Source organism: Micromonospora sp. ATLC16 (genome assembly GCF_057196645.1).
In genome coordinates this window covers 55901-96773 of record NZ_JBXUOW010000012.1, presented here as the reverse complement: position 1 = coordinate 96773, position 40873 = coordinate 55901, and the positions used below count along the sequence as shown (strand labels likewise).

The following is a 40873-nucleotide window of genomic DNA, read 5'->3' as shown; positions in this document are numbered from 1 at the left end:
CCGCAGCCTCGGCCGCCAACCCGTCGGCCTCCCCCGCCGCGAGCAGCCGCTCCTCGACGGCCGCCCGCACCACCCCCGGCGCGCTCCACCGCACCCCCAGGTCCCCCTCGACCGTCCGCGCCCGCCACAGCTCACCGGCCACCTCCCGGCCCGGCCCGCCGGCCCGCTCGTCCGGAGTGAGCACCGAGTACACGTCCGTGGTCGCGCCACCCACGTCAACCACCACCAGGTCGCCGCCGGCCACGTCGGCGAGCACCTCCACCCCCGACAGCACCGCGTCCGGCGTCGCCGCCCGCACCAGCCGGGCGAACCGGCCCCCCCGCGACAATCCCTTACCGCCGATCACATGCCGCAGAAACACCTGCCGGATCGCCGACCGCGCCGACGACGGCGCCAACACCCCGATACGCGGCAGCACATTGTCGGCCACCGTCACCGGCACCCCCGCCCCGGCCAACAACCCGCGCAGCTCGTCACGGACATCGACGTTGCCCGCCAACACCACCGGCACCCGCCACCGGGCCCGCGCCAACCGCGTCGCATTGTGCGTGAGCGTCTCCGCGTCCCCGCCGTCGGTGCCACCCACCAGCAGCACCACATCCGGGCGGGCCGCCCGCAACGCCGTCAACTCCGCCCGGCCCAACCGCCCCGCCGCCACATGCACCACATCCGCCCCCGCCGACAGGCCGACCCGCCGCCCCGCCTGCGCGGTCACCAACGGCTCATAGCCGATCACCGCCAGCCGCAACCCGCCGCCCGCCGACGAACACACCAACCACGGCACCTCACCCGAGGAGAACCCGACCGTGGCCGCACCCACCGCCGCGTCCAGGCCACGCAACACATCCGACCCCACAGTGGTCGGTGCCGCCGCCGCCGACACCAGCCCACCACCGTCGAGGTCGACCACCGCCACCTTCGTGTACGTCGAACCGACGTCGGCGCAGACCGCGACGTTCACACCGCAGCCGGCACGACCACCGTGCCGGTCGCCGTCACCGCCACCAACGGCTCGGCCAACACCTCCGCCGCCGACGAACCCCGATCCGGCCGACCCCGACACACCACCCGCGCCTCGAAGTCGATGGTGCGGCTGCGGATACCCACCCGGGTCACCGTCGCCACCACCTCCAGCACGTCACCGGCCCGCATCGGCGCCTTGAACTGCACATCCGAGTACGACGCGAACAACCCCTCGTCCCCGTCGGTACGGATACACACCTCGGTGGCCACATCCCCGAACAGACCCAACGCGTACGCCCCGTCGACCAGATCACCCGCGTAGTGGGCATGCGCGTACGGCACATACCGCCGATGCGTCACCGTCACACCCAACCGCCGGTCAGTCATGCCACCTTCACCCCGCTACCCGTGATCAACGCATGGACCAGATAGGACGCCACCTCACCCGGAGTCGTACCACGCCCAAAAATCCGATCCACCCCCAGCTCAGCGGCCTGCGACTCGTCGAACCGCGGCCCACCCACAATCAACAACGGCCGCCGCCCCGCCGGCACCGCCTCCCGGAACGCCGCCGACATCTCCCGCGTGTTGTGCAGATGCGCATCCCGCTGCGTCACCACCTGCGACACCAGCACCGCATCGGCCCGCGCCACCCGCGCCGCCTCCACCAGCTCCGGCACGCTCACCTGCGCACCCAGGTTCGTCACCGACAACTCCCGGTAGTACTCCAGGCCCTTCTCCCCCGCGATCCCCTTCACATTCAGGATCGCGTCAATGCCCACCGTGTGCGCGTCCGTGCCGATACACGCCCCCACCACCGACAACTTCCGCCGCAACCGCCGCTTGACGACCGCGTTGACCTCCTTGGCGCTCAGCAACGGAAAATCCCGCTCCACCACCCGCACCGCCGACAGGTCCACCAGATGGTTCACCCGCCCGTACACCACGAAGAACGTGAACCCGTCACCGATCGGCTTCGCGTGCACCAGCAACGCCGGATCCACACCCATCTTGTTCGCCAACTGCACCGCCGCACCCTCGGCCCGCTTGTCATGCGGCACCGGCAACGTGAACGACACCTGCACCATGCCGTCACCGGTGGTGTCCCCGTACGGCCGGACGATCCGCTGCTCGCTCACGGCCGGACCTCCTCGGATCGCAACCGCACCGCACCCGGCTGCTCCAGGATCTCCGTGGCCGGGTTGTAGTAACCCGCCTCGTGCCGCGCCACCCCGTCCAGACCCTTACCCCGGTCCGCCGGCCGCTTCATGATCCCGAACGTGCCCTCGGCGATCGCCGACAACAACGACTGCTCACCGATCCGCTCCAACAACTCCACCGCCTCGGCCAACACCCGCTGGGCGCGCTGCTGGATGAAACCACCCGACGCCGGCACGAAATCCTCGTGCAACCCACCCGCCGCCCCGAGCACGTACCGCACGTTCTGCACGGCGATGTCCCGGTCCGACAACCACGGCGTCACCACCGCCTCCGTCATCATCCCCACCAGCAGGATGCCCTGCCCCGTCATGGTGCCCACCAAATTGAAGAACCCGTCCAGCAGATTGCCCCGGAACACGTCCCCCGTCATGTGCTTCGTCGGCGGCATCCACTTCAACGGCGCATCCGGAAACAACTCCCGCGCCAGCAACGCATGCGCCAACTCCAGGCGAAACGACTCCGGCACATCCGGATTGATCTCAAAAGCGTGCCCCAGCCCCAACTGCCAGTCCGCCAGCCCCGCCTCATGCGCGAAATACTCGTTCAACAGCTGCGACACCGTCACCGTGTGCGCCTCGTCCACCGCATCCGCGGTGGTCAGGTAGTTGTCCTCACCGGTGTTGATGACGATCCCCGCCCGCGCATGCACCTGACGCGAAAACCGCTGATCCACGAACGTCCGCACCGGATTGATGTCCCGGAACAAAATCCCGTACATCGAATCATTGAGCATCATGTCCAACCGCTCCAGGCCCGCGAGCGTCGCCATCTCCGGCATGCACAACCCCGACGCGTAATTCGTCAGCCGCACATACCGACCCAACTCCCGCGACGACTCGTCCAACGCCGCCCGCATCAGCCGGAAATTCTCCTGCGTCGCATACGTGCCGGCGAAACCCTCCCGCGTCGCCCCCTCCGGCACGTAGTCCAGCAACGACTGCCCCGTCGACCGGATCACCGCGATCACATCGGCACCGGCCCGCGCCGCCGCCTGCGCCTGCGGAATGTCCTCGTAGATGTCCCCGGTCGCCACGATCAGATAAATCCACGGCCGCTGCCTCGGATCACCGAACCGCTTCACCAACCGGTCCCGCTCGGCCCGCCGCCGATCGATCCGCCGGACCCCCGCCGCGACAGCTCTCCGGGCAGACCGCCGCGCTGCCGCCGCCCGACCCGACGGCACCTGAAACCGCACCGACCCCGCCGCCGCCCGCTGCGCCAGCAACGTCACATCCGTGATCTGCTCACGCGCCAGAGCGTCGAACACCGGCAACGCCACCCCGTGCCCCAGACCCACATCCGCCACCACCGCATCCACCAGCCGGTTCACCCACGGAATACCGTCCGGATCGGCACCGGTCACCCCGGCCAGCCGCAACACCGCCCGCTCCACCGACACCGTGGTGTGACCACACGCCAACTCCACCACCGGCCGCCCGGCCCGCCGCGCCAACTCCCGCGCCCGCGCCACCAACGCCGGATCCAGATCAAGCTTCCCCGTCACGCGGACCCTTCCTCATAGATCACCTCACCGCGCAACACCGTGCGCCGGCACACCGGCAACGGCGTCGGATCATCCGCGCCACGCGCCTCCGGATCCGCGGCCTGCAACACCGGCAAGCCCCGCTCCACCCCGGCCGGCGTGGACCACACCGCGAACGTCGCCGGCGCCCCCAACGCCAGCACCCCCTCGCTGTCCAGATGCACCGCCCGCCAACCACCCCGCGTGTGCGCCGCGAACGCCGCCCGCACACTCATCCGCTGCACCGGATTGTGATGCGCCACCGCCGCCCGCACCGAACCCCACGGATCCAACGGCGTCACCGGCGAATCCGACCCGAACGCCAACGCCACCCCGACCCCGTGCATCGCACCCATCGGATTCGACGCCAACGACCGCGCCAACCCCAACCGCGTCTCGTACATCCGGCCCGCGCCACCCCACAACCGGTCGAACGCCGGCTGCATCGACGCCACCACCCCGAACTCCACGAAACCGGCGATCAACCGCCGATCCACGATCTCCGCGTGCTCCACCCGATGCCGCGCCGCCCGCAACCGATCCGTGCCCAACCGCCGCGCCGCCGCCGCGAAACCCGCCAGCACCGTCGACACCGCCGCGTCACCGATCGCGTGGAACCCGCCCTGCATTCCGTGCGCCGCGCAATCCAACAAATGATCACGGACCTGATCCGCGCTCAGATAACCGTGACCACACCCGTCGCCATCGGCATACGGCTGCGACAGATGCGCCGTCCGCGAACCCAACGCACCATCGGCGAACAGATCACCACCGGCGCCGACCGCCCCCAACTCCCGTGCCCGCGCCGCACCACCCAACTCACCCCAGTACCCGTACACCTCCGGCACCCCCGCACCGGAAACAGCCAACAGGCCGGTGAAATCCTCCTCATCGGAAATCTCCGGCCCACCACACTCGTGCACCGCCGCGATCCCCACCGACGCCGCATGCCCCAACGCCACCCGCTGCGCCACCACCCGCTGCGCCCGCGTCACCGACGCCCGCGCCACCGCCCGCACCACATGGTGCGCGTCCCGACGCAGCCAACCCGACTCGTCGTACCCCGGCGCGGCCACCGCCTCCGGACACGCCGCCAACAACGCCTCCGACACCAACGCCGAATGGATCGACGCCTGCGACAGGTACACCCGCCGACCATCGGCCGCCCGCCCCAACTGCGCCGCCGACGGCGGCTGCGCCACCGCCCACGTCGACTCGTCCCAGCCGTGCCCCAGCACCACCGCGTCCGCCGGCAGCCCCGCCGCGTACGCCGACACCGCGTCCAACAACTCACCGGCCGACCGCACCCCGGACAGACCCAGCCCGGACAACACCAGCCCGGTGTCGCTGACATGCACGTGCGCGTCCACGAAAGCCGGCGTCACCAGGGCACCGTCCAGCTCCACCACCCGATCCGCCGACGGAACGTCGGCATCCGAGCCCAGCCACACGATCCGCCCGTCACGGACCAGCAACGCCGTCGCGGACGGATCCGCCGGGCAGTGCAGCACACCGGCGCGGTACAACGTCGAGGGGTTGTTCGTCATGGCCTCAGTCTGCCGCCAGCCGAGCCTCGAACAGCCCACGCACCCCCGGCTCACCCCGCAGCAGACCCAACGCCAACTCCGCGTGCCCCGGCACGTACCCGTTGCCGACCAGCATCGTCACGTCCGCCGCCAGACCCTCCGCGCCCAACGCCGCCGCCGCGAAGCTGGTCGCCATCGAGAAAAAGATCACCGTGCCGCCGTCCGCGGTCGCCAACACCGCACCGTGCTCGCAACCCGGCACATCCACGCACACCACCGTCACATCCGCCGGCATCCCGAGGGCCGAGGTCACCGCCGTCGACAACGCCACCGGATCACGGGCGTCGGCCAACACCACCGCGTCGGCCAGACCCGCCGCCACCAGCGCCTCACGCTCCGCGGCCACCGGCACCACCCCGACCGTACGACCCGCGCCCGCCCGTCGCGCCGCCGCCAGCGCCAACGAACCGCTCTTGCCCGCGCCGCCGACCACCGCCACCGTCACCGGTCGGGCATCCCCCTCGCCCGCCCGTTCGGCCACGTACCGGGACACCACCCGCGACGTCAACGCCGGCGCACCGCACACGTCCAACACCGCCAGGGACAGCTGCGGATCCAATTCCTTCGGCAGCACCGCCGCGATCGACCGGGCGAACAGAATCGCCCACCCCGCACACGGCACCTGCTCACTCCGGCCGTCCCAACCGGCCAACCCGTCGGTCACCACCAGCGGAGTCAAGGTCAGCGACACCAGTGTGGCCACCCGCTCACCCGCCTTGAGCCCCAACGGCGAACGTCGACCCGCCTCCTCGACCGTGCCGATCAGCATCCCGCCCGACCCCGTCACCGGGTTCTGCATCTTGCCCCGGGACGCGATGATGTCGAGCACCTCGGCCCGGATCGCCTCGCCGTCCCCGCCGTGCTTGACGGACAACTGCCGGAAACTCGCCGCGTCCAGGTTCAGCCGCTCCACCCGAATCCGCACCTCGTTCGGCGCGACCTCCGGACGTGTGTCGAGCCGCCAGGCCGCCTGGGGCAACACGCCCCCGGGTTCCAGAACCCGATGCAGACCCACCGGTGACGTCACGCCAACCTCCCCTGTCCGACCGCCTGAAACTCCGCCTTGGACTCGCATGGCGGGAAAACTTACGGCAGACTAATTTCTCCACCGAAATTTTTCCAGTAGCCTGCGGTTCGCCGATCACTCAGGTACAGCAGAGGAGGGGCCGTGACCCAGACCCGACCGCCGGTGCAGACCATCCCGGCAACCCCGCCGGCCCCCACCACCCGCACCGGCCAACCCTACGAATACCGCCGCAGCCCACTCGTCGAACCCGACTGGACCCGCTTCCCCGGCTGGCGCGAAGTCACCCGCGACCAGTGGGAGAGCGCCCAGTGGCAACGCGTCAACTGCGTCAAGAACCTCAAGCAACTGCGCACCGTGCTCGGCGACACCGTCGACGACACCTTCTACGCCGACCTCGAAGCCGACCAACGCGCCCTGGCCACCATGTCCATGCTGGTGACCCCCCAGATGATCAACACAATGGCACCGTACGGCCCGCCCACCACCGACGCGCTGCGCGCCGACCCGATCCGGCGCTACATGATCCCCGTCGCCTCCGACCGGCGCACCGACTGGCCGTCACACCCCTACGCCACCCGCGACTCCCTGCACGAACACGACATGTGGGTCGCCGAGGGCCTCACCCACCGCTACCCCACCAAGGTGCTCGCCGAACTGCTCTCCACCTGCCCGCAGTACTGCGGTCACTGCACCCGCATGGACCTGGTCGGCAACTCCACCCCCACGGTGGACAAGCTCAAGCTCAGCCTCAAGCCCGTCGACCGCTACGACGCCCACATCGGCTACCTGAAGGCCCACCCCGGCGTACGCGACGTCGTGGTCTCCGGCGGCGACGTGGCCAACGTGCCCTGGCGAAACCTTGAGTCGTACCTGATGCGCCTACTTGAGATCGAAACCATCCGCGACATCCGGCTCGCCACCAAGGCCCTCATGGGCCTGCCCCAGCACTGGCTGCAACCCGACGTCGTGGAGGGCCTGGAACGCGTCGCCCGCACCGCCGCCCGGCGTGGCGTCAACCTCGCCATCCACACCCACGTCAACCACGCGCAGTCACTCACCCCGCTGGTTGCCAGGGCCGCGCAGACCGCCCTCGACATCGGCGTCCGCGACGTACGCAACCAGGGCGTGCTGATGCGGGGCGTCAACGCCACCGGCACGGACCTGCTCGATCTCTGCTTCGCGCTCCAGGGCGAGGCGGGCATCCTGCCCTACTACTTCTACATGTGCGACATGATCCCCAACGCCGAACACTGGCGGGTTCCGGTCTGGCACGCCCAGCAGCTTCAGCACGACATCATGGGCTACCTGCCCGGATACGCCACCCCACGGATCGTCTGCGACGTGCCCTTCGTCGGAAAGCGCTGGGTGCACATGGTCACCGAGTACGACCGGGAACGTGGCATCTCCTACTGGACGAAGAACTACCGCACCTCCATCGAGTCCGCCGACCTGGAGGCACTGAGCAAGCGTTACGCCTACTACGACCCGATCGACACCCTCCCTGATGCCGGTCAGCAGTGGTGGCGCGTCCACCGCGACGACTGAACCAGCCAGCTCCCGGCCGGTCGGCACCTCCTCCGCCACCCGCGCCACACCGCGAAGCGGGCCGCCGGAAATGATCCGGCGGCCCGCTTCCGTGCCGAGCGATCACTTACGGAAGGCGTCCTTCGCGTTGCGCCCGGCCTCCTTGAGGTTCTCGCCGACCTGACGGGCGCGGGCGTCGCTCTGCTGGTTGGTGCCCTCGGCCCGCTTGCGCTCGTTGTCAGTCATGTCGCCGATCCGCTCCCGGGCGGCACCGCTCAGTTCCTCGACCTTGTTCTTCGCCTTGTCGGTGAAGCTCATGTCGCCTCCCTGCCTGTTCTCGGCGGTAGAGCGGAGTGATCTCCTCCGCTCTACCGCGTGTCCCCTCGTGCGGTGGTCTGAAACGGCTTTGCTCCGGTGGTGGTGGGTGGCACATCCGCTATGGCATCCTAGGACACTAGGTGTAATCGGAGCTGCGGCGCGGCCGGTCAGCGACGATCCTGTCGCCGCCCGACATTGGACCGAATGTCCTGGTTGACTGGGAGCATGGGCCAACGAATCCACCCGGTCGACGCAATACGGTCCTTCCGGGCCGGGCAACCGTGCGGTGCGACGGCATGAACGAGATCCTGCTCGTCCGGCACGGCGAGACCACCTGGAGCGCGAGCCGCCGTCACACCTCGTACACCGATCTCAATCTCACGCCCGACGGTGAGCGGCAGGCCCGCGCGCTCGGACCGGTCCTCGCCGGACGGCGGTTCGTCGCGGTACTGACCAGCCCACGGATCCGGGCGCTGCGCACCGCGCAGCTGGCCGGCCTCGCCGTCACCGACTCCGACGACGACCTCGCCGAATGGCACTACGGCGACTACGAGGGCCGCACCACCGCGGAGATCCAGGACGAACGGCCCGGGTGGAGCGTCTGGACCGACGGATGCCCCGGCGGCGAGTCGCCCAGCGAGGTCGGCGAACGCCTGGACCGGCTGCTCGCCAGGCTGCATCCCCTGCTCGACCGAGGTCCCGTCGCGTTGGTCGGCCACGCCCACGCGCTGCGCGTGCTGGGCGCCCGGTGGGTCGGCCTGCCACCGTCGGCAGGCGGGCTGCTCCGCCTGGACACCGCCACCCTCAGCCTGCTCGGCCACGAACACGGTCGGCGGGTGATCCTCCGCTGGAACCAACCCGTCGCCCAGCCCGCCGAGCCGGCGAGCGGGTCAACCGGTCGACACTGACCGTCGGAGCAGAGCCGCTCCGGCAGGCAGGCCAGCTCGGAGCCGGAGCAGCACCGGCTCCGGCTGGCGCGAGGCCGGGCCGGAGCCGGTACGACAACCGCAGTCGAACTCAGAGGTAGCGCGACGCCTCGTCCAGGAAATGCTGGGCGTAGCGCTCCGGCGGGATGTCGCCGAGGTAGTACTTCTTGATGTCCTGCCGGGTGGAGGCCAGCGGGTCAGCACCGAGGAAGTCGTCGAGGATCGCGTCGAGTCCCGTCACCCGGCCGCTGTGGGCGTCGATGACGTAACTGGCCCGCCCCAGGGGGAACTCGTCGGTGAACGTGTCCGCCGACGTCGAGACAGCCACCATCGCGAAGGGCTTCTCCGAGTACAGGTAGTCGGCCACCACACTCGACACGTCCGACACCATGGCGTCCGACGCGTTGAAGCAGTCCATCACCGACATCTTCACCTCGGCCTGCTTGCCGAACACGTGCGGCCGCCCGTTGACCTTGCGGTCCTCGTCCAGCAGCGCCCTGATCCGATCACACTCACGGCCCAGCGCCGGATTCCGGTTACTGTACGGGTGCGGCCGGAAGACGATGCTGCAACCGCGCTCGACCAGCGCCTTGACGATGTCGTAGCCGACGTGCAGTGACGAGTAGTTGGAGTCGGCGTAGAAACCCGCCCACGTCGGCGCGTAGAGCACCCGGGGGTTGGCGATCGAGGCGATCGGCTTCGCCGCCACCGCCACGTTCTCCACCTGGGGGCGCCCGACGACGCTGAACATCTCGATCGGCATCTTCACGCCGTTGGCCGCGAAGCGGTCGATCGCGGCCTGGCCGGCGACGAAATTCTTGTCGTACATCCGGAAGACCGGGTTGTGGCTCGGCACCTTGTCGCTGTCGCCATGGTTGAGCTGGATGTGCGTCAGGCTCGTGTACCGCAGGAGGTGGTTGTTCTTCGTCGCGGTGTTCACGTAGAAGGCGGCCCGCATGGACGGGGTGACCACGGAGTCCATGTCCTCCAGGGCGCTGCGCAGCACCACCGGCGCCTTGGTCAGCGCCGCCACCTCGTTGAAGTTGGCCTCACCGCGCACCAGCACGAAGAACTTCCGACCGAGACGCTCCAGATAGGGCAGCCACATCGCGATCTGGTACGCGGTGCCGACGGGCGCGGTCCAGTGCACCACGAACGCCGGTTCGTAGGCGGTAAGCGCCTCGGAGAGGTTCTGCTCGCTGGTCCGCCGCGCCCGAACCCGGCCCAGCCCCTGCCACAGCGTGAACAACGACAGGCCGAGCGCGGCCGCCGACGCCGCAGCGGCGACCACCCCGAGGCCGCCGACGAAGGCGCAGACGAGCGCCACCAGCACCGCGGCACTGTTGACCAGGACCGCGCGGCTCGTGTTCGGGCGCCGGTAGGGCCGCGCGCCGATCCCCGGCAGATTGGCCGTCACCGGGTACGCGCCACGGGAGATGTACCCCATCGGCGGCTCGCTGAGCACCGCCAAGCCGGCCAGAGCCACGCCGACGGCGAGCGCGAGATCGATGCCGTCGTGCACCGTGCCGAGCAGGTACGCGCTGGCCAGCAGCAGGACGCGCGGCACGGCGGCCTTCGCGGTGGAAACCGATCCCCCGCGCAACACATCACGCCAGGTCCAGGCCAGCAACCCGGCTGCCAGCAGGGCCGGCGGCATCGCCCAGAGCCGGAAGCCGTCCACCGCCGCCAGCAGCAGCGCGGCGAGCGCTGAAACGTCGATCACCGTGGAGGTGATGCGCCTTCCCGTCTTCGACTCCACCCATGCCCCCAGTCGGGACGTTTCCGGATCCGCAGTCGTCACCGCCGGCCCCCCGTGGACAACGGGTTGATCCGCAGCACCCGCCCCATCCGGCCCCGCCAACTCGCCAGGGACTCCTGCTGCACCTTGAGTTCCTTCTCCAATTCGGTTACCCGCTCCTCAAGCGTCCTCTGTCCGCGCGGTTCGCGGAACGGTGGTTCGAATTCGTAGGCGCGGCGCTCCAGATCTCCCTCGTGTCCCTCATCCGGCGGGAGCTCCGAGTAGAGGCGGTACGGGATGCCGTGGTACTCGGAAAGTTCGACGGTGCGGGAGTCGTTCGCCAGCACCACCGACGGGGTGCCCGCCAGCACGCCCGCGACGTTGCCGTGAATACGCGTCCCGAAGGCGAAGTGCTGCTGGGCCATGAACCGGAACACCGCGCTGTAGAACAGCATGTTCCCAGAGTTCGACCCGAAGACACCCAACCGAGAGGTGGACAGGCTTTGCTCATGGGACAGCACCGTCAGCGGGCTCTTGCCGGCGCGGATGAGAATGCGTGTCATGAGCGGACTCCGGCCGTCGGCTGGCTGGAACGCGATCGCATCGATCGGTACATCTCATCCTCCCCTTCGAGACACGCGAGGCGACCCGGCCGCCCGGCGGCACCAGCCACCCCGGCGTCCCAGTCATGATCCGGGTCTCACCTTCCGCCGAATCAGGGAAGGATCCTAGCCCCGTCTCCTGGGTCGCAGCGGCACCGGGTGTTCCGGGTCAGTCCGCCGGTGTGCCCGCTGCGGCGGGCGGGACGCCCCGGGTGCGCTGTTGCGCCGCCGGGTCGAGGGTGATTTTGGGCGGTCGGTGCTCGTACGGTGTGGACAGCACCACGGTTGTCCGGGTGGTGACATTGGCCGCCGTCCTGATCTCCTGGAGCACCCGCTCCAGGTCGACCGGACCGGCCACCCGGACGAGCAGCAGGTAGAAGTCCTCCCCCGCCACCGAGTAGCACGAGTCGATCTCCGGCAGGTGCGCCAGCCGGTCCGGCGCGTCGTCCGGCTGGGACGGGTCGAACGGCCGGATCGCCACGAACGCCGTCAAGGGCAGGTCCAGCGCCTCGAAGGAGACCCGCGCGGCGTAGCCCCTGATCACCCCACGCTGCTCCAGCCGACGCACCCGCTGATGCACCGCCGAGACCGACAGGCCGACCCTCTCCGCCAGGTCCGTGTACGACAGTCGGCCGTCCGCGGTCAGCGCCACCACGATGGCGCGGTCGATCTCCTCCACGGCGTGCAACCTACCGGGTACGACAGGCCGACGCGACTGACAAACCCGCCCGCCGTCGCGTTCGGCGGGCGGGTGGTCGCGTTCGGTCAGCCCTTCGCCAGCGCCCGGGAGATCACCAGTCGCTGGATCTGGTTGGTCCCCTCCACGATCTGCAGCACCTTCGCCTCCCGCAGGTACCGCTCGACCGGATGGTCGGCGACGTATCCCGCGCCGCCGAGCACCTGCACCGCGTCGGTGGTCACCCGCATCGCCACATCCGTGGCGAACAGCTTCGCCTTGGCCGCCTCGATGGAGTACGGCCGCCCGGCGTCGCGTAGCCGGGCCGCGGCCAGGGTCAACGCCCGCGCGGCGGAGATCTGGGTGGCGAGGTCGGCCAGGGTGAACCCGAGCCCCTGGAAGTCGATGATCGAGCGGCCGAACTGCTCGCGTTGCCCTGCGTAGTCCACCGCGTAGTCCAGCGCCGCCTGGGCCAGCCCGACCGCGCAGGCCGCGATGCCCAGCCGACCGGAGTCCAGGGCCGACATGGCGATGCGGAAACCGGCCCCGTCGCCGCCGATCAGCCGGTCGGCCGGCACCCGGGCCTCGTCGAAGACGAGCTGCGCCACCGGAGAGGAGCGCAGCCCCATGGTGCGCTCGGCGGCCTGCGGGTGGATGCCCGGCGTGGCCCGGTCGGCGAGCAGGCAGGAGATGCCCTTCGGGCCGGGGCCGCCGGTACGGCAGAAGATGTTGTAGAAGTCGGCCACCTGCGCGTGGGTGATCCACGCCTTGGTGCCGGTGACGACGTAGCCGTCGCCGTCGCGCACCGCTCTGGTGGTCAGCGCCGCGGCGTCCGAGCCGCCCTGCGGCTCCGACAGGCAGTACGCCCCGAGCAACTCGCCGCCGATCATGTCGGGCAGCAGCTTGCGCTGTTCCTCGCTGCCGAAGGCGGCGACCGGATAGCAGGACAGGGTGTGCACGCTGACCGCCTCGGCGACGGCCAGCCAGCGGCCGGCCAGGATCTCCAGCACCTGAAGGTAGACCTCGTACGGCTGGGCGGCGCCGCCGTACTCCTCCGGGTACGGCAGGCCGAGCAGACCCGCCCGGCCCAGCGTACGCAGCACCTCCCGGGGGAACTCGGCCCGCTGCTCGTACTCGGCCACCTTCGGCGCGAGTTCCCGATCGGCCAGCTCGGTGGTCAGCTCCAGCAGGTCACGAGCCTCGTTGGTGGGCAGGATCCGGTCGACAGTCATAGCGCGATGAGCTCCGTGGGGATGGTGTTGAGCCGTCGTACGCCGTCCGTCGTGCAGACGACGATGTCCTCGATCCGGGCGCCGTGCCGCCCGGCCAGGTAGATGCCCGGTTCGACGGAGAAGGCCATCCCCGCCGCCAGCGGACGGTTGTTGCCGGCCACCACGTACGGCTCCTCGTGGCCGTCCAGGCCGATGCCGTGGCCGGTGCGGTGCAGGAAGGCTGCGCCGTAACCGGCCGCCGTGATCGGATCGCGGGCGGCGGCGTCGACGGCGGCGGCGCTCACCCCGGGACGGACCGCCGCGACGGCGGCGAGCTGCGCCTCGTGCAACACCGCGTAGTAGTCCGCGAACTCGGCAGGTGGCGGTCCACCTGTGCAGTAGGTGCGGGTGCAGTCGGAACGGTAGCCCGAGGGCATGGTGCCGCCAATGTCCACCACGACCGGCTCACCCGCGCCGATCGGCCGGTCGGAGGTGCCGTGGTGCGGGCTGGCGCCGTTCGGACCGGCGGCCACGATGGCGAAGTCGACGGTGACATGGCCGGTCGCCCTGATCGCGGCGGCGATGTCGGCGGCCACCTCCGCCTCGGTCCGCCCCGGTCGCAGCCACTGCCCCATCCGGGCGTGCACCGCGTCGATCGCCGCGCCGGCCTCGGCGAGTGCCGCCACCTCCGCAGCCGACTTGTGGATGCGCAGCTCCCGCAGGACCGCCGAGGCCAGCCGCTGCCGGGCGTCGGGGAGCACCGCCCGCAGCGCCAGCACCTGCTCGGCCCACATCCGGTCGGCCAGCCCGACCGCGCCGACCGGCCCGCCGAGGGCGGCGGTCACCAGCGGGTACGGGTCGGTGCCGTCGGGGTGGTCGACGAGGCGCACCCCGGTGGCCGGTGCCGGGGACGCCTCGGCCGCCGGCCGTTCCAGGGTCGGCACGATCAGCGTCGGCTCGCCCTCGGCGGGCAGCACCAGCAGGGTCAGCCGCTCACCGGCGTGCGCGTCGTAGCCGGTCAGGTAGCGCAGGTCGGAGCCGGGGCTGAGCAGCAGCGCGTCCAACCCGGCGGCGGCGACGGCGCGCTGCGCCGTGGTCAGCCGCTGCGGCGGATACAACTCCTCGAACCCCACACCGCTAGCTTAACGGTCGTTTGGGCCGGCTGGCGCGGACGGTGCCGGCCTGTCGCGACGGAACGGTCAGGAATCGAGAAGCACCGGCCGGCCGGACGTCACTAGCTTGACCAGGGTAGATCCCCGGCCGGGCAGCCGCCCGGGCCGGTGCGGTGACTCGCCCGGGAGGTTCTCGATGAAGCGGAACAACTGGATCCGGCAGATCCATCGGTGGCTGGCGATCTCGTTCACGGTGACCGTCATCGTCACCTTCGTCGCGCTCGCGCAGGAGGATCCGGTCCTCTGGATCTCCTACGTGCCGTTGCTGCCGCTCGCGCTGCTGCTGATCACCGGCCTGTACCTGTTCGTGCTGCCGTACGTCCTCCGGCGGCGCGGCGGGCGAGGCACGGCCGGTGTGAGCTGACGGCGCGACCGGATCAATCCGTCAGCCAGAGACAGAACGGGTGGCCGTCCGGGTCCAGGCAGACCCGGACGTCCTCCTGCGGCTGGTGGTCGGCCAGCGTCGCGCCGCAGGCCAACGCGTGTTCCAGCGCGGCCGGCAGGCCCCCGGGTCGGGCGTGTCCAGATTGACAGTGGTAAGCGTCAGCCGGGTCGGTACGGTCATCGGCTCCTCCTTCGTCGCTGCGCCGGCTCGCACCGTCGACCTGCCGTGCGCCGGGAAAGTCGGTGCGGTGTGCCAGGCTGTCGGACGTGACAGCGCAGACCCCGATCATGCTCATCGACGCGCCCAGTCTCTACTTCCGGGCGTACTTCGGCATTCCCGAGTCCGCCGCGAGGACGGCCGACGGCCAGCCGGTCAACGCGGTGCGCGGGTTCCTCGACATGCTCGCCCAGCTGGTGCGCACCCGGCGGCCGGGGCGGATGGTGTGCGCGATGGACCACGACTGGCGGCCCGACTGGCGGGTCGCGCTGCTGCCGTCGTACAAGGCGCACCGGGTGGCGCCCGAGGGTGGCGAGGTGGTGCCGGACACCCTCTCCCCGCAGGTGCCGATGATCCTTGAGGTGCTCGACGCGCTGGGGGTGACCGTCGTCGGCGCGACCGGCTACGAGGCCGACGACGTGCTGGGCACCCTCTCGGTCACCCAGCCCGGGCCGGTCGAGGTGGTCTCCGGAGACCGGGACCTGTTCCAGCTGATCGACGACGCCCGGAGCGTGCGACTGCTCTACATCGGGCGGGGCGTGGCCAAGCTGGACGACTGCGACGACGCCGCCGTGCGGGCCCGCTACGGCGTGCCAGCCGACCGGTACGCCGAGTTCGCCGCGCTGCGCGGCGACCCGTCCGACGGGCTGCCCGGGGTGGCCGGCGTCGGCGAGAAGACCGCCGCCCGGCTGGTCGACAGGTACGGCGACATCGCCGGCATCCTCGCCGCCCTGGACGACCCGGCCGCCGGCTTCGCACCCGGGCTGCGCACCAAACTCGACGCCGCCCGGGACTACCTGGCCGTGGCGCCGAAGGTCGTCAAGGTCGCCCTGGACGTGCCCCTACCACCGCTGGCCACCGAGCTGCCGGTGTCGCCGGCCGACCCGGAACGGCTACTCGACCTCGCCGAGCGGTGGAACCTCGCCGGCTCCACCCGACGCCTGGTCGACGCGCTCGCCACCCGCACCACGACGAGTTGACCCGCTTCCAGGTCGGCTCGGGCGACCATCCGGCCCCGGGGGCGACCGGTCGCGTCGCGGGTCAGACGACCTCGCGCAGGTAGCCGTCGATGGCGGCGGCCAGGATCTGCTCGCCGGGACGTGCCCACACCTCGGCGTTGAAGACCTCCACCTCGATCGGGCCGGTGTAGCCGGCCGCGTCGACCTCCTCACGCAGTCGACGCAACTCGATGCAGCCGTCGCCGGGCAGCGCCCGGCCGAGCAGCACCCCCTCCGGCAGTGGGGTGATCCAGTCGCAGACCTGGAACGCGGCGATCCACTCCCCCGCCCGGGCGATCTGGTCGTGGACGGTGTCGTCCCACCACACGTGGTACGCGTCCACCACCACGCCGACCACGCCCGGGTCGAACCGCTCGGCGATGTCCAGCGCCTGACCGAGGGTGGCGATCACGCACCGGTCGGCGGCGAACATCGGGTGCAGCGGTTCGATGGCCAGGGTCACCCCGGCCGCGTCGGCGTGCGGCGCGAGTTCGGCGATCGCGTCGGCGGCTCTGGCCCGGGCACCGTCGATGTCCCGGCTGCCGGCCGGCAGCCCGCCGGAGACCAGAACCAGCACGGGTGCGCCGAGCGTGACCGCCTCGTCGACGGCGCGCAGGTTCCGCTCCCGCCAGTCGTCGACGGTGAAGAACCCGCCCCGGCACAGGGTGGTGACCGCCAGCCCGGCGTCGCGGACCAGCTTCGCGGCGCGGTCGAGACCGTACTCGGCGACCGGTTCCCGCCACAGGCCGACGCCCGGTACGCCGGCGGCGACACAACCGGCGACCAGCTCCGGCAACGGCCAGTGCTGGGCGGTCGCCTGGTTGAACGAGAACCGGCGCAGGGCCGCCCGGCTCGCCGGCCCGGCCCCGTGAGCAGGCCCGCTCACTGGGGCACCCCGCTAACGGTGAAGAAGGCCCGGGCGCGGTCGGCGGCCAGCTCGGCGTCGGGCAGCAGGCCGGCGGCGTCGGCGAGGCTGAGCAGGATGCCCAGGTGCTGCGGTGCACGACCGGACTGCAATCCGCCGACCATCGTGAAGTGCTGCTGATGCCCGGCCAGCCAGGCGAGGAAGACGATGCCGGTCTTGTAGTACCAGGTGGGTGCGGCGAACAGGTGCCGGGCCAGCGGCACGGTGGGAGCGAAGATCTCCTCGTACCGGGACAGGTGACCGCGGTCGAGGGCGGCCAACGCGGCCGACGCGGCCGGCGCGATGGCGGCGAAGACGCCCAACAGTGCGTCGGAGTGGCCGGCGTCGTCACCCCGGATAAGTTCCGGGTAGTGGAGGTCGTCGCCGGTGTAGAGGCGTACGCCGGCCGGCAGTCGGCGGCGCAACGCCACCTCACGCCCGGCGTCGAGCAGCGACACCTTGATGCCGTCCACCCGGGGCGCGTGGGCCTTGAGCAGCTCGACGACGGTGTCGGCGGCCAGGTCCAGGTCGGCCGTGCCCCAGTAGCCGGACAGCGCCGGGTCGAACATCGGACCGAGCCAGTGCAGCACCACCGGCCCGTCGGCGGCGTGCAGCAGGTCGTCGTACACCCGCAGGTAGTCCTCGGGGCCGCGGGCGGCGGCGGCCAGGTGCCGGCTGCACATCAGCACCGGCACCGCCCCGGCGGCCCGCACGTCGTCGAGCTGCGCCCGGTAGGCGGCGGTGACCTCGGTGAGCGTCGCCGTGCCGGGCGGCAACTGGTCGGTGGTGGCCCCGGCGACGATCCGCCCACCGACGGACCGGGCCTCCGCCGCGCTGCGGCGGATCAGCTCCCGGGTAGACGGGTAGTCCAGGCCCATGCCGCGCTGAGCGGTGTCCATCGCCTCGGCCACCCCCAGGCCGTGGGACCACAGGTGCCGGCGGAAGGCGAGGGTACGGTCCCAGTCCAGGACCGCCGGGGTGCCCGGGGTGTTGTCGGCGGCCGGGTCGGCCACCACGTGCGCGGCGGCGTACGCGACGCGGGAGCGCGGCGGGCCCTCGGGGCGTGGATGCCCGCTGCCGCCGGACAACCGGATCCGCCGGCCGCCGGGCAGGGTCACCTGGGCGCCGCTCACACCGCCGCCTCGCTCCGCTCGCCGGCCGCGCGACCGAGCCTGCTGGTTCGCTCACTCACAGGGCCAGCTCCGGCACCTCGACGCGGCGGCCCTCCCGAGCCGACAGCAGGCCCAACTCGGCCAGCTGCACCCCACGGGCGCCGGCCAGGAAGTCCCACGGGAACGGCTCGCCGGTGGCGACGTGCCGCAGGAACGCCTCCCACTGCACCTTGAACCCGTTGTCGAAGTCCTCGTTGTCCGGCACCTCCGTCCACTGCGAACGGAAGTCCTCGGTGGCGGGCAGATCAGGGTTCCAGACCGGCTTCGGGGTGACCGCCCGGTGCTGCACCCGGCAGCGCCGCAGCCCGGCCACCGCGCTGCCCTCGGTGCCGTCGACCTGGAACTGGACCAGTTCGTCACGGTGCACCCGGACACACCAGGACGAGTTGAGCTGGGCGATGACGCCGCCCGCCAGCTCGAAGGTGCCGTAGGCGGCGTCGTCGGCGGTGGCCTCGTAGGGCCGTCCGGCCTCGTCGACCCGACGGGGAATGTGGGTGGCAGTGGTGGCGGAGACGCTGCGCACCTCGCCGAACAGCTCCGCGAGCACGTAGTGCCAGTGCGGGAACATGTCCACCACGATGCCGCCGCCGTCGGCGGCCCGGTAGTTCCACGACGGGCGCTGTGCAGGCTGCCAGTCACCCTCGAACACCCAGTAGCCGAACTCGCCGCGTACCGACAGCACCCGGCCGAAGAAAGCGCCGTCGAGCAGCCGCTTCAGCTTGCGCAGTCCCGGCAGGAAGAGCTTGTCCTGCACCACGCCGGTGCGTACGCCGGCCGCCCGGGCGGCGCGCGCCAGCTCCAGGGCGGCGGCGGTGTCCTCGGCGAGGGGTTTCTCGGTGTAGACGTGCTTGCCGGCCTCAATGGCCTGGCGGATGGCCTTCTCCCGCTGCTGGGTCACCTGCGCGTCGAAGTAGACCTGGACGTCGTCGCGGGCCAGGGCGGCGCTCAGGTCGGTGGTCCAGTCGTCCAGGCCGTGTCGTTCGGCGATCTCGCGCAGCTTGGCCTCGCCGCGGCCGACGAGAACGAGATGCGGCCAGACGGTGGTGCCGTCGGCCAGCGGTACCCCACCGGCGGAACGGATGGCCAGCAGGGAGCGCACCAGATGCTGCCGGTATCCCATCCGGCCGGTGACGCCGTTCACGATGATGCCGATCGACCTGCGGGTCATGGGGGTCCTTCCGTCGTAGGCGCCCGAACCGGGTGAGGTAAGCGCTTTCCTGACCAGGTTAGGCCGCCCCTCCGAGGCCAGGCAAGGGCTTACCTGAAGACGCTGCGTCCGGCCGTGACGACCGACGCCGGTCCGCCACGGCCGGTGCAAATCGCTGGCCATCCCGCCACCGGAACGAAGACCATCAGTGGGTGGAACGCCAGTCCGACGAGATCGTCGCGTGCTACACCGACCAGTACCGCGAGGACCTGCGGCTCGCCGCACGGCCGCAGGCCCGGCTGGAGCGGACCCGCACGGTCGCGGCGAGCGCCCATCTGCTCGCCCGGGGCATCGTCCGCGATCCGTCGGACAGCGGGCGGGACCGGCCGGACCCGCGGCCTTGACCTGCGCTAACCACGCCCCGGAAAAGGCTCCGCGCTGCGGTACGGTGTCGCTGGTCGCCGCGACAGCGGCCGGCGCGACGCATGAGGGGGCGGGTGTGGCGACGCTGTCCGATGTGGCCCGACGGGCCGGTGTCTCACCCGCCACCGCCTCCCGCGTGATCAACAGCAGCAGCAAGCCGGTCACCGAGGAGCTGCGCGAGCGGGTGCTGCGGGCGGTCGCCGAGTTGCAGTACGTGCCCAACGCCCACGCCCAACTGCTGGCCCGGTCACACCGCGGCGCCGTCGGAGTGATCGTGCACGACGTCTCCGACCCCTACTTCTCGGAGATCACCAGGGGCCTGCAACGGGTCGCCACCGACCAGGGCCGGCTGTTGATGATCTGCAACAGCTACCGCGACCCGGAACGGGAGTTGGAGTACGTCGAGCTGCTGCGGGGTCAGCAGGTCGCCGCCATCGTCCTGGCCGGCTCCGGGTACCACCACGCCGACTTCACCCGGCTACTCAACGGTAAGCTCGCCGCGTACGAGGCCACCGGTGGTCGGGTCACCGTGATCGGCCGCCACGAGCACTCCGGCGACGCGGTGATGCCGGACAACCGGGGCGGTGGCGAACTCCTCGGTCGGGAGCTGTGCCGCCTCGGCCACGAACACATCGGTGTGGTGGCCGGGCCCCGGGTGCTGACCACCATCACCGACCGGCTCACCGGGTTGCGCGCGGCACTCGCCGAACACGGCCGGGACCTGCCGGAACACCGCATCCGGTACGCCGATTTCGACCGCGACGGCGGCGCCGAGGCCACCGCCGCGCTGCTCGACGCGGAGCCCGGCCTGACCGCGATCGCGGCACTCAACGACTCGATGGCCATCGGGGCGCTGGCACTGCTGCGCGCCCGCGCGGTGCCGGTGCCGCAGCGGGTCAGCGTCTTCGGCTTCGACGACATGCCGATGGCCCGCGACGTCACCCCGGCGCTGACCACGGTCCGGCTGCCACTGATGGAGATGGGCGCCCGGGCGATGGCCCTGGCGCTCGACTCGGGCGCCGCCGGCCCTCGGGTCGAGTCGCTGGCCGCCGAGCTGATCCGTCGGGACAGCACCGGGCACGCCCCGAGGTAGAGCGGCTCTCGACCTCCGGGCTCACGGCGCCACCACTCGTCTACCGCCGTCGAAAACGTTATCGTGAGTGATCATCGTTAGGAGCCCCATGCCTCGCGCGCACCTCACCATCAATCCGGCCTTCACCATCGGCCCGGTCCGTCGCCGGCTCTTCGGCGGTTTCGTCGAGCACCTCGGTCGCCACATCTACGACGGGATCCACGAGCCCGGGCATCCGAGCGCCGGGCCGGACGGATTCCGGCGCGACGTGATCGATCTGGTCAAGGAGCTCGGGGTCAGCACGGTCCGGTACCCGGGCGGCAACTTCGTCTCTGGCTACAACTGGGAGGACGGTGTCGGGCCGGCGGCCGAGCGGCCGCGCCGGCTCGATCTCGCCTGGCACTCCACCGAGACCAACGAGGTCGGCCTGCACGAGTTCCAGCACTGGCTCGACCTGGTGGGCAGCGAGCTGATGCTGGCTGTGAACCTCGGCACCCGGGGCCCGAAGGAGGCCGTCGAGCTGCTGGAGTACACCAACCTGCCGGCCGGCACCACCCGCGCCGCGCAACGGGCCGCCAACGGCCGCAAGGAGCCGTTCGGCATCGCCATGTGGTGCCTCGGCAACGAGATGGACGGCCCCTGGCAGCTCGGCCACCGCGACGCCACCGACTACGGCAAGCTCGCGGCGATGACGGCGAAGGCGATGCGCCAGGTGGACCGGGACCTGGAGCTGGTCGCCTGCGGATCGTCCGGCCGTGGCATGCCGACCTTCGGTGAGTGGGAACGCGTCGTGCTGACCCACGCCTACGACGACGTCGACTACATCTCCTGCCACGCGTACTACCAGGAGCACGACGGGGATCTCGCGAGCTTCCTCGCCTCCGGGGTCGACATGGACACCTACATCGAGTCGGTGGTCGCCACCGTCGACCACGTACGCACGGTCAAGCGGTCGTCCAAGCGGGTGGATCTCGCGTTCGACGAGTGGAACATCTGGTACATGAGCCGGTGGCAGGAGCAGGCCCGCACGTTCACCATCGACGAGTGGCCGGTCGCCCCACGCCTGCTGGAGGACCGCTACACCGTCGCGGACGCCGTGGTCCTCGGCGGTCTGCTCATCTCGCTGCTCAATCACGCCGACCGGGTCACCTCGGCGAACCTCGCGCAGCTGGTCAACGTGATCGCGCCGATCATGACGGAGCCGGGCGGGCCGGCCTGGCGGCAGACGACGTTCTTCCCGTTCTCGGTCACCTCGCACGCCGCCCGGGGCGACGCGCTGCGGGTGCTGGCCGACGCCGACGAGACCACCACCGCCACCTTCGGCTCGGTGCCGGTGGTGGCCGCCGCCGCGACCAGCGACGGCAGCTCGCTGTCGGTGTTCGTGCAGAACCGGCACCTCACCGAGGCCACCACCGTGACGATCGACCTCGGCGCGTTCCAGCCCAGCGGCGCCGTCTCGGCTCGGGGAGTCTGGGACACCGACGTACGCGCCGCCAACGACCTGCGCGACCCGCACCGGGTGGGCTTGCGGACCAACGACACCGCACGGCTCTCCGACGGTCGGCTCACCGTCGAACTGCCCCCGGTGTCGTGGACCGCGCTGACTGTCGAGCGCGTCGGATCCGGCACAGCCTGACGGCTCAGGCCATCGCCCGTATCGTCTCCGCCGTGACACCGGCACTCGGAAACCTCACCCGCCAGTCGACGCGAAGCTGCTCGTCACCCGCTACCTGCCCGGCCGATTGGTGCTCGGCAGCGGACACGCCGAGGATCCCCGCGTCTACCGGCAGGCCGGCGAGCTGCTGGCACTGCTGCACGCCCAGGTGGTCGTCACCGACGACGACCACGAGCGACGCGAGAACGAGAGGTCGCTGGCCTGGCTGTCCCGGCCACATCGGATCGCCGCGCACACCGTGCGGCGGCTACGGGCCGAGATCACCTCGTGGCCGACCCCACCCGCCCGCCTCGTGCCCACCCACGGGGACTGGCAGCCCCGGAACTGGCTCGTCCACGACGGCGTGGTGGGGGTCATCGACTTCGGTCGCGCCGCTATGCGCCCCGCGTTCACGGACCTGGGCCGGCTGGCCGCCCAGGAGTTCCGCCGCGATCCGAGGCTTGAGACAGCCTTTCTCGACGGGTACGGGCCCGATCCCCGCGAGCCGGACGCGTGGCACCGCACCCGGGTCCGCGAGGCGATCGGCACCGCGGCGTGGGCGTACCGGGTGGGCGACGAGACGTTCGAGGCCCAGGGCCACCGCATGATCGCCGAGGCGCTATGAGACATCCATTAAGGACGCTGCCCTCAGCCGGGCACCGCGTCATCAGCGCCGGTGTCACTCGTGCGGCACGATGTGGCTGCCGCCTACGCTGTCCGGGTGGCACCGGTCAGTCCAACGCAGCGGGTCCTCTCCCCCGACGACGTGGTCGACTTCGTCCGGTCCTCGTTCGGGCCGGACCGGCGGGTGGCCGACTGCGGGCCGCTGTCCGGCGGCGGCTTCGCCGCGGTGTGGTGGGTCCGCCTCGACGACGGTCGGCCGGCGGGCCGCACGCCATCAGGTCACCGGGACGTGGTGCTGAAGGTCGCCCCGCCGCCCACCACCCGGCTGTTGCGCTACGAGACCGACCTGCTCGCCGCCGAGGCGCGCTACTTCCGGCTGGTCGCCGCACGGGCACCACAGGTGCCGGTGCCGCCGGTGCTGCACCACGGCCGGGACCGGCGGCTCGGTGAGTGGCTGGTCACCGGCCGGCTGCCCGGCCTGGCGCTGCCCGACCTGGACGGTCACGACGGGCCGGTGCGCGCCGACCTGGGCGCGGCGACGGCCGCCCTGCACCGGATCACCGGCGACCGGTTCGGCTACGACGCCGGGCGCACCGGCGGCCCCACCTGGTCGGCCGCGTTCACGGCGATGATCGAGGACCTGCTCGCCGACGCGGCCGACTGGCAGGTGGCGTTGCCGGTGCCGCCGCAGCGGCTGCGCGCCCTGGTGGCCCGGCACGGCGAGCTGCTCGACACGGTACGCCGGCCGACCGCCGCACGGACGGCGCAGGCTGCCCACCGCCGCACGGACGGCGCAGCCGGGTCGGACCAGCCGGCGCAGGCCAGCCGGCCCGACTGACGTTCGACCACACACCGGAGGAGCCGTGTTGCGAGACCGTCACGCCAACCTGGCGCGGATCCGTTCGCTCGACCCCGAGCGTGACCATCTGGCGATCTACCAGACGATGCTGCGTCGCGAGTTCTGTTGGGATCTGAGGCTCGGGCTCAACCTGGCCTTCAACCGCTCCTTCTCGATCCCGGAGATCGCCGCCGTGCACACCGCCACCGGCGAGCTGACCCGGCGGACCCGCAAGCGCATCGACGACACCGGCCTGCTGATGTACGAGATGGTGCTCAACGGATTCGACCATCCGCGCGGGCGCTCCGCGTTGCGTCGGGTCAACCAGATCCACCGCCCGTACGGCATCGGCAACGACCACTACCGGTACGTGCTCGGCTGCCTGGTGGTGGTGCCGACCCGGTGGATCGACAGGTACGGCTGGCGTCCCACCTGCTGTCACGAACGGCACGCCACCCACACCTTCTACCGGGAACTGGGCCGCCGGATGGGCATCACCGACATCCCGGAGACCTATCAGGAGTTCGCCGACTGGTTCGACGCGTACGACGCGGCGCAGCTGCGGCCCAACGACGACGCGGCGGCGATCGAGCGGGCCACCCGGGCGCTGCTGCTCGGCCGGCTGCCCCGACCGCTGGCTCCGATCGGTGACGCCCTGGTCGCCGCGCTGTACGACGACCGGCTGCGCGCGGCCACCCGGGTCGCCACCCCGGCCTGGCCGGTGCGGGCCGGGCTGCACGCCGGGCTGCGCGTCCGGGCGTGGCTGCTGCGCCACGTCGGCCGGCCCCGCACCGAGCCGCTGTTCGCCGACGGGGTGATCAGCACGAGGACGTATCCCGACGGCTACACCATCGACCAGCTCGGCCCGGCTGACCCGCCCGCCCGGCAGACGCCCGTCGACGACGCCGCCACCGCAGGCGGCCCCGACCCCGGCTAACCGGTCGGGATCGGGGTACGCCGCGGGTCAGGACGGTGCGAAGCGGGAGATCGGGTTGGTCAGGGCACCGACCAGTTGCAGGGCGGCGGACGGGTCGGCCAGGTCGACCATCTGCTGGTTGTCGCGCAGTTGCAGCCGGTTGAGGCAGGACAGTGCGAACTCCGGGGCGAACAGGTCGTACCGGGCCAGCCGGTCGGCCAGGTGGGGTACCCGGCCGGCGTACTCGGTGGCGCAGTCGGCCACGGTACGCCAGAACTCCTCCTCGCCGACGACCCCCTGATCGGCCAGGGTCGCGCCGAGAAAGCGGAAGAAGCAGTCGAAGACGTCGGTGAAGATCGACAGCAGCTTCATGTCCTCCGGAATGTCGGCGCGGACCCGCTCGACAGCGGGCGGCAGCTGCGCCGCGGCGCTCATCACCACGATCTCCTCGGCGATGTCCTTGAAGATCGCTCGCTCGACGATCCCGTCGCGCAGCACCAGGATGACGTTCTCACCGTGCGGCATGAACGCCAGGTCGTAGGCGTAGAACGCGTGCAGCAGCGGGGTCAGGTAGGCGTTCAGGTAGCGGCGCAGCCACACCGCCGGCGCCAGCCCGGAGGCGGCGATCAGCTCGGCGGCGAACGACCGCCCGTCGGCGTCGACGTGCAGCAGCGACGCCATGGTGGCCAGTCGCTGACCGTCAGCCAGGTCGGGGACGGGGCTCTCCCGCCAGAGCGCGGCCAGCATCTTCCGGTACGGCGAGTAGCGGTCGGTGGCGGCCTCGTACTGGCGGTGCCGGTAGCCGACGGCGGCCCGCTCCCTGATTATCGTCAGCCCGGTGGCCCGGAACACCTCGTCGCCGTCGATCAGGTCGGCCAACCAGTCGTTGATGGCCGGGGTGGCCTCCATGTACGCGGCCGACAGCCCCCGCATGAAGCCCATGTTCAGCACGGACAACGCGGTCTTGACGTAGTGCCGCTGCGGGTGGCTGACGTTGAAGAAGGTGCGGATGGACTGCTGGGCGAGGTACTCGTCGGGCCCCGCACCGAGGCAGACCAGTCGGCGACGCGCCACCTCGCCGGCGAAGGTGACAGACAGCTTGTTCCACCACTGCCAGGGATGCACCGGGATGAGGTGGTAGTCGGCGAGGTCCAGGCCCAGCTCGGACATGGTCGCGGCGAACCGGGCGAGGGTCGCCTCGCCCAGTTCGGTGCGCAGCAGCGTCTCCTCGTCCAGGTCTGCGGCGCTGGTGAAGGTGGTGTGGTCGCGGTGGGCGGCGAGCCAGATCAGCCGCACCGGGTGGGCCGCCTCGGGGGCGTACCGGTGGTACTCGTCGACACCGAAGCCGAGTCGCCCGTTGTTGGCCACGAAGCAGGGGTGGCCCTCGGTCATCGACGTCTCGATGGTCTGGAAGTCGGCCTCCACCAGCTTCGCCGCGCCGGGCAGCGCCCGGTCCAGCTTGTATGCCAGGCCGGCGAGGGTGGAGGTGATCTCCTCAAGGTAGACCGGCAGGATCCGGTCGGTGAGGCCGAGCGCGTCGCGCAGGTCGAGGCAGAGATCGACCGCGTCCAGCGGCAGCGGCTCGCCGTCCCGGTGCCGGGTGATGCTCTCCGGGTCGATGTCCCAGTGCTCCAGGGTCAGCACCCGGGCCGCGAACCGGTACCGGACCGCGCCGGAGGCGGCGGTGACGGCGTACCAGCGGCGGCCGGTGCCCTCGACGGCGGCCGGGTCGTCCGGTTCGGGAGTGAGTAGGCGCTCGTGGGTGAATTCGGCGAGCGCCTTGCGCACCAGCAGGCGGTTTGCCCGCTCCCAGGTCTGTGGGCGCAGGTGGGCCACCGGGTCGCGGGTGGTCATGCCGGTACTCCTTCGTCTCGGGTGGCGGCCAGGAACCGCTGCCGGGTGCAGATGCTCAGCAGGGCCGTCTTCTCCGGCTTGGTGACCGGTCCGACCACCTGGAAGCCGACCGCCGCGTTGAGCGCGTGCACGGCGGTGTTGCGCACGTCCGGCTCCACCACGACCCGGTGCGTGGCGGAGTCGGCGAAGAGCCAGGCCAGCACGGTGGTGATGACCGCGCGGGTGAAGCCGGAGACGGGGGTGTCGGTGGGCGCGCAGAGAAAGTGCATGCCGACGTCGCCGGGCCGGGCATCGTGCAGGCCGACCAGTTCGACGCGCGCCGGATCGTAGCGTTCGGCGAGGAACGCCGGCCCGCTCCGCCACAGACCGAGGTACGCCTCGTGATGCGGATGATCGGCGATGCGCTGGTACTCGGCGACCACGGCGCCGACGTCGGCGTCCTGCATCAGCCAGAACGCCGCCTTGGGGTGGGTCACCCACCGGTGCAGCGTCGGCGCGTCGGCGGTCACGTCGAGCGTACGCAGGGCGAAATCGCCGAGACGCCGATCGTGGCGGGTGTAGACGACCCCGGTCACCCGGTCACCCCGAAGTCCTGGAAGGCGATCGACTTCTCGATCGGGTACGCCTCACGGCCGAGCAGTTCCCGGATGATCCAGCTGTTGCGGTACGGGCCCATGCCGAGATCGGGCGAGGTGATGCTGTGCGTGTGGGTGCCGCCGTTCTGCAGGAACACGCCGCGCCCGGTGCAGTCCACGCTGTAGTTGCGGGCCACGTCGAACCGACCGTGGGCGTCGAAGCGCAGCCGGTCCCGGACCGGGTCCAGGAACGCCGGCATCTCGTACCGGTAGCCGGTGGCCAGCACCAGCCCCTCGGTGTCCAGGGTGAAGTCGCGTTCCTGCTCGACGTGGCGCAGCCGCAGGGTGTGCGCGCCGGTGCGCTCGTCGTGGGTGACCCCGGTCAGCTCGGTGTTGGTCAGCAGCCGGGTGTTCACCGGGCCGTCGATGCTGGCGGCGTAGAGCAGGTCGTAGATGTCGTTGACCAGATCGGCGGAGATGCCCTTGAACAACCCCTTCTGCTCGGCCTCCAGCCGGTACCGGGTGGGCTCGGGCAGCGCGTGGAAGTAGTCCACGTAGTCCGGCGAGGTCATCTCCAGCGTGAGCTTGGTGTACTCCAGCGGGAAGAAGCGGGGCGAACGGGTCACCCAGTTGAGCTGGTAACCGTGGGTGTGGATGTCGCCGAGCAGGTCGTGGTAGATCTCGGCGGCGCTCTGCCCGCTGCCGACGATGGTGATGCTCCGCTTGGCCTGCAACGCGTCCCGGTGTTCCAGGTACCGGGAGTTGTGCACGGCGTCCGAGCTCAGCCCGGCGCAGGCGACCGGCAGGTGCGGTGGGGTGCCGGTGCCGAGCACCAGGTGCCGGGCCCGGTGGGTGACGGTGGCGCCGCCGACCGTGGCGGTCACCACGTACCGGTCGTCGGTGGGGTCGTGCTCGACGGCGGTGACCTGGTGGCCGAACCGCAGGTTGGGCAGCTTCGCGGCGGCCCAGCGGCAGTACGCGTCGTACTCCACCCGCAGCGGGAAGAAGTTCTCCCGGATGTAGAAGGGGTAGAGCCGGCCCATCTCCTTGAGATAGCTGAGGAAGGAGAAGGGCGAGGTGGGGTCGGCGAGGGTGACCAGGTCGGCCAGGAACGGCGTCTGCAACCGGGCCGACTCCAGCAGCATGCCGGGATGCCAGGAGACGTCCTCGCGGGCCTCCAGGAACAGCCCGTCGAGGTCGGCGATGGGTGCGGTCAGGCAGGCCAGGCCGAGGTTGTACGGCCCGAGGCCGATCCCGATGAAGTCGTAGCTTTCCATCCGGCCCTCCAGGCTCGGGTTGGCGAGTGCCATGATCAGCCGACCGGGCAGGTCAGGTCGGCGGCGGGCGCACCGGCGTGTTCGTGCACGTGACGGCCGGCGTGCTCGGCGATCAGGTCCAGCACGTAGGCGACGTCCTCGACGGTGGTGGCCGGGTTCAGGACGGTGAACTTGAGGTACTGGCGACCGTCGACCCTGGTGCCGGCGACCACGGCGAGACCGGAGGCGGCCAACGCCTCGCGGGCCCGCAGGTTGGCCGCGTCGGCCAGGTCCCGGCCGGGTCCGGTGGGCCGCCAGCGGAACACCACGGTGCTCAGCTGCGAACGGGTCAGCACCTCGAAGCGTGGGTCCGCGGCAACCAGCTCCCATGCCTGCGCGGCCCGGTCGCAGACCTCGTCGAACAGTTCACCGACGGCGTCGGGCCCCATCACCCGCAGGGTGAGCCAGAGTTTGAGCGCGTCGAACCGGCGGGTGGTCTGCAGGCTCTTGTCGACCTGGTTGGGGATGCGCTGGGCGACCATCCGGGCCGGGTTGAGGTAGTCGGCGTGCCAGGTGGCGTGCCGCAGGGTCCGCCGGTCGCGGACCAGCAGCGTGCTGGAGCTGACCGGCTGGAAGAAGGACTTGTGGTAGTCGACCGTCACCGAGTCCGCGCGTTCGATGCCGTCGAGCAGGTGCCGGCGGGTGGGCGAGACCAGCAGCCCGCAGCCGTACGCGGCGTCGACGTGCAGCCACACGCCGGCCGTCGCGCACACCTCGGCGATGCCGTCGAGCGGGTCGATCGTGCCGAAGTCGGTGGTGCCGGCGGTGGCCACCACCGCCATGACGGTCAGTCCGGCGCGCCGGCAGCGGGTGATCTCGTGCCGGACCGCGCCGGGGCGCATCCGCCGGTCGGGGCCGGTCTCCACCACCACTACCGCGTCCGGTGCCAGGCCGAGCAGCTTTGCCGCCTTCTGCACGCTGAAGTGACCGGCCGCCGAGGCGATGATCCGCAGCTGGGGCAGGAGGATCCGCCGGTCGGCGGAGGTCGCCGCGGCCAGCGCCTCCTCCCGGGCCAGCAGCAGGGCGTGCAGGTTGGACTGGGTGCCGCCGCTGGTGAACACCCCGTCGGCGATCGGGCCGAGACCGATCCGGTCGGCGGTCCACTCGATGAGCCGGCGTTCGATCAGGGTGCCGCCGGCGCTCTGGTCCCAGGTGTCCATGGAGGAGTTGACCGCGCTGAGGATCGCCTCGCCGAGCAGCGCCGGGATCACCACCGGGCAGTTGAGGTGGGCCAGGTAACGAGGGTGGTGGAACCAGACCGCGTCGCGCAGGTAGACGTCCTCCAGCTCGTCGAGCGCGGCGGTGGTGTCGCCCAGCGGCCGGTCCAGGTCGATCGCCTCCACCCGGGGGGCGAGTTCGTCCGGGCGTACGCCGGTGAAGGGTCCGTTCGCCTCGGCCACCCGACGGGCGACCCGGTCGGTGCCGGCGGCCACCGCCCGGCGGTACTGCTCGACCGTGTCGTGGTTGAGCAGGTGTGCCCGGGCAGGTGTGGTCTCGCGCGTCGGGTGGGTCGGCGTTGCCTCGGCGGGGTGCCCCGGCAGGGTCATGGACGTGTCCTCCACGCTCGGCGGTTCGGTTTTCGGGCAGCCGGAACCCGCCGCACGACAGGTGGGCGGCGGGCAGTTCGGTCCTGGGGGGGGTTGCGGGGCGGCCGGTGCGGTGGTCGACCGTGGCCGGCCGCCCGGCCGCGTCAGGTGAGCTTCCTCGCTCCCTGGATCGCCTTGGCGAGGTTCTCCAGCAGCGGAGCCGCGCCCGCGTACGAGAACCGGGGCACCGCGTCCCACGGCGCGACCTGCCCGGCCTGCACGGCGGGCAGTTGCTTCCAGGTGGGCTTGGCGGCCAGATCGGTGGGTTGCAGGGCGGTGCCGCGGTTGTCGAGCAGGATCAGGTCGGCGGGGAACTTGCCGGCGTTCTCCCAGCTGAGCGCCTCGAAGTAGTCGCCGGCCTCAAGCTTGGTCGGCACCACGATGTCGACGCCGAGTTCGGCGAAGTACATCAGGTCGGTGCTGACCTTGGGGTTGGAGACGTAGAACAGGTCGGGGCTGCCCGAGGCGGCCATCACCTTGATGCCCGGGTTGGCCGCGACGGCCTGGCGGACCGCCTCCGCGGCGGCCTCGAACCGTGCCTTGGCGTCGGTGACCTTGGACGCGGACAGGTCGGCGCCGAGGGACTCGGCGAGCTGGGCGTACCGTTCGATCGGCGTGGTCATCGGCACCCGGGCGGTGGAGATGGTCACCACCGGCGCCAGCGGCAGGATCTTGTCCTTGCTCTCGTCCGGCACGTACCAGTAGGCGCCCGGGTCGTACGAGTGGGTGACCAGCAGCTCCGGGCGGAGAGCGGCGTACTTCTCGACGCTGAACTCGCCCCAGACGTTGCCGAGGATCTCCACGCTCTCCACGTGCAGGTCACCGGCCTGCGGCTCCACGCTGCCGTCGGCCTTCTTCGTCTCGCCGAAGACGCCAACGATCTCGCTTCCGAGTCCGAAATCGACGAGTGCCGCGGCGGAGCCGGTGAAGGCGACCACCCGTTCCGGCCGGGCGTCGGCGGTGACCTTCTCGGGGCGGTCGTCGGTGAACGACCAGGGCCCTGAGGTGTTGTCGCCGGCGACTTCGGAGGAATCGTCGCGGCCGCAGCCGACGAGTGCGGCGGCCACGGCGGCTCCGCCGACGGCGAGCAGCCCCCGGCGGGAGAGGCGATGGGCGGAGAGGTGCTCAGACATTCGTGTCGTCTTTCGATCAGGGTCTCGGACCATGGACAGCCGAGGGTTAGGCTAACCTAACCTAACCTCGTGCCTAAACTCGGCCCCTGTCAAGTCCCGACGGCGTTTTCGCACTACACTGGAGTTCACACTGTCCGTCATCGAGTCGCCACCCTATGAAACGCCGACCCGGTCGACCACACCGCCCCGGCGCCGCCGTACCGCCCTGCGCGCCAGCGGTCTCCTCATGGCCGCGCTGACCCTGCTCACGGTCGCGGTGCTCAGCATGGCCGTCGGCGCCAAGCCGATCCCCCCGTCCGAGGTCTGGCACGCCCTGACCGACCGCGACGCCGCCGAGTACGCGGTCGTACGGGAGCTACGGCTGCCCCGGACGCTGCTCGGGCTGTTGGCCGGCGCCGCGCTCGGGGTGGCCGGCGCGGCGATGCAGGCGCTCACCCGCAACCCGCTGGCCGACCCCGGCCTGCTCGGCATCAACGCCGGAGCCGCCGCCGCCATCGCGACCGCCACCGCCCTGTTCGGCCTCGGCGGCGGCACCGGGCAGGTGTGGTTCGCGCTGCTCGGCGCCGCCGTCGTCACCATCGGGGTGTACGCGGTCGGTGGCGGTCGCGCGGCCACCCCGGCCCGCCTGGCGTTGGCCGGCGCGGCCCTCAACGCGGCCCTGTACTCGTACGTCAGCGCGGTGATGCTGCTCGACGCGGCCGGCCTGGAACGGCTGCGCTTCTGGACCGTCGGGTCACTGGCCAGCGCCGACGACGGCACGGTGCTGCGGGTGCTGCCGTTCATCGCCGTCGGGCTGCTGGTCGCGCTGGCCGCTGCCCGACCGCTCAACGCGCTCGCCCTCGGCGACGACGCCGCGCAGGCCCTGGGCGCCCGGCCGGCCGTGGCCCGGGCCGGTGTGATCCTCGCCATCACCCTGCTCTGCGGGGCCGCCACCGCCGCCTGCGGGCCGATCGTCTTCGTCGGGCTGCTCGTGCCGCACCTGGTCCGGGCCCTCACCGGCCCCGACCTGCGCTGGCTGCTGCCCTACTGCGCGCTGCTCGCCCCGGTGCTGCTGCTCGGCTCCGACGTGCTCGGCCGGGTCGTCGGCCGTCCCGGCGAACTCCAGGTCGGGCTGATCACCGCCGTGGTCGGCGGCCCGCTGTTCCTGACGCTGGTGCTCAGGACGAGGACGACCCGCTCATGATCGTGATTCGTACACCCGGGCAGCTCTCCGTCCGGTTGCGTCCCCGCGTCCTCGCCGTCGGCGCGCTCTGCCTGCTACTGACCGTCGGCGTCGGCGTGCTGGCCGTCGGACATGGCGAGTACCCGATGTCACCGGCCGACGTGCTGCGCACGCTGACCGGTGGCGGCAGCGCCGCCGAGGAGTTCATCGTCACCCAGTTGCGGTTGCCCAGACTGGTCACCGGCCTGGCCGTGGGTACCGCGCTCGGTCTGGCCGGGGCGGTCTTCCAGTCGCTGGTCCGCAATCCGCTGGGCAGCCCGGACGTGCTCGGCTTCACCCAGGGCGCCGCGACCGGCGCGCTCGTCGTGGTCGCCGTCGCCGGCAGCAGCGCCGCGCTCGCCGGTTCCGCGGCCCTCGGCGGTGTGGTCACCGGCCTGCTCATCTACCTGATCGCCTGGCGGCGCGGCGTACACGGCTACCGGCTGGTCCTGGTCGGCATCGGCATGTCGGCCATCCTCACCGGCGTCAACGGCTACCTGATGACCCGGATACCGCTGATGAGCGCCTCCCGGGCGATGCTCTGGCTCACCGGCAGCCTCGACGGTCGCGGCTGGTCCGACGCCGTACCGCTGCTGGTCGCCCTCGCGGTGCTGGTGCCGGCGCTGCTGGCCTGCGCTCCGGCGCTGCGGATGACCGAGCTGGGCGACGACGCCGCCAGTGGGCTGGGGGTGAGTGTGCACCGGATGCGGATGCTGCTGCTCGCCGGGGCCGTGCTGCTGGTGGCGCTCTCCGCGGCCGCCGCCGGGCCGGTGCCGTTCGTCGCGCTCACCGCCCCCCACCTCGCCCGCCGGCTCACCCGGGCACCCGGGGTCACCCTGCTGCCGGCAGCGTTCATCGGCGCGCTGATCACCGTCGTCGCCGATCAGGTCGCCCTGCGCGCCCTCCCCGGTCAGCTGCCGGTCGGCGTGGTGACCGGCGTGATCGGCGGCGGCTACCTGGTGTGGCTGCTGGCCACCGAGCGCCGGGCGGGTCGACTGTGACGACCGACCAGTCCGGCACACCGCACCCGACCAGGGTGCCGACCCCGACCACCGTGCCGACCCCGGCCAAGACATCCGAGAACGGAGCAACCAGCATGTCGACCTCCCGGCTCGGTGGCAACGGGCTGCGGCTCGCCTACGACCGACGTGTCGTCGCCGAGGGCCTCACCGTTGCCGTGCCCGACCACTCCTTCACGGTCATCATCGGCCCGAACGCGTGCGGCAAGTCCACGCTGCTGCGGGCGCTGTCGCGACTGCTGAAGCCGGCAGCCGGGGCCGTGCTGCTCGACGGTGCGAACATCCACCGACTTCCCGCCCGCGCCGTGGCCCGTACGCTCGGGTTGCTGCCCCAGTCGCCGATCGCCCCCGACGGCATCGGGGTGGCCGAGCTGGTCGCCCGGGGGCGCTACCCGCACCAGGGGCTGCTGCGGCAGTGGTCCCCCGACGACGAGCGGATCGTCGCCGAGTCGATGGCCGCCACCGGCGTCGACGACCTCGGCGACCGGCTGATCGACGAACTCTCCGGCGGTCAGCGGCAGCGGGTCTGGCTGGCCATGGCGCTGGCCCAGCAGACGCCCCTGCTGCTGCTGGACGAACCCACCACGTACCTCGACATCGCCCACCAGATCGAGGTCCTCGACCTGTGTGCCCGGCTGCACGAGGAGCAGGGCCGCACGCTGGTCGCGGTGCTGCACGACCTCAACCACGCCGCCCGCTACGCCACCCACCTGATCGCGATGCGCGATGGCCGGGTGGTGGCCGCCGGTGAACCCCGCCGGATCGTCACCGCCGAACTGGTCGAGGAGGTCTTCGGCCTGCCCTGCCGGGTCATCGACGACCCGGAGACCGGCACGCCGCTGGTGGTTCCGGCCGCTCGTGCCCGAGTCGGTACGATGGCGCGGTGAGCGCCCGCCGCTACCGCGACGCTTACGGCGTCCCGCACCTGCGCGCCGACGATCACACGTCGCTGGCCTACGCCCAGGGCCAGGTCACCGCCCTGGACCGGGCCTGGCAGATCGAGGTGGAACGGCACCGGTCCCAGGGCACCTCCGCCTCGTTCCTGGGCGCCGAGGCGGTGGCCTGGGACAGCTTCGCCCGCCGGGCGAGGCTCGACGACACCGCGCGGCGCTGCCACGCCGCCCTCGACCCGGCCACCGCCGAGTGGGTGGGTCGCTACGTGGACGGGGTCAACGCCGCGCTGGCCGCCGGTGCGGCGCAGGCTGCCGAGTTCGCCGCCACCGGGCTGCGACCGGGCCGCTGGCAGCCGTGGACGCCGCTGGCGATCTGGCTCGGTCACCACGTGCTCTTCGCGGGCTTCGGCACCAAACTCTGGCGCGACCACGTGACACGGCGACTCGGCCCGCAGGCCACCGGCCTGTTCGCCGTCGACAACCAGGTCACCTCGGGCAGCAACGGCTGGCTGCTCGCCGCCGACCGTACCGCCACCGGGGCCGCCCTGATCGCCGGTGATCCGCACCGGTTCATCGAGGCGCCCGGCATCTACCAGCAGGTCCGTCTCGCCTGCCCGGAGTACGACGTGCTCGGGTTCGCCGTGCCCGGCGTCCCGGGCATCCCTCACTTCGGGCATGCCGGGCAGGTCGCCTGGGCGATCACCAACGCGATGGCCGACTACCAGGACGGTTACGCCGAACGGCTGCGCCGCCGGGGCGACCGCGTCGAGGCGTACGGGCCGCACGGGTGGCGGCCCGCGCACCGGCACGTCGAGACGATCGAGGTGGCCGGTGCCGAACCGGTCGAGGTCGAGGTGATCGAGACCGACCGGGGGCCGCTGGTCTCCGGCGGTCCGGACGACGACCCAGCCGTCACGGTCAGCCTGCGCTACCCGCCCCGCGTCCTCGGTGAGCTGGGCTTCGGCGTCCTGCCGGCGTTGCTGCGGGCACGCACCGTCGACGACGTCGACGCGGCACTGGACGGCTGGGTCGAGCCGGTGAACGTGGTCCTCGCGGCCGACACGACCGGCGGACTGCTGCACCGGGTGGCCGGCCGGGTGCCCCGACGCCACCGGGACAACGGGCTGCGGATGGTCCCCGGATGGGAGCCGGGCCACGCCTGGCAGGGCTGGCACGACATGCCGAAGGCACCGGTCGACCGGGTGGCGGTGATGGCCAACGACCGTGGCCTCGCCGCCGGGCTCGGCGTGGAGTTCGCGCCGCCGTACCGGGCCGACCGGATCCGCCAACTGCTGGACGCCACCGACGGCTGGCGGGCCGAGCAGTTGGCGACCGTGCACACCGACACCTACCTGGCCGCCGCCGCGCCGCTGCTGGACCTGCTCGCCACGCTGGACGGGCTCGGTCCGGCCGCCGCCGGACTGCGGGAACGGCTGCTCGCCTGGGATCGCCGGATGGCCGCCGACAGCGTCGACGCCGCCGCCTTCGCCGACCTGCGGGCCGCCGTGACCCGCCGGCTGGCCGGCCACCCCGCGCTGGCAACGCTGGCCGACCCGCCCGCCTATCCCGAGGTGTTCCGGCCGTGGCTGACCCTGCCGACCCGGGTCGGGTACGCGGTGAATCCGCTGCTGTACGCCAACCTGCCCGGCCTGGATCGGGCCGACCTGCTGAGCGAGGCCCTGACGGAGGTGGCCGCCGCCGGCGACCCCCCGGGCTGGGGCGAACGGCACCGGCTCGTGCCGTGGCGGGCGCTGCCCGACCCGGCCGCGCCGCCGGGTCCGCAGCTCTCCGGCGACCACGACTGTGTGCTGGCCACCTCCAGCGTTCCCGGAGTCACCGACCTGTGCCTGCGCGGGCCGGCGGCCCGCTACGTGTGGGACCTGGCCCGGCGGGACAACAGCCGCTGGGTGGTGCCGCTCGGCGCCACCGGAAGCGGACCGCACCGCGACGACCAACTGCCGCTGTGGGTGCGCGGTGACCTGATCCGGGCCGGCTGTGACTGGGACCGGCTGACCGAGGAGCACGATGACTGACCGGCACCACCACGAACGACGCGTGCCCCGATTCGGTGTGGTCACCTTCCGGCCGGTCGAGCCCGACGCCGACGCCGACGTGATCCACTCGTGGGTCTGTCAGGAGCGGGCCCGGTTCTGGGGGATGCGCGACGCCGACCGGGAGCAGGTCGCCGAGATCTACCGGTACGTGGACTCGCTGTCCACCCACCACGCGTACCTCGCCCTGCGCGACGGGCGTCCGGTGGCGCTGTTCCAGACCTACGAACCGGAGCACGACCCGGTCGGCGAGTGCTACCCGGTACGCCCCGGCGACCACGGCGGACACCTGCTGATCGGCACCCCGGTACGCCCCGAACCGGGCTTCACCGGCACGCTGCTGGGCGAGTTCGTCGCCTTCGTCTTCACCGACCCCAGCCGGCTACGTCTGGTGATGGAGCCGGACGCCCGCAACGAGAAGGCGATCACCCGACTGCGCCGGGCCGGCTTCGTCGACGGCCCGCTGATCGACCTGCCCGACAAACGCGCCCGGCTGATGCTCCTCGACCGCCCTTCGGCCTAGCCCGACGTGCGGCATGTCGCGCCTTCCCGTCGCTCGGACACCGCGAGACGCGGGATGCTCCGCTACACGCCGCACGGGACACCGCGCGATGCCGCATCGGGCGACCGTCAGTCGGTCGACGGCGCCTCGCAGCGTTCGGACAACGCATAGCGGGTGAGTACCACGTCACCGATCTGGCGCGCCTCCACCACCTGCGCCCGCCGGCCGGCGTGCCACGGGAAGTGACCATCGCCGACGAACCTCGGCGCCCGCCGGTCACCGACGAAGAACGGGGCCACCACCAGGTGCAGCTCGTCGGCGAGGCCGGCGGCGAGGAACTGGCCGTGCACGCCCGCGCCGCCCTCCACCAACAGGCGGCCGACACCCCGCTCGGCCAGGTCGGTCAGCATCCGCCGCAGGTCGACCGGATCACCGGCGTCGACCACGGTGGCCAGCGCACCCAGCCGGTGCCGGGTCTTCTCGACCGCACCACTGGCGCTGTAGACGATCCGGTCGGTGTCACCCACGGTGAACAGCCGGGCCTCGGGGTCCAGGTCGCCGCAGCCGGTCACGGACACCCGGATCGGCGATGCCGGCAGGCCACGGGCGACCCGTTTGGCCCGACGACGGTCGCAGCGCACCAGCAACCGGGGATCGTCCCGGCGAACGGTGCCGGCGCCGACCAGGATCGCGTCGCAGCCGGCCCGGACCTCGTCGACCCGGTCGAGATCCGCGTCGTTGGACAGCAGTAGCCGCTCGTCGGTGGCGTCGTCGATGTAGCCGTCGATCGAGGTGGCGCAACTGAGCAGCACGTACGGCCGGGCGACCCCGGGCGGGCCGGTCACCGGACGCAGGGAAGGTCGGCGGCGCGGGCCGCGCGGCTGGCCTTCGCCGCGAGGTAGTCGGCGTTGGCCGGGGACAGGAAAACGCCGGTCGGCATCTGCTCGGTCACAGTGATCCCGAGCCGCTCCAACTGCTCGGTCTTCTCCGGGTTGTTGCTCAGCACCGCGATCGGTCCGACGCTGAGCGCGGCGAGCATCTGCGCCGCCACGGTGTAGTCGCGTTCGTCCTCGGCGTGACCGAGCGCGACGTTGGCCTCGAAGGTGTCCAGCCCCGCGTCCTGCAACGCGTACGCGTCCAGCTTTGCGTACAGCCCGATGCCCCGACCCTCCTGGCGCAGGTAGAGCAGGTAGCCGCCGACCTCGGCGATGCGCTGCACCGCCTCGTGCAACTGCGGCCCGCAGTCGCAGCGCTGGCTGCCGAACACGTCGCCGGTGAGACATTCGCTGTGCGGGCGGACCAGTGGCACGTTGCCACCGCGTTCGGCCGCGGCGGGGTCGCCGAGGGCGAAGGCGAGGTGCTCCCGGCCGTCGACCAGCCCGTCGAACGTGAACAGCCGGGCCGTGGTGGTGTAACCGTCGGGAAACCGCAGCGGCACGGTGACCTGCGTCCGGATGGTGGCGACAGGCAGTGATTCGGACATGGGTCTCCTCGTCAGACGGTGGCGGGTACACGGATACGTCGGGCCAGCAGCACGGCGGCTCCGGGCAGGCTCGCGACGAGCACCAGGGCGCCGTACACCGTCGCGGTGGCCACCCCCTCGGCGGCGGTCAGGCCGGCGGCGGCGAACGCCCACGCGGCCACCCCCTCGCGGGGGCCGAACCCGGCGACGTTCGCCGGCACCCCCATCGCGAGCAGGGCCAGCAGGGTCAGCGGCAGCAGCAGGGTCAGCGGGGCGGTGGAACCCGCCGTGCGTGCCGCCACCAGGAAGGTGGCGAGGTGCCCGGCGACGGCCAGCGCCGAGGCGAGCAGCACCCCGGCCCAGGTACGCCGGCCGAGCAGCCCGCGTCGTACGTCCGATACGGCGGTACCCGACGCGCGCGCCCACCGGGAGGCACCGGACTGGGGCAGCAGCCGGGCGGCCAGCACCACGGCGCCCAGCGCCGCCACCGCCACGGCGGTCGCCACCGGCAAGAACGGGCGCACCGGCGACGGGAAGGCGAACAACAGCACCACGGCCACCGCGACCAGCACGAGCTGCCCGGCCATCCGTTCCCACACCACCGCCCGGATGCCGCGTCCGACGTCACCCACGTCGCGGCCGTGCCGCACCGCGCGGTGCACGTCACCGAGGATCCCGCCGGGCAGCGTCGCGTTCAGGAAGATCGCCCGGTAGCAGTGGGCGACCGCCTCCCGCAGTGGCAGCCGTACCCCGAGCCCGCCCGCGACGAGACTCCACCGCCAGGCGGCGCAGACGGTCGTGAGGACACCGATGGCGAGCGCGGCGGCCAGGGCCGGCACGTCGATCAGCCGCAGTCCGGCCAGGAACGGACCGGTGCCGAACCAGCAGAGCAGCCCGACGAGGACGGCCAGTCCCAGCAGCAGCCGGGCCCAGCCCCAGAACGACCGGCCCACCGGGGTCGCCGTGGGCGCGGCGCCGCCACCTTCGTCCCCCACTCGCGCCTCCCCGGCATGACGATCTTTCCCCGACTGTACGCAGTTGGTCGGCTGCCGGTTCAACGCGGCAGCGCCAGCAGGTCGACGTGACCGACCAGTACCCCGAGCCGACCGGTTTCAGCCTCCGCCAGCCGACGGCGGGCGTACCCGTCGGTGCGGGCGGTCAACTCGGGGCGTTCCTCCCGGGCCGCGTCGAGCCATCCGGTGAACCACTCCGCCGCCAGGGCGGCCTGCTCCGGACCGAGCAGCCAGGGGCTGAGGCGTAGTTTCACGTCCACCCCGTGCCGGGCGAAGGCGGCGGCGCAGGCGTCGACCGCGTCCGGCCCGAGCAGCCGCCGACCGCCGACGGCACGACGCTGGTGCGCGTTGAAGGCGACGGTGACCTCGTCGTCCAGGGGATCGGCCGGGGTCAACCGCACGGTGCCGGTCACCGAGATCAGGAAGAGTGCCGGGCAACCCGCCTCGGTGCAGGCGGCGACCAGGCGGTCGAGTTCCTCGGCGGTCAACATGTCGAGCAGGGCCGAGGCGGTGACCAGGGCGGCGTCGGCCAGCTCGGCGGCGGTCAGCCGAGTCAGGTCGCCCTGACGCGTCTCGACGGTCACCGGTGCGCCGTCGGCGGCGACGGCCGGCATGCCGGCGCGGGCCCGGGCCAGCAGTTCGGGATCCTGGTCGTACAGGATCCAGTGTTGTGCGCCGGGCAGCAGCGGGGCCAGCCAGCGGCCCAGTGAGCCGGTCCCGGCACCGAGATCATGCACCACCAGGGGGCGGTGGCCGGGCAGCGCCGCCCGCAGCTTGTCGACCAGTTCGCTGGACCGGGATGCCACGTCGGCGGGTTCCCGCAGCGCGAGCCACCGCGCGAAATCCGGCGGGAGATCGATGCTCATGTCGACGCCTCCTTCAGGGCCGTGGTGATCTGGGCGACCGTGCTGTTCCAGTCGGCGAGGGTGTCCCGTCGCTGGACGGCGGCGTGCCGCAGGTGCGTGCGCAGGGCCGCGTCGTCGAGCCAGCGACGCAGGGCCGTGGCGAGTGCGGCCGGGTCGTCGGGCGGCACCAGCAGACCCGGCCGGTCGCCCGCCGCCGTCCGCCCGAGAGCGTCGGGCAGGCCGCCGACGGCGGTGGCGAGCACCGGTACGCCGCGGGCCAGCGCCTCGGTGACCACCATCCCGTACGTCTCACCGCGCGACGGGTGCACCAGCAGGTCGGCGGTGGTGTACGCGGCGGCCAGCCGGTCGCCGGCCAACGGCCCGGTCAGCCGGATCCGGTCGACGAGCCGCGCGGCGGCGCGCCGCGCACGCAGCCGGTCGACGAACTCCGGCTCCCGATGCAGCGGTCCGACGCAGGTCAGCGTCCAGTGCCGGTCGGCCACCATGGTCAGCGCCTCGACCAGCACATCGTGGCCCTTGTGTCGGGCAACTGCCGCGACGCAGAGCAGGGCCGAACCGGTCGCCGAA

Annotated in this window: 41 protein-coding genes (1 of these 41 only partly in view); 15 read left to right on the top strand and 26 right to left on the bottom strand. The window is 71.9% G+C overall.

Annotated features, from left to right (window positions below):
• The 6 genes from AC2CHE_RS07925 to kdd all read right to left on the bottom strand — a co-directional run.
• Window positions 1-961 (bottom strand): glutamate mutase L (locus tag AC2CHE_RS07925; RefSeq protein ID WP_484504232.1); only part of this gene is annotated, 961 nt, incomplete at its 3' end.
• Window positions 958-1350 (bottom strand): 3-aminobutyryl-CoA ammonia lyase, encoded by a 393-nt coding sequence (gene kal / locus AC2CHE_RS07920; RefSeq protein WP_484504231.1) that lies wholly within the window; start codon window positions 1348-1350, stop codon window positions 958-960. The genes AC2CHE_RS07925 and kal, both read right to left, overlap by 4 nt.
• Window positions 1347-2102: a lysine 5,6-aminomutase subunit beta gene (kamE, locus tag AC2CHE_RS07915; RefSeq protein ID WP_484504230.1), complete on the bottom strand. Its 756-nt coding sequence runs from the start codon at window positions 2100-2102 to the stop codon at window positions 1347-1349. Before kamE ends, kal begins: the two co-directional genes overlap by 4 nt.
• Window positions 2099-3688 carry a lysine 5,6-aminomutase subunit alpha gene (kamD, locus tag AC2CHE_RS07910; RefSeq protein WP_484504229.1) on the bottom strand — a complete coding sequence of 530 codons (1590 nt, stop codon included), beginning with the start codon at window positions 3686-3688 and terminating at the stop codon, window positions 2099-2101. The genes kamE and kamD overlap by 4 nt, the downstream gene beginning before the upstream one ends.
• The gene (locus tag AC2CHE_RS07905; protein ID WP_484504228.1) at window positions 3685-5253 is read right to left on the bottom strand and encodes an amidohydrolase; all 1569 of its coding nucleotides are present in this window, start codon (window positions 5251-5253) and stop codon (window positions 3685-3687) included. Before AC2CHE_RS07905 ends, kamD begins: the two co-directional genes overlap by 4 nt.
• A 4-nt stretch (window positions 5254-5257) precedes the next feature.
• On the bottom strand, window positions 5258-6367 hold the full coding sequence (gene kdd, locus AC2CHE_RS07900) for an L-erythro-3,5-diaminohexanoate dehydrogenase (protein WP_484504227.1): 1110 nt from the start codon (window positions 6365-6367) through the stop codon (window positions 5258-5260).
• Between the two features lie 93 nt (window positions 6368-6460).
• Between kdd and AC2CHE_RS07895 the strand changes: the two genes are divergently transcribed.
• On the top strand, window positions 6461-7864 hold the full coding sequence (locus AC2CHE_RS07895; protein ID WP_484504226.1) for a KamA family radical SAM protein: 1404 nt from the start codon (window positions 6461-6463) through the stop codon (window positions 7862-7864).
• Between the two features lie 102 nt (window positions 7865-7966).
• On the opposite strand, the gene AC2CHE_RS07890 is transcribed toward AC2CHE_RS07895, so the two are convergent.
• Window positions 7967-8161: a CsbD family protein gene (locus AC2CHE_RS07890; RefSeq protein WP_484504225.1), complete on the bottom strand. Its 195-nt coding sequence runs from the start codon at window positions 8159-8161 to the stop codon at window positions 7967-7969.
• Between the two features lie 296 nt (window positions 8162-8457).
• Here AC2CHE_RS07890 and AC2CHE_RS07885 point away from each other — a divergent pair, with 296 nt between their 5' ends.
• A complete protein-coding gene (locus AC2CHE_RS07885) occupies window positions 8458-9069 on the top strand; it encodes a histidine phosphatase family protein (protein ID WP_484504224.1) in 612 nt (203 codons plus the stop codon).
• Window positions 9070-9178: 109 nt separating this feature from the next.
• Here AC2CHE_RS07885 and AC2CHE_RS07880 read toward each other — a convergent pair whose 3' ends face one another.
• The 5 genes from AC2CHE_RS07880 to AC2CHE_RS07860 all read right to left on the bottom strand — a co-directional run bounded on the left by AC2CHE_RS07880 (window position 9179) and on the right by AC2CHE_RS07860 (window position 14447).
• Complete coding sequence (locus AC2CHE_RS07880; protein ID WP_484504223.1) at window positions 9179-10810, bottom strand: CDP-glycerol glycerophosphotransferase family protein; 1632 nt, start codon at window positions 10808-10810, stop codon at window positions 9179-9181.
• A gap of 74 nt (window positions 10811-10884) precedes the next feature.
• The gene (locus tag AC2CHE_RS07875) at window positions 10885-11388 is read right to left on the bottom strand and encodes a hypothetical protein (RefSeq protein WP_484504222.1); all 504 of its coding nucleotides are present in this window, start codon (window positions 11386-11388) and stop codon (window positions 10885-10887) included.
• Window positions 11389-11596: 208 nt separating this feature from the next.
• The gene (locus AC2CHE_RS07870; protein WP_484504221.1) at window positions 11597-12106 is read right to left on the bottom strand and encodes an Lrp/AsnC family transcriptional regulator; all 510 of its coding nucleotides are present in this window, start codon (window positions 12104-12106) and stop codon (window positions 11597-11599) included.
• Window positions 12107-12192: 86 nt separating this feature from the next.
• Window positions 12193-13335: an acyl-CoA dehydrogenase family protein gene (locus tag AC2CHE_RS07865; protein WP_484504220.1), complete on the bottom strand. Its 1143-nt coding sequence runs from the start codon at window positions 13333-13335 to the stop codon at window positions 12193-12195.
• Window positions 13332-14447, bottom strand: coding sequence for a M24 family metallopeptidase (locus AC2CHE_RS07860; protein ID WP_484504219.1), 1116 nt, complete (start codon window positions 14445-14447; stop codon window positions 13332-13334). Before AC2CHE_RS07860 ends, AC2CHE_RS07865 begins: the two co-directional genes overlap by 4 nt.
• A 175-nt stretch (window positions 14448-14622) precedes the next feature.
• Between AC2CHE_RS07860 and AC2CHE_RS07855 the strand changes: the two genes are divergently transcribed.
• Window positions 14623-14850 carry a hypothetical protein gene (locus tag AC2CHE_RS07855; RefSeq protein WP_484504218.1) on the top strand — a complete coding sequence of 76 codons (228 nt, stop codon included), beginning with the start codon at window positions 14623-14625 and terminating at the stop codon, window positions 14848-14850.
• Between the two features lie 13 nt (window positions 14851-14863).
• On the opposite strand, the gene AC2CHE_RS07850 is transcribed toward AC2CHE_RS07855, so the two are convergent.
• The gene (locus AC2CHE_RS07850; RefSeq protein WP_484504217.1) at window positions 14864-15166 is read right to left on the bottom strand and encodes a VOC family protein; all 303 of its coding nucleotides are present in this window, start codon (window positions 15164-15166) and stop codon (window positions 14864-14866) included.
• On the opposite strand from AC2CHE_RS07850, the gene AC2CHE_RS07845 reads away from it, so the two are divergent.
• Entirely contained in the window at window positions 15159-16067 is a 909-nt protein-coding gene (locus AC2CHE_RS07845) for a 5'-3' exonuclease (protein ID WP_484504239.1), read from the top strand. The genes AC2CHE_RS07850 and AC2CHE_RS07845 overlap by 8 nt on opposite strands.
• Before the next feature lie 61 nt (window positions 16068-16128).
• On the opposite strand, the gene AC2CHE_RS07840 is transcribed toward AC2CHE_RS07845, so the two are convergent.
• Genes AC2CHE_RS07840 through AC2CHE_RS07830 form a run of 3 tightly spaced genes read right to left on the bottom strand, consistent with a single transcriptional unit; the run spans window position 16129 to window position 19329 of the window.
• Window positions 16129-16971: a sugar phosphate isomerase/epimerase family protein gene (locus tag AC2CHE_RS07840; protein WP_484504216.1), complete on the bottom strand. Its 843-nt coding sequence runs from the start codon at window positions 16969-16971 to the stop codon at window positions 16129-16131.
• The gene (locus AC2CHE_RS07835; RefSeq protein ID WP_484504215.1) at window positions 16968-18122 is read right to left on the bottom strand and encodes a dihydrodipicolinate synthase family protein; all 1155 of its coding nucleotides are present in this window, start codon (window positions 18120-18122) and stop codon (window positions 16968-16970) included. The genes AC2CHE_RS07840 and AC2CHE_RS07835 overlap by 4 nt, the downstream gene beginning before the upstream one ends.
• Window positions 18123-18177: 55 nt before the next feature.
• The gene (locus AC2CHE_RS07830) at window positions 18178-19329 is read right to left on the bottom strand and encodes a Gfo/Idh/MocA family protein (protein ID WP_484504214.1); all 1152 of its coding nucleotides are present in this window, start codon (window positions 19327-19329) and stop codon (window positions 18178-18180) included.
• A 191-nt stretch (window positions 19330-19520) separates the two neighbouring features.
• Between AC2CHE_RS07830 and AC2CHE_RS07825 the strand changes: the two genes are divergently transcribed.
• The 6 genes from AC2CHE_RS07825 (at window position 19521) to AC2CHE_RS07800 (ending at window position 24856) form a co-directional block, all read left to right on the top strand.
• Window positions 19521-19712, top strand: a complete 192-nt coding sequence (locus AC2CHE_RS07825) for a hypothetical protein (RefSeq protein ID WP_484504213.1) — start codon at window positions 19521-19523, stop codon at window positions 19710-19712.
• 95 nt (window positions 19713-19807) lie between these two features.
• Entirely contained in the window at window positions 19808-20824 is a 1017-nt protein-coding gene (locus AC2CHE_RS07820; RefSeq protein WP_484504212.1) for a LacI family DNA-binding transcriptional regulator, read from the top strand.
• 88 nt (window positions 20825-20912) lie between these two features.
• On the top strand, window positions 20913-22439 hold the full coding sequence (gene arfA, locus AC2CHE_RS07815; RefSeq protein ID WP_484504211.1) for an arabinosylfuranosidase ArfA: 1527 nt from the start codon (window positions 20913-20915) through the stop codon (window positions 22437-22439).
• Window positions 22408-23082, top strand: a complete 675-nt coding sequence (locus AC2CHE_RS07810; protein ID WP_484504238.1) for a phosphotransferase family protein — start codon at window positions 22408-22410, stop codon at window positions 23080-23082. The genes arfA and AC2CHE_RS07810 overlap by 32 nt, the downstream gene beginning before the upstream one ends.
• A gap of 96 nt (window positions 23083-23178) precedes the next feature.
• Entirely contained in the window at window positions 23179-23919 is a 741-nt protein-coding gene (locus AC2CHE_RS07805; protein WP_484504210.1) for a hypothetical protein, read from the top strand.
• Window positions 23920-23947: 28 nt separating this feature from the next.
• Window positions 23948-24856, top strand: coding sequence for an oxygenase MpaB family protein (locus AC2CHE_RS07800; protein WP_484504209.1), 909 nt, complete (start codon window positions 23948-23950; stop codon window positions 24854-24856).
• Between the two features lie 27 nt (window positions 24857-24883).
• Here AC2CHE_RS07800 and AC2CHE_RS07795 read toward each other — a convergent pair whose 3' ends face one another.
• The 5 genes from AC2CHE_RS07795 to AC2CHE_RS07775 form a co-directional block, all read right to left on the bottom strand.
• Window positions 24884-26689 carry an IucA/IucC family protein gene (locus AC2CHE_RS07795; RefSeq protein ID WP_484504208.1) on the bottom strand — a complete coding sequence of 602 codons (1806 nt, stop codon included), beginning with the start codon at window positions 26687-26689 and terminating at the stop codon, window positions 24884-24886.
• Window positions 26686-27264, bottom strand: a complete 579-nt coding sequence (locus tag AC2CHE_RS07790) for a GNAT family N-acetyltransferase (protein WP_484504207.1) — start codon at window positions 27262-27264, stop codon at window positions 26686-26688. The genes AC2CHE_RS07795 and AC2CHE_RS07790 overlap by 4 nt, the downstream gene beginning before the upstream one ends.
• The gene (locus AC2CHE_RS07785) at window positions 27261-28541 is read right to left on the bottom strand and encodes a lysine N(6)-hydroxylase/L-ornithine N(5)-oxygenase family protein (RefSeq protein WP_484504237.1); all 1281 of its coding nucleotides are present in this window, start codon (window positions 28539-28541) and stop codon (window positions 27261-27263) included. Before AC2CHE_RS07785 ends, AC2CHE_RS07790 begins: the two co-directional genes overlap by 4 nt.
• A gap of 35 nt (window positions 28542-28576) precedes the next feature.
• A complete protein-coding gene (locus tag AC2CHE_RS07780; protein WP_484504206.1) occupies window positions 28577-30127 on the bottom strand; it encodes a pyridoxal phosphate-dependent decarboxylase family protein in 1551 nt (516 codons plus the stop codon).
• Between the two features lie 143 nt (window positions 30128-30270).
• Window positions 30271-31299, bottom strand: coding sequence for an ABC transporter substrate-binding protein (locus AC2CHE_RS07775; protein WP_484504205.1), 1029 nt, complete (start codon window positions 31297-31299; stop codon window positions 30271-30273).
• A 226-nt stretch (window positions 31300-31525) separates the two neighbouring features.
• Between AC2CHE_RS07775 and AC2CHE_RS07770 the strand changes: the two genes are divergently transcribed.
• The 5 genes from AC2CHE_RS07770 (at window position 31526) to AC2CHE_RS07750 (ending at window position 36986) form a co-directional block, all read left to right on the top strand.
• Entirely contained in the window at window positions 31526-32482 is a 957-nt protein-coding gene (locus tag AC2CHE_RS07770; RefSeq protein WP_484504204.1) for a FecCD family ABC transporter permease, read from the top strand.
• Window positions 32479-33501: a FecCD family ABC transporter permease gene (locus AC2CHE_RS07765; protein ID WP_484504203.1), complete on the top strand. Its 1023-nt coding sequence runs from the start codon at window positions 32479-32481 to the stop codon at window positions 33499-33501. Before AC2CHE_RS07770 ends, AC2CHE_RS07765 begins: the two co-directional genes overlap by 4 nt.
• A 95-nt stretch (window positions 33502-33596) precedes the next feature.
• The gene (locus AC2CHE_RS07760; RefSeq protein ID WP_484504202.1) at window positions 33597-34406 is read left to right on the top strand and encodes an ABC transporter ATP-binding protein; all 810 of its coding nucleotides are present in this window, start codon (window positions 33597-33599) and stop codon (window positions 34404-34406) included.
• Window positions 34403-36445 (top strand): penicillin acylase family protein, encoded by a 2043-nt coding sequence (locus AC2CHE_RS07755; RefSeq protein WP_484504201.1) that lies wholly within the window; start codon window positions 34403-34405, stop codon window positions 36443-36445. Before AC2CHE_RS07760 ends, AC2CHE_RS07755 begins: the two co-directional genes overlap by 4 nt.
• Window positions 36438-36986 (top strand): GNAT family N-acetyltransferase, encoded by a 549-nt coding sequence (locus AC2CHE_RS07750; RefSeq protein WP_484504200.1) that lies wholly within the window; start codon window positions 36438-36440, stop codon window positions 36984-36986. Before AC2CHE_RS07755 ends, AC2CHE_RS07750 begins: the two co-directional genes overlap by 8 nt.
• A gap of 107 nt (window positions 36987-37093) precedes the next feature.
• Here the strand turns inward: AC2CHE_RS07750 and AC2CHE_RS07745 are convergent, their stop codons facing one another.
• The 5 genes in view from AC2CHE_RS07745 to AC2CHE_RS07725 are tightly spaced (at most 59 nt apart) and all read right to left on the bottom strand, a layout consistent with a single transcriptional unit that may run on beyond the window.
• On the bottom strand, window positions 37094-37810 hold the full coding sequence (locus tag AC2CHE_RS07745; protein ID WP_484504199.1) for a RibD family protein: 717 nt from the start codon (window positions 37808-37810) through the stop codon (window positions 37094-37096).
• Window positions 37807-38448: a GTP cyclohydrolase II gene (locus tag AC2CHE_RS07740; RefSeq protein ID WP_484504198.1), complete on the bottom strand. Its 642-nt coding sequence runs from the start codon at window positions 38446-38448 to the stop codon at window positions 37807-37809. The genes AC2CHE_RS07745 and AC2CHE_RS07740 overlap by 4 nt, the downstream gene beginning before the upstream one ends.
• A gap of 11 nt (window positions 38449-38459) precedes the next feature.
• The gene (locus AC2CHE_RS07735) at window positions 38460-39422 is read right to left on the bottom strand and encodes a lysylphosphatidylglycerol synthase domain-containing protein (protein ID WP_484504197.1); all 963 of its coding nucleotides are present in this window, start codon (window positions 39420-39422) and stop codon (window positions 38460-38462) included.
• Window positions 39423-39481: 59 nt separating this feature from the next.
• On the bottom strand, window positions 39482-40306 hold the full coding sequence (locus AC2CHE_RS07730; protein WP_484504196.1) for a methyltransferase domain-containing protein: 825 nt from the start codon (window positions 40304-40306) through the stop codon (window positions 39482-39484).
• On the bottom strand, window positions 40303-40873 hold the 3' portion of the coding sequence (locus AC2CHE_RS07725; protein WP_484504195.1) for a glycosyltransferase family 4 protein. It continues 464 nt past the right edge of the window; the window shows 571 of its 1035 coding nt (coding positions 465-1035); its start codon lies beyond the right edge, outside the window — the gene reads right to left on this strand; the stop codon is at window positions 40303-40305. Before AC2CHE_RS07725 ends, AC2CHE_RS07730 begins: the two co-directional genes overlap by 4 nt.

What these genes read in the sequence shown, in the direction of transcription:
- kal (WP_484504231.1), bottom strand. Translation starts at nt 1,350, where the DNA reads ATGACTGACCGGCGGTTGGGTGTGACGGTGACGCATCGGCGGTATGTG.
- AC2CHE_RS07905 (WP_484504228.1), bottom strand. Translation starts at nt 5,253, where the DNA reads ATGACGAACAACCCCTCGACGTTGTACCGCGCCGGTGTGCTGCACTGC.
- kdd (WP_484504227.1), bottom strand. Translation starts at nt 6,367, where the DNA reads ATGCGAGTCCAAGGCGGAGTTTCAGGCGGTCGGACAGGGGAGGTTGGC.
- AC2CHE_RS07890 (WP_484504225.1), bottom strand. Translation starts at nt 8,161, where the DNA reads ATGAGCTTCACCGACAAGGCGAAGAACAAGGTCGAGGAACTGAGCGGT.
- AC2CHE_RS07885 (WP_484504224.1), top strand. Translation starts at nt 8,458, where the DNA reads ATGAACGAGATCCTGCTCGTCCGGCACGGCGAGACCACCTGGAGCGCG.
- AC2CHE_RS07875 (WP_484504222.1), bottom strand. Translation starts at nt 11,388, where the DNA reads ATGACACGCATTCTCATCCGCGCCGGCAAGAGCCCGCTGACGGTGCTG.
- AC2CHE_RS07865 (WP_484504220.1), bottom strand. Translation starts at nt 13,335, where the DNA reads ATGACTGTCGACCGGATCCTGCCCACCAACGAGGCTCGTGACCTGCTG.
- AC2CHE_RS07855 (WP_484504218.1), top strand. Translation starts at nt 14,623, where the DNA reads ATGAAGCGGAACAACTGGATCCGGCAGATCCATCGGTGGCTGGCGATC.
- AC2CHE_RS07845 (WP_484504239.1), top strand. Translation starts at nt 15,159, where the DNA reads ATGCTCATCGACGCGCCCAGTCTCTACTTCCGGGCGTACTTCGGCATT.
- AC2CHE_RS07850 (WP_484504217.1), bottom strand. Translation starts at nt 15,166, where the DNA reads ATGAGCATGATCGGGGTCTGCGCTGTCACGTCCGACAGCCTGGCACAC.
- AC2CHE_RS07830 (WP_484504214.1), bottom strand. Translation starts at nt 19,329, where the DNA reads ATGACCCGCAGGTCGATCGGCATCATCGTGAACGGCGTCACCGGCCGG.
- arfA (WP_484504211.1), top strand. Translation starts at nt 20,913, where the DNA reads ATGCCTCGCGCGCACCTCACCATCAATCCGGCCTTCACCATCGGCCCG.
- AC2CHE_RS07795 (WP_484504208.1), bottom strand. Translation starts at nt 26,689, where the DNA reads ATGACCACCCGCGACCCGGTGGCCCACCTGCGCCCACAGACCTGGGAG.
- AC2CHE_RS07785 (WP_484504237.1), bottom strand. Translation starts at nt 28,541, where the DNA reads ATGGAAAGCTACGACTTCATCGGGATCGGCCTCGGGCCGTACAACCTC.
- AC2CHE_RS07780 (WP_484504206.1), bottom strand. Translation starts at nt 30,127, where the DNA reads ATGACCCTGCCGGGGCACCCCGCCGAGGCAACGCCGACCCACCCGACG.
- AC2CHE_RS07775 (WP_484504205.1), bottom strand. Translation starts at nt 31,299, where the DNA reads ATGTCTGAGCACCTCTCCGCCCATCGCCTCTCCCGCCGGGGGCTGCTC.
- AC2CHE_RS07770 (WP_484504204.1), top strand. Translation starts at nt 31,526, where the DNA reads ATGGCCGCGCTGACCCTGCTCACGGTCGCGGTGCTCAGCATGGCCGTC.
- AC2CHE_RS07765 (WP_484504203.1), top strand. Translation starts at nt 32,479, where the DNA reads ATGATCGTGATTCGTACACCCGGGCAGCTCTCCGTCCGGTTGCGTCCC.
- AC2CHE_RS07760 (WP_484504202.1), top strand. Translation starts at nt 33,597, where the DNA reads ATGTCGACCTCCCGGCTCGGTGGCAACGGGCTGCGGCTCGCCTACGAC.
- AC2CHE_RS07750 (WP_484504200.1), top strand. Translation starts at nt 36,438, where the DNA reads ATGACTGACCGGCACCACCACGAACGACGCGTGCCCCGATTCGGTGTG.
- AC2CHE_RS07740 (WP_484504198.1), bottom strand. Translation starts at nt 38,448, where the DNA reads ATGTCCGAATCACTGCCTGTCGCCACCATCCGGACGCAGGTCACCGTG.
- AC2CHE_RS07730 (WP_484504196.1), bottom strand. Translation starts at nt 40,306, where the DNA reads ATGAGCATCGATCTCCCGCCGGATTTCGCGCGGTGGCTCGCGCTGCGG.